This window comes from Dawidia cretensis, assembly GCF_018598175.1.
Taxonomy (GTDB): domain Bacteria; phylum Bacteroidota; class Bacteroidia; order Cytophagales; family Cyclobacteriaceae; genus Ohtaekwangia; species Ohtaekwangia cretensis.
In genome coordinates, this window is the sequence record NZ_JAHESE010000014.1 from 57672 (window position 1) to 115342 (window position 57671).

The 57671-nt window shown below is 53.2% G+C and carries 48 protein-coding genes (2 of these 48 cut by a window edge); 30 read left to right on the top strand and 18 right to left on the bottom strand.

Going from position 1 to position 57671, the window contains the following annotated elements; genetic code table 11:
* On the top strand, window positions 1–737 hold the 3' portion of the coding sequence (locus KK062_RS14995; RefSeq protein ID WP_254085129.1) for an SGBP N-terminal domain-containing protein. The gene continues 358 nt to the left of window position 1, outside the view; 737 of the gene's 1095 nt are visible here — the last part of the coding sequence; its start codon lies off the left edge, out of view; its stop codon occupies window positions 735–737.
* On the opposite strand, the gene KK062_RS15000 is transcribed toward KK062_RS14995, so the two are convergent.
* The 11 genes from KK062_RS15000 to menD form a co-directional block, all read right to left on the bottom strand.
* Entirely contained in the window at window positions 734–1873 is a 1140-nt protein-coding gene (locus tag KK062_RS15000; protein WP_254085130.1) for a glycosyltransferase family 4 protein, read from the bottom strand. The genes KK062_RS14995 and KK062_RS15000 overlap by 4 nt on opposite strands.
* Window positions 1855–2853 carry an NAD-dependent epimerase/dehydratase family protein gene (locus KK062_RS15005; protein WP_254085131.1) on the bottom strand — a complete coding sequence of 333 codons (999 nt, stop codon included), beginning with the start codon at window positions 2851–2853 and terminating at the stop codon, window positions 1855–1857. The genes KK062_RS15000 and KK062_RS15005 overlap by 19 nt, the downstream gene beginning before the upstream one ends.
* Window positions 2854–2891: 38 nt before the next feature.
* Window positions 2892–4784 carry an asparagine synthase (glutamine-hydrolyzing) gene (gene asnB, locus KK062_RS15010; protein WP_254085132.1) on the bottom strand — a complete coding sequence of 631 codons (1893 nt, stop codon included), beginning with the start codon at window positions 4782–4784 and terminating at the stop codon, window positions 2892–2894.
* 14 nt (window positions 4785–4798) lie between these two features.
* Entirely contained in the window at window positions 4799–5752 is a 954-nt protein-coding gene (locus KK062_RS15015; RefSeq protein WP_254085133.1) for a glycosyltransferase family 2 protein, read from the bottom strand.
* Between the two features lie 4 nt (window positions 5753–5756).
* Window positions 5757–6941 (bottom strand): glycosyltransferase family 2 protein, encoded by a 1185-nt coding sequence (locus KK062_RS15020; protein ID WP_254085134.1) that lies wholly within the window; start codon window positions 6939–6941, stop codon window positions 5757–5759.
* Window positions 6942–6963: 22 nt separating this feature from the next.
* Window positions 6964–8070, bottom strand: a complete 1107-nt coding sequence (locus KK062_RS15025; RefSeq protein ID WP_254085135.1) for a sugar transferase — start codon at window positions 8068–8070, stop codon at window positions 6964–6966.
* 6 nt (window positions 8071–8076) lie between these two features.
* Complete coding sequence (locus KK062_RS15030) at window positions 8077–8463, bottom strand: response regulator (RefSeq protein ID WP_254085136.1); 387 nt, start codon at window positions 8461–8463, stop codon at window positions 8077–8079.
* A 252-nt stretch (window positions 8464–8715) separates the two neighbouring features.
* On the bottom strand, window positions 8716–9870 hold the full coding sequence (locus tag KK062_RS15035; RefSeq protein ID WP_254085137.1) for an AMP-binding protein: 1155 nt from the start codon (window positions 9868–9870) through the stop codon (window positions 8716–8718).
* A complete protein-coding gene (locus tag KK062_RS15040) occupies window positions 9818–10192 on the bottom strand; it encodes a tellurite resistance TerB family protein (protein WP_254085138.1) in 375 nt (124 codons plus the stop codon). The genes KK062_RS15035 and KK062_RS15040 overlap by 53 nt, the downstream gene beginning before the upstream one ends.
* A gap of 46 nt (window positions 10193–10238) precedes the next feature.
* Window positions 10239–11063 (bottom strand): 1,4-dihydroxy-2-naphthoyl-CoA synthase, encoded by an 825-nt coding sequence (gene menB, locus KK062_RS15045; RefSeq protein ID WP_254085139.1) that lies wholly within the window; start codon window positions 11061–11063, stop codon window positions 10239–10241.
* Window positions 11053–12783, bottom strand: a complete 1731-nt coding sequence (gene menD / locus KK062_RS15050; RefSeq protein ID WP_254085140.1) for a 2-succinyl-5-enolpyruvyl-6-hydroxy-3-cyclohexene-1-carboxylic-acid synthase — start codon at window positions 12781–12783, stop codon at window positions 11053–11055. The genes menB and menD overlap by 11 nt, the downstream gene beginning before the upstream one ends.
* Window positions 12784–12900: 117 nt before the next feature.
* Here menD and KK062_RS15055 point away from each other — a divergent pair, with 117 nt between their 5' ends.
* Window positions 12901–15606, top strand: a complete 2706-nt coding sequence (locus KK062_RS15055) for a cation-translocating P-type ATPase (protein ID WP_254085141.1) — start codon at window positions 12901–12903, stop codon at window positions 15604–15606.
* Between the two features lies 1 nt (window position 15607).
* On the opposite strand, the gene KK062_RS15060 is transcribed toward KK062_RS15055, so the two are convergent.
* The 3 genes from KK062_RS15060 to KK062_RS15070 form a co-directional block, all read right to left on the bottom strand.
* Window positions 15608–18493, bottom strand: coding sequence for a CARDB domain-containing protein (locus tag KK062_RS15060; protein WP_254085142.1), 2886 nt, complete (start codon window positions 18491–18493; stop codon window positions 15608–15610).
* A gap of 149 nt (window positions 18494–18642) precedes the next feature.
* Window positions 18643–19857 (bottom strand): chorismate-binding protein, encoded by a 1215-nt coding sequence (locus tag KK062_RS15065; protein ID WP_254085143.1) that lies wholly within the window; start codon window positions 19855–19857, stop codon window positions 18643–18645.
* A 22-nt stretch (window positions 19858–19879) separates the two neighbouring features.
* Window positions 19880–20308 (bottom strand): hotdog fold thioesterase, encoded by a 429-nt coding sequence (locus KK062_RS15070; RefSeq protein ID WP_254085144.1) that lies wholly within the window; start codon window positions 20306–20308, stop codon window positions 19880–19882.
* A gap of 112 nt (window positions 20309–20420) precedes the next feature.
* Here KK062_RS15070 and KK062_RS15075 point away from each other — a divergent pair, with 112 nt between their 5' ends.
* Complete coding sequence (locus KK062_RS15075; protein WP_254085145.1) at window positions 20421–21044, top strand: histidine phosphatase family protein; 624 nt, start codon at window positions 20421–20423, stop codon at window positions 21042–21044.
* On the opposite strand, the gene KK062_RS15080 is transcribed toward KK062_RS15075, so the two are convergent.
* Genes KK062_RS15080 through KK062_RS15090 form a run of 3 tightly spaced genes read right to left on the bottom strand, consistent with a single transcriptional unit; the run spans window position 21023 to window position 24398 of the window.
* Entirely contained in the window at window positions 21023–22441 is a 1419-nt protein-coding gene (locus KK062_RS15080; RefSeq protein WP_254085146.1) for a tetratricopeptide repeat protein, read from the bottom strand. The two genes, KK062_RS15075 and KK062_RS15080, sit on opposite strands and share 22 nt — an antisense overlap.
* A gap of 52 nt (window positions 22442–22493) precedes the next feature.
* A complete protein-coding gene (locus KK062_RS15085) occupies window positions 22494–23297 on the bottom strand; it encodes a zinc ribbon domain-containing protein (protein WP_254085147.1) in 804 nt (267 codons plus the stop codon).
* Window positions 23298–24398, bottom strand: coding sequence for a Nif3-like dinuclear metal center hexameric protein (locus KK062_RS15090; protein WP_254085148.1), 1101 nt, complete (start codon window positions 24396–24398; stop codon window positions 23298–23300). It abuts the gene before it with no gap.
* Between the two features lie 26 nt (window positions 24399–24424).
* Between KK062_RS15090 and lpxK the strand changes: the two genes are divergently transcribed.
* The 3 genes from lpxK to KK062_RS15105 are packed head-to-tail and all read left to right on the top strand — an operon-like array spanning window position 24425 to window position 28059.
* The gene (lpxK, locus tag KK062_RS15095; protein WP_254085149.1) at window positions 24425–25462 is read left to right on the top strand and encodes a tetraacyldisaccharide 4'-kinase; all 1038 of its coding nucleotides are present in this window, start codon (window positions 24425–24427) and stop codon (window positions 25460–25462) included.
* 52 nt (window positions 25463–25514) lie between these two features.
* A complete protein-coding gene (locus tag KK062_RS15100) occupies window positions 25515–27434 on the top strand; it encodes a putative porin (protein ID WP_254085150.1) in 1920 nt (639 codons plus the stop codon).
* A 22-nt stretch (window positions 27435–27456) separates the two neighbouring features.
* Window positions 27457–28059 (top strand): MiaE family protein, encoded by a 603-nt coding sequence (locus KK062_RS15105; RefSeq protein WP_254085151.1) that lies wholly within the window; start codon window positions 27457–27459, stop codon window positions 28057–28059.
* Window positions 28060–28120: 61 nt separating this feature from the next.
* Here the strand turns inward: KK062_RS15105 and KK062_RS15110 are convergent, their stop codons facing one another.
* Complete coding sequence (locus tag KK062_RS15110) at window positions 28121–29383, bottom strand: asparagine synthetase B (protein ID WP_254085152.1); 1263 nt, start codon at window positions 29381–29383, stop codon at window positions 28121–28123.
* A gap of 170 nt (window positions 29384–29553) precedes the next feature.
* On the opposite strand from KK062_RS15110, the gene KK062_RS15115 reads away from it, so the two are divergent.
* The 24 genes from KK062_RS15115 to KK062_RS15230 form a co-directional block, all read left to right on the top strand.
* Window positions 29554–30798 carry an ABC transporter permease gene (locus KK062_RS15115; RefSeq protein ID WP_254085153.1) on the top strand — a complete coding sequence of 415 codons (1245 nt, stop codon included), beginning with the start codon at window positions 29554–29556 and terminating at the stop codon, window positions 30796–30798.
* A gap of 93 nt (window positions 30799–30891) precedes the next feature.
* Entirely contained in the window at window positions 30892–31698 is an 807-nt protein-coding gene (locus KK062_RS15120; protein WP_254085154.1) for a polysaccharide biosynthesis/export family protein, read from the top strand.
* A 3-nt stretch (window positions 31699–31701) separates the two neighbouring features.
* Entirely contained in the window at window positions 31702–34134 is a 2433-nt protein-coding gene (locus KK062_RS15125) for a polysaccharide biosynthesis tyrosine autokinase (protein WP_254085155.1), read from the top strand.
* Window positions 34135–34182: 48 nt separating this feature from the next.
* Window positions 34183–35604, top strand: coding sequence for an MBOAT family O-acyltransferase (locus KK062_RS15130; protein ID WP_254085156.1), 1422 nt, complete (start codon window positions 34183–34185; stop codon window positions 35602–35604).
* A complete protein-coding gene (locus KK062_RS15135; protein ID WP_254085157.1) occupies window positions 35604–36692 on the top strand; it encodes a hypothetical protein in 1089 nt (362 codons plus the stop codon). The genes KK062_RS15130 and KK062_RS15135 overlap by 1 nt, the downstream gene beginning before the upstream one ends.
* A gap of 1 nt (window position 36693) precedes the next feature.
* Complete coding sequence (locus KK062_RS15140) at window positions 36694–38493, top strand: ABC transporter ATP-binding protein (protein ID WP_254085158.1); 1800 nt, start codon at window positions 36694–36696, stop codon at window positions 38491–38493.
* Window positions 38494–38518: 25 nt separating this feature from the next.
* A complete protein-coding gene (gene neuB / locus KK062_RS15145; RefSeq protein WP_254085159.1) occupies window positions 38519–39559 on the top strand; it encodes an N-acetylneuraminate synthase in 1041 nt (346 codons plus the stop codon).
* Window positions 39560–39564: 5 nt separating this feature from the next.
* Window positions 39565–40695, top strand: coding sequence for a UDP-N-acetylglucosamine 2-epimerase (gene neuC / locus KK062_RS15150; RefSeq protein ID WP_254085160.1), 1131 nt, complete (start codon window positions 39565–39567; stop codon window positions 40693–40695).
* An 11-nt stretch (window positions 40696–40706) separates the two neighbouring features.
* Entirely contained in the window at window positions 40707–41399 is a 693-nt protein-coding gene (locus KK062_RS15155; RefSeq protein ID WP_254085161.1) for an acylneuraminate cytidylyltransferase family protein, read from the top strand.
* Window positions 41399–42526 carry a polysaccharide pyruvyl transferase family protein gene (locus KK062_RS15160; protein ID WP_254085162.1) on the top strand — a complete coding sequence of 376 codons (1128 nt, stop codon included), beginning with the start codon at window positions 41399–41401 and terminating at the stop codon, window positions 42524–42526. The genes KK062_RS15155 and KK062_RS15160 overlap by 1 nt, the downstream gene beginning before the upstream one ends.
* 15 nt (window positions 42527–42541) lie before the next feature.
* A complete protein-coding gene (locus KK062_RS15165) occupies window positions 42542–43924 on the top strand; it encodes a surface carbohydrate biosynthesis protein (protein WP_254085163.1) in 1383 nt (460 codons plus the stop codon).
* A 20-nt stretch (window positions 43925–43944) separates the two neighbouring features.
* On the top strand, window positions 43945–44883 hold the full coding sequence (locus tag KK062_RS15170; protein ID WP_254085164.1) for a glycosyltransferase family 2 protein: 939 nt from the start codon (window positions 43945–43947) through the stop codon (window positions 44881–44883).
* 25 nt (window positions 44884–44908) lie between these two features.
* Entirely contained in the window at window positions 44909–46375 is a 1467-nt protein-coding gene (locus tag KK062_RS15175) for a capsular polysaccharide export protein, LipB/KpsS family (RefSeq protein ID WP_254085165.1), read from the top strand.
* Between the two features lie 20 nt (window positions 46376–46395).
* Window positions 46396–47463: a glycosyltransferase gene (locus KK062_RS15180; protein WP_254085166.1), complete on the top strand. Its 1068-nt coding sequence runs from the start codon at window positions 46396–46398 to the stop codon at window positions 47461–47463.
* Window positions 47464–47475: 12 nt separating this feature from the next.
* The gene (locus KK062_RS15185) at window positions 47476–49020 is read left to right on the top strand and encodes an aldolase catalytic domain-containing protein (protein ID WP_254085167.1); all 1545 of its coding nucleotides are present in this window, start codon (window positions 47476–47478) and stop codon (window positions 49018–49020) included.
* A 6-nt stretch (window positions 49021–49026) separates the two neighbouring features.
* Window positions 49027–49737: an acylneuraminate cytidylyltransferase family protein gene (locus KK062_RS15190; RefSeq protein WP_254085168.1), complete on the top strand. Its 711-nt coding sequence runs from the start codon at window positions 49027–49029 to the stop codon at window positions 49735–49737.
* Window positions 49715–50347, top strand: a complete 633-nt coding sequence (locus tag KK062_RS15195; protein ID WP_254085169.1) for an HAD family hydrolase — start codon at window positions 49715–49717, stop codon at window positions 50345–50347. Before KK062_RS15190 ends, KK062_RS15195 begins: the two co-directional genes overlap by 23 nt.
* 15 nt (window positions 50348–50362) lie before the next feature.
* Window positions 50363–51784, top strand: a complete 1422-nt coding sequence (locus KK062_RS15200) for an MBOAT family O-acyltransferase (protein WP_254085170.1) — start codon at window positions 50363–50365, stop codon at window positions 51782–51784.
* Window positions 51785–51787: 3 nt separating this feature from the next.
* Window positions 51788–52639 carry an SGNH/GDSL hydrolase family protein gene (locus tag KK062_RS15205; protein WP_254085171.1) on the top strand — a complete coding sequence of 284 codons (852 nt, stop codon included), beginning with the start codon at window positions 51788–51790 and terminating at the stop codon, window positions 52637–52639.
* Between the two features lie 21 nt (window positions 52640–52660).
* Window positions 52661–53392 (top strand): glycosyltransferase family 29 protein, encoded by a 732-nt coding sequence (locus tag KK062_RS15210; RefSeq protein ID WP_254085172.1) that lies wholly within the window; start codon window positions 52661–52663, stop codon window positions 53390–53392.
* Window positions 53393–53398: 6 nt separating this feature from the next.
* A complete protein-coding gene (locus KK062_RS15215; protein WP_254085173.1) occupies window positions 53399–54508 on the top strand; it encodes a glycosyltransferase family 4 protein in 1110 nt (369 codons plus the stop codon).
* A complete protein-coding gene (locus KK062_RS15220; protein WP_254085174.1) occupies window positions 54505–55611 on the top strand; it encodes a glycosyltransferase family 4 protein in 1107 nt (368 codons plus the stop codon). Before KK062_RS15215 ends, KK062_RS15220 begins: the two co-directional genes overlap by 4 nt.
* 2 nt (window positions 55612–55613) lie before the next feature.
* Window positions 55614–56738, top strand: coding sequence for a glycosyltransferase (locus tag KK062_RS15225; RefSeq protein ID WP_254085175.1), 1125 nt, complete (start codon window positions 55614–55616; stop codon window positions 56736–56738).
* A 15-nt stretch (window positions 56739–56753) separates the two neighbouring features.
* Window positions 56754–57671: the 5' portion of a GNAT family N-acetyltransferase gene (locus KK062_RS15230; protein ID WP_254085176.1), read on the top strand. The gene runs 72 nt beyond the window's last position; only the first 918 of its 990 coding nucleotides appear in the window; it begins with the start codon at window positions 56754–56756; its stop codon lies off the right edge, out of view.

A 57671-nucleotide genomic window follows, 5' to 3' on the forward strand; every position in this document is an offset into this window, starting at 1 on the left:
GTACGCAGCAGTACGTCGTGACGGTGACCTCCGTATCGGTGGTGGAATGCCTGCCGTCAAAGTTGCCGGCATTCCTGGGGAGGATGAACGTGTATTATACCGATGATCCGTTAGGAATCGACTATACGGAGTTTTTCTCAGAATTCGATCCGAACGAAGATTATACCGCCTTTTACGGATATACCAGCGGCCAGCTGGTTTGGATTGAATTTTACAGGTACCTGGATGATATCGAGCGCAAGGTCCAACGAACTACGTTTACCTACCCGACAGCCGGCGTGATCGTCGAGTCGAGATATTCATATAATTATCAGTCGAGCGACAACCCGCCGGCAGTCCTGGTGGGCAAGAATAGATACTATAAGACCGGCGATCAGATCACCGAAATGGAGCTGATCAATACGTCCGATCAGGTCACAGGGACCCTTATTTATCACTATAATGCAGCCGGCAACATCACATATCAGGAATACAAAGCGCCGGGCGGATCTCCTGTCTTCTCGCAATCCTATGAATATGATACTGCGGTGAACGTGTACCGGTTAACCGGGTTGACGGGATCGTACTGGCAGTACTACATGCCCGAAAACAACATGAGCCGGAACAACGTGACGCTGATCAACATTCCCGATATTGGGGAGGAGACCTTCGAGTATACCTATGATGAAAACAAGCTGCCATTAACGCGTTCGAGGGAGGGGCTGCCGGAAGAGGAATATGAATATCCTTGCGACTAAGACTGTGTCACGGTGTCGCGGTACAGGTCTTCCACCCGACGAATCATTGTCGTGGCCGAGAACTCTTCACGCACCAGACGCTGTCCCTTCTCTGCTGCTTGCGCGCGTACGTCGGGATGCCGGCAGAGATATGCCAACGTGTTGGCCATTTGCTGCGGGTCTTCGGGGGGGATAAAATAACCGGTGGATTTGTCGGATACGATTTCTTTGTTGCCGTCTACGCTGCTGCAGACGACGCATTTGTTCATGGCCATGGCTTCCAGCAAGCCAATGGAAAATCCTTCCCACCACGATGGCAGGCAGAAGATGTCTAACGCTTTCAGGATTGCGGGTACGTCGCTGCGGAATTTGATGAATATGATCGTCTCCAGCAAGTTAAGTTCGGTGGCCAGTGCGAGCGCTTCGTCTTTCATGTCGCCGTCGCCCACCATCAGTACTTTACTATTCTGGATGTCTTTTTTGAGCAGCGCGATGGCACGAATGAAATTGAGCGGGTTCTTTTGGTAGGTCACCCGTGAGATATAGCCGATCAGAATCTCGTCGGGACGGATGCCATACTCCTGTCGAACATCAGAGTGTGTACGCGTGGGGTCGAATTTGTTGAGGTCGACGCCATTGTGAATCACCATTGATTTCTTCAGACCGAAGAGCTTCTTTCCATCCGCTTCGTTGCTGTTGGAAACGCAGATGTTGCGGGCTGCCTGCCGGGTGATAAACTTCTCGGTATAGAGACGGGTATAGTAGGTTGTTTTGGACTGCGTTTTATGAAACGACCAGCCGTGCACAGTATATAACAACGGGAGGTTTAGGGCACGGGTAGACCAGAACAGGTTGGACGCGGCACGGGTGCCGTGGGCATGGACAATGTCGGGCGCGGTGTCGCGCAGAAACTGTTTTACTTTACCCCACACACGCACGTCAAAGGGCGTGGTGGTGGGAATAACCTGTACGGGGGTATTCATGGCCTGAAGGCGGTCAATCATTTCGCCGTCGGTGAAGCTGAGTACAACGGGTTCGACCAGGGATTTGTCAAACCCTCTTACCAGCTCCAGTACGTGTGATTCACCGCCTCCGACCTGACCCTGCCGGATCGAAAGAAGCACCTTCAGCGGTCGCTTCAGGACTTTTTGGTCCATCCTTCCGGCAGGTTTTTATTGATCTCGATGTTGCCAAACTCCTGGCTTGCACGGCTGCCTACTTTCTTCGCCCAGGCGGCCATTTTGCCAATGCCTGCGTCGAGTGTTACAGGATCACCGGTCTTGAAGACGCGGTGGCTCTTCTCGTGGCTGGAGTATGCGTGCAATACTTCTTTGCGCGCCTGCAGGTGTTTTACATTCGGTTTTGCGTCGAGGTGTTTGCTCACTACGTCCACCAGCTCGTTGATGGTATAGGGCTTGTCTGCACCGATGTTAAATACTTCGTTGTAGGCTTCTTTTACGTCGACACATTTGGCGATCGGAATGGCCACGTCGTCGATGTAGCTGAAGGCGCGGGTTTGTGTACCATCACCGAATATGGTCATTGGCAGGTTCTGCATGATCTGGTTCATGAAGATACCGATCACGTTGCGGTATTTGTCGCCGATGTTTTGGTTCTCGCCGTATACGTTGTGCGGACGGAATACTACATAATTGAGACCGAACATTTCGTGGGCGGCCTTGAGGTCAAGCTCTACAGCGTATTTTGACACACCGTACGGATCTTCCGGGGTAGGCACCATGTCTTCGGTCATCGGCACCTGGCCGGGGCCGTATACCGCGATGGAAGAGGTAAAGACAAAGCATTTTACATCGTGTTTTACCGACTCGTTGATCAGGTTGACGCTGCCGATCAGGTTGTTGTTATAGTTGAAGCGACGGATGAAGTGCGACAGACCTTCGGCGGCATATGCTGCCAGGTGGTATACATAGTCAAATTTGTGCTCGGCAAACAGCTTCGAGATGAGTTGTTCGTCGGTAATAGAGCCCTTTATAAACGTGGCGCCAGCGGGAATATGGTCTTCAAAACCGCCGCTGAGGTCGTCGAGAACGATGACCTGGTGACCGGCAGCCAGGCAATGTCTGGCAACGTGTGAACCGATGAAGCCGGCTCCGCCGGTGATGAGTGATTTAGCCATAATAAGGAAATGGTAAGAGTTATATTAAAATACTGTTGTTATAGCCATTTGTCTTTCCACATCTGGAAGATCAGGATGTTCCAGAGCTTCTGGTGGTTTACCTGGGCGCCGCTCAAATAGCGATCGCGTAATGCGATGATCGGTGCCGGGTTAAAGAAGTCGCCCTTCTTTAAGTTTTCTTCGCTGAGGTAATGCAGGAAGTAATCTTTTAATTCCTGGCGGAACCATACGGTCAGCGGCGCGATGAAGGGCTTCTTCGGCCGGTCCATCAGTGCCTTGTCCACATGCCGGTGTACGATGTCACGCAAGATCACTTTCTTTTCCTTGCCATGTATTTTGTACGACGACGGGAGCCGCGATACAAACTCGATGAGGCGGTGGTCGAGGAAGGGCTCGCGTCCTTCCAGGCCTACGGACATCGTGGCGCGGTCTACTTTTACCAGGTTATTGTCAACCAGGAACGTGCGATAATCGATGGCCAGCATTTTGTTGAAGGCATCGTTGTTATCGAGCATGTCCTTTTCCAGGTCGAAGTCTGTCGGTGGCAGCAGGAAACTGTGCTTGAGGTAACGCTTCAGCTCGCTGCCGGTGATATAGTGACTGATCTGCTTCAGCGCCGTCAACGGATTGCCTGAGCGCCAGATCTCGGATACTTTCTCGTAGCGTGTCGAGAAGTTATATTGGTCTTTCAGGTACGGCAACTTCTCCGGATTTACCATGCTCATAACCCCGGCCAGGGTGCGCTGCACCGGCTTGGGTAACTGCGAGGTGAGCTCGACGGACTGGATGAATTTATAGTACCCGCCGAAGATCTCGTCGCCGGCATCGCCAGACAATGCTACTTTTACCGACTGGCGCGCCAGCTTGGATACCAGCACCGTGGGGACGGTAGAGTTATCGGCAAAGGGCTCGTCGTAGATGTCGGGCAGGGTGGGGATGATGGCGAATGCTTCCGCTGGTGTGCAATAGTGCTCGGTATGATCCGTACCCAGGAAGTTGGCAATTTTTCTGGCTTCCGGCGCTTCGTCAAATCCTTCGACGTCAAAGCCGATGGTAAAGGTCTTGATCTTTTCGGTGCGTCCTTTTTGCAGCAAAGCAGCAATGGCTGTACTGTCATAGCCACCGCTCAAAAATACACCCACCGGTACGTCGGATACCATGCGGTATTCGAATGCCGATTTGAGGAGGCGTTCGGTTTCTTCGATGGCTTCCTCTTTGGAGATTTTCAGCTTCTCCTGGTTGTAGTAGTCGAGCACATTCCAGTACTGGTGCGTTACAACGCTGCGCTTTTGCAGGTCGATCTCCAAGTAGTGCCCCGGGCTGAGCTTGGTGGTATTTTTGAAGATGGAATACGGTCCCGGTACATAGTTGTATTGTAAGTACAGCGCCAGGTGGTTGTAGTCTATTGTCTTTTCAAAGGCCGGGTGACGGTGAAAGCTTTTGAGCTCTGACGAAAACAAGAACAGGTTATTGTGCCAGTAGTAGAACAGCGGCTTCACGCCCGCCCGATCGCGGTAAACATATACTTTGTTGGTATGGGTGTCGTGCAGCACAAAGGCAAACATGCCGATGAAACGTTGCACACAGGCCGGTCCCCAGGTCTTGAAGGCTTTCAGGATAACCTCCGTATCACCACCGCTGATAAACGAATGGCCTTGTGCGATCAGCTCCTGACGGATTTCCTGGAAATTGTAGATCTCGCCGTTGAAAACAATGCCAAGGTTCTCAAAGAACATGGGTTGGTGGCCGAGTGGCGAAAGGTCCAGGATAGACAGGCGCCGTTGCCCGAGGCCGAGCGTATAGTTGTCGTGTTGTACGACGTGATAGCCGGAGTCATCAGGACCGCGGTGGGTAAGACAGTCGACCATGCCGACGAGTACGTCGCGGCCGCTCTTGCCCGTAAAGTCGATAAAGCCACTAATGCCACACATGTTGCCGAAGAGGGTTAGAGTACTTGTTTAGGAGGTTCTACCGTGGCCAGTGATTTATTCAATGGCTCGTGTTTGTAGAGGTTCATGTTCCTGACGTTCCAGAACACGCCGCGATAGAACGAACGCAGGTGCTCGAACTGCCCGGAGAACAGGAAGGATAACGTATTTTTGGGAATGGTAAACGTCACCAGGAATGCGAGGAAACACGACAGCTGGAAGCTGTTGGAGTTCCTGCGCATGAACAGAATACGGTTCTTATTGTTGTAGTAGGTCTTGATCGCGCTGGCTTTGCCCATGGTGATGGACTCTTTGTGATAGATAAAGACCTCTGATTGATAGAAGATCTTATAGCCATGCTTTACAGTCTGTGACGACCAGTCAAGCTCTTCGTAGTAAATAAAGAAGTGATCGGGGAATACGCCAACGCGGTCGGCTACCTCGCGTTTCACAAGCATGGCTGCACCGTTGGCGTAGTCTGTATAGCCGGACACGTTGTGTTGGCCTTTGTCCTCTTCTTTCTCGCCGACCTGGCGATTCTTACCCGTGAAGGGGTTGATCTTGGTATAGCCCGCGTATTGAATGATGTCGGGGTGGGAGAAGTAGCGAATTTTCGGGCTGACCATGCCAATAGAAGGGTCTTTCTCAAACGGCTCGATGAGCTTTTCCAACAGATTGGTACTGGCAATCTCGGTATCGTTGTTGAGAATGAAGAAGTAATCGCCTTTGGCAATCTTTAACCCAATGTTGTTACCCCCTGTGAAGCCGAGGTTGGCGTCGGTCACGATCATGCGTACGTGCGGGTATTTTTCTTTTACAATCTTCGAAGGGTTCTCTTTAGAAGCATTGTCTACGAGAATGACCTCGTAGTTGGTATACGTCAACCGTTTGAGCGACTCGAGACATTCTAGTGTAACGGGCAGCTGGTTGTAGTTGATCAGGATAATGGAGACAAGGGGTTGCTGTTTCATCGCTTTATTTTTTTGATTCTACCGTAGTAGTGGAATGCGGTGTGTGGATAAATTTCTTATTGGCATTCTTCAACCGGAACAGGTTGAAGAACATGAGTGCAAAGGCTTTGGGCAGACTGGCCACGGCAGTGAGGAGCTTTTTGTCAAAGTACTTCGTCGGAACGGCAATGACCAGGGCCGCCACATACAGGATGGCATATGCCCACGTCCAGGTATACCCGAGCACGAGGTAGTGACGCAGCAGGGTAAACACGATAACCAGGATCGGCAGGCAGCCCAGCGTCAGAATTCGCGGCAGCAACAGGTTGCTTAGTACCGATGCCTCGAAGAAGATAAAGTCACCTTTGAGGAGTGCACGTACACCTTTCGTGAAGTTGCGCTGCAGGTATACAAACTGGCTGGAGAGCCAACGGCGGCGTTGATTCGAAAAGGCTTCTGCCTGACGGGTCTTCTCGTCATATACTTCGGCGCTTTCCAGATAGTAGATCCGTTGTTTTTTTGTCAGCAGGCGGAGGTGCAGCTCGCGATCAAAGCCGCCTACGGAGTCCATGGCGTTGATGTGGTCGCGGAAGGGCTGGAAGGGGAATGCCATGGCCGAACCGATCAGCGACGACGAGAGGCCCACGGCGTTATACCCTTTGCGGAAGATCTGGTTGTTGATAGCCTCGCTGATGGAATCGAGATACGCCATCGGTGTGTCGCTGTTCTTAGCCACACGGCGACCTTGCAGGTTGAGAAACCCATTGTTGAAGGCTTGATTGATCTTCGCGAGAAAGCCTTCTTTCATCACGTTGTCGGCGTCGAGTATGACGGCGAGGTCATAGCCTTCTATTTTGGCGAGGGCAAATTGCAGGGCGCGTACTTTCGTACTTTTCTCGAACGATACTTCAAATACCGTAGCGCCGGTTTGCTGCAGGGCCTGCACGGTGGCGGGTTGCAGTGAGTCGGCAATGACGAAGACGGTGAAGGCTTCCGGCGGGTAGTTGTGCCGTACCGCCAGCTCAGCGGTGCTGACAATGACACCATCTTCTTTATAGGAGGGTATCAGTACAGCGATGCGGCTGTGTTTGTTTACCGTGCCTTTAAAGAAGCGATCTTCACGGTATATAAAACTAATGGCTGAGAAGAAAAAGTTGTGAAATACGACAAAGCCAAAGTAAACCAGTAGAATAATTTCCAGTACTAACATCTAGGTACAAAATTCTGCATCGCTATGCCTGCACTTTTTGGAGCAGGGCGGGGATGGTGCTGAAAAGAATTTTTAAGTCATACAGGAAAGAGTTCTTCATGGCATACTCCATGTCGAGCTGAATGCGTTCTTCTTCCGACATGTTGTCTTTGCCACGTTTGGTCACCTGCCAGAGACCGGTGATACCGGCGGGCGCCAGGAAGCGCCAGGCGATTTGATCTTTGGTCAGTTTTTCGGCCTCGTACAAGGGGAGAGGACGATTGCCGACCAGCGACATATCTCCTTTGAGTACATTGAAAAGCTGCGGCAGCTCATCCAGGCTGGTATCGCGCAGGAACTGGCCGAGGCGTGTTACACGCGGATCGTTCTTGATCTTATAGAATACACTTTGCTCGGCGCTCTCGGTATACTGGTTCAAGTGCGTCAGCCTTTGCAGCTCGGCATCAGCGCCCGTACGCATACTTCTGAATTTATAGAAGTCAAAGATTTTATAGCCTGAGCCAGCGCGCTTGGCGATGTAGAAAATCGGGCCTTTCGAATCCAGCTTGATCAGGATTGCCGTGATGATCATGATGGGCAACAACGCCACGATCATGCCGCCAGAGATAATGATATCGAACGTACGCTTGAGCGCCCACAGCTTGATCTTGGGCACGTCGGCCACCTGCGGCGCGGCATAGGGTTTGTTACCGCGTTTGTTTTTATACGTTTTGAGCTTGTATATAAAATCGAGGCGTTTTAACGACGCCGCGGTGATGTTGCCATAGAAGTAGTCGTCCATGCCACGCTTGAGGGCAATCTCTTTGCAGTCGGCATCGAACTTAGCCGAATACAGGACTACTGGCAGGGCGTATTCTTTGGCAAAGTCTTTTACCAACGCGATGTCCGTCTGGCCCTGGTCGGGGCTAATGAAGACGGCGTCGAACTTTTCGCCGGAAGCGAGGTGTTGTTGCACGGCTTTAGCAGTGCTGTTGGTAAATAGTATCTCGTCTTTACCGTACTCGTAGTCGGGAGTGACAGAGATAAAGCCTACCCGCAAAATGTGGCGGGTGAAAGCCTGCACTTTCATGGTAGTTGACACGGAAGGGTTCAGGGGTTCCTGAACGTTGAGTTGTAAAGCTACGTCCATACTTTTTTACGAAAACAGTTTCTCCTTACTTGCGGATAACGCACGTTTCACTTCAGTCACCAGGGACTGTGGCTCGAAGGGCTTCACCAAATATGTGAAAGCTCCCAGATCCAGGCATTGCTTGCGCTTGTTGGTATCTTCGTATCCTGACAGGATAATCACGGGAATGTTTTTGAATAACCCGCTAGTACTTAGATTTTCCAACAGCTCCAAGCCATCCAGAGAAGGCATTTTGAGATCGGAGATGATGAGATCGGGAATGTGCCCGTCGGTAAGCCATGACCAGGCCTCCATACCGTCGTTCATAATAACGACCTCATAATTGTTTTTCAGTATCCTCTCTAAAAGCCAGCATAGAGGCACGTCGTCCTCAATAACCAATACCTTCTTCATGGTATTAAATGTTTAAATACCTTAAGATGCTGCTTTAAAGATCGGGAGTAGATTAAAGAAGAGATCTTTAAAGCCAACTTACTAAATAGACAAACCAAAGCTAAATAAAAAAAATGACACGGATGTAACCTTTCATTTTAAAATTATTTAAAAGTTTAAACGCTTAGCCCGCTTTTTAGATGCACAAAGGGGAAAAACGCGGTTTTTTCAAAAGTGTTACCGTGGATACACCATGTCAGGTGTATGTAACCTTTAGTAAGGTTTTGTAACAATTTCAATCGTTTTTTGTCTGTGTATCTTACCGGTATCGGTATACCGGAAGGCTGGAACGGAGAGGTGGTCTTTGGGTACTTCATACGCCGGCAGCGCTTCCTGAAGTTTCGCCAGGATAACGTTCCACTGCTGGGGAGTAAATTCCATGCCATCAATAATAAGTGTCAATTTGTGCCCCAGCCTGGGGTCGGGTAATCCGCAGACGATAAACGAACGTGCAATATTCAACCCAAGCAGTACTGCACCGACGGCTTCCTCTACTTTCTCCGGTATAATTTTTACACCGCCGCTATTAATAATATTGTCCCAACGGCCCAGCCACTGGAAGGCGTCGGGTGCCATGATTTTTACCAGATCATTGGTGATAATCGATTGTGGCACATGGGGCGCATGAATAACCAGGCAGCCACGCTCGTCGAGGGTCAGAATAACGCCCGGCATTGCCCGGAATACGGATGACGCGTCGGGACCGTTGAGTTGTTGAAGCGCTATATGCGAGATGGTTTCGGTCATGCCATAGGTTGCGTAGAACCGGCCGGGGAGTGTTGCTAATGCCGGCAGCGCATGCAGGTCAAGGGCAGCACCCCCGATCAACGTATGGCGAATGGCCCCGAGCCGTGCTCTCTCGGGCGAGTCCAACATGGCGTATACCTGGTAGGGCACGAGGGCGGTAAAGTCTATTGTCCGGTTTGTGGGCACGGCAGCCAACGGATTGGCGGTGGGCGTGACGGCAACGATACGCATACCGGTCGTCAGGCAACGCACCAGCATCATTTTACCTGCTATATAGCGTGTGTCGAGACAGACCAACGCGGTATAGCCCGGCAGGAGTCCCAGGGCCTGGGCCGTGAGGGTAGCGCTGGTCAGCATTTGTTGCCGCGAAACGGTAATGGGCTTGGGCGTGCCGGTAGAGCCGCTGGTGTGCAAGGCAAATGTTGTGTCGCCGTGCAGCCAGGCACGGACAAAGTCCAGGGTACTTTCTTCAAACGGTGTAGTCGCCAACGAAGTGAGGTCGCCCGTCAGCACGTCGGCCAGAGCCACGTCACGGCCGTTTAACCACAGGGTGGGATAGGGGTATTCGTCAGCCTCCGTAGTTGATATCTTTTTTGAATCGTTCGATGATCTCGAGCTCATTTTCATGTATACCACTGCACGCTTCAGCCACCTGGGTCATGACGCGGATGGCTTTTTCTTTCAGCTCTTGCGAGAGCGCATGATCCTTATATTTCCGGAAGTCGTGGATGGCTTCGTTATAGGCCTTCTCTGCCGAGGGTTGAATGACCTCGTCCAGTAATTCGAACCGGCTTTGGGCGGCCCAGGAATCGTACTCCAGCTCGTTCTGGATGATCTTGTGGAAAGCGATGCGCTCTTCCGAGCTCAGGCCCTTGTCGGCTTTTGCGATGACATAGGCCAGTTCGGCAATACTTCGCAAAATCTCAAGCTTCTCAATTTTCATTGGGTAAGTTGTTCGTCCCTAAAGATGAACAACTTACCCAATACTATCAAGGGAATTGCGGGTACTTTGACCAATCTGGATCGCGTTTTTCGAGGAACGCATTTTTGCCTTCTTTCGCCTCTTCGCTGAGGTAATACAGCAAGGTGGCATTTCCAGCGAGCTCCTGGATGCCGGCCTGGCCGTCGAGCTCGGCATTGAACGAGCTTTTCAGCATGCGGATGGCCAGCGGGCTTTTGGCCATGACCTTGCGGGCCCAGGCTACGTAGGTCTCTTCCAGTATTTCCAGCGGAACGACTTTATTCACCAGGCCCATGTCGAGGGCTTCCTGGGCGTCGTACTGGTCGCAGAGGAACCAAATTTCACGGGCCTTTTTCTGTCCGACGATGCGCGCCAGGTAAGACGCGCCAAAGCCACCGTCAAAGCTTCCGACCTTCGGGCCGGTTTGACCGAACCGTGCATTTTCGGCCGCAATGGTCAGGTCGCACACGACGTGCAGTACGTGGCCGCCGCCGATCGCCCATCCCGCCACGGCGGCGATAACAGGCTTCGGGATGGAGCGGATCATCTTCTGCAGGTCGAGTACGTTTAGCCGGGGCGTTGCGTCGGGGCCTACATAACCACCATGGCCGCGCACGCTTTGGTCACCCCCGCTGCAGAAGGCTTTGCCACCTTCGCCGGTCAGGATCACCACACGCACGTCTGCGTCTTCGCGGCAGTGGTACATGGCGTCGATCATTTCCTGTACGGTCAGGGGGGTAAAGGCGTTGTGTACCTGCGGGCGGTTGATGCTGATGCGGGCAATGCCTTCGAACTTGTGGAAGAGAATATCTTTATACTCCTTGACGGGCTTCCAGTCGTATTTAAAGCTCATAGCTCTTTTTTAATTGATGTTTCAAATGTTCGTATAGATTCTTATTGACCGACGTGTCGGTTTCCAGCTCCAGGATCTTGGTCTGACCGTCGAATTCCAGGAAGTCTTTTAACAGGTTGCGCAGCTTGCGTTTGCTGTCGAGCGCCAGGTGGCTGATGCCGTGTTCCTCGCAGAGCTTACGGGCGTTGAGCTTCTGGCGGGTTACAAAGTATTCGGCGGTCTCGGGCAGGTCGCCGGGGCCATCGATCATTTTGAAGATAACACCGCCGTGGTTGTTGAGCAAAACCACGCGTAGATTCGGGAGCGGGTAATTATGCCAGAACGCATTGCGGTCGTAGAAGAACGCCATGTCGCCAGTGATCAACACGTTGGGACGGTCATTGGAAAGCGTGTGGCCTGCGGCGGTACTTGTGCAACCATCAATGCCGCTCGTGCCGCGGTTGGCAAATACCTGAATGCTTTTTTGTTTCGCGGTCAAGCCGATAAAGTTAGCATAGCGCACACTCATGCTGTTGGCCAGGTGCAGGTTGCTGCCTTCGGGTAATGCTTGCAGTACCTCGCGCACCAATTCCAGCTCGCCAAATTCAGGCTGCGGAAAGAAGTCTTCCAATGTGCGCAGGGCGCGACGCTCTTCCACTTCCCAGAACTTGTTGAAGTTGTTTTGTTTCTGCGTTTCGAAGGTAGCGCCCTGCGGCAGGGCGCTGAGGTATAAAAAGAAATCGACGGGGTTGGCATTAAACACCCGCGTGATGCTCTGAAAGGCATCGGCCGCCATGCCTGACGGCTGCAGGTGCCAGTGTGCCCCGGGGGCGTGCTTGCGCAAGTAGAGCTTGAGCTGTTTGGACAACACCGACTTGCCAAAGGTGATGAGCAGGTCGGGCTGCAACGTCTTCCGTACATCTTCAGTGGCGTGTCCCAGAAAGGTGTCGGCGTGACGCACCAGCTTTTCAACGCCGTGCAGGTTGGACGTGATATCGCCCACAATAGGTACGTTGTGTTGCTTAAAGAAGTTGCGCAGGGTGTCGGTCAGCAGACGGTCGTACTCCTGCTGGCCTGTCACGATGAGGATGTTATGATATTGACTCCACTCGGCGGCGATGACTTTTTTCTGCTCCTCGGTGAGCGTGAAGGTAGACGAGAATTCGTCCATCACGCGTACTTCGGCGCTGAACGCAATGGCTTCGCCGGCCGCGGGGTATAGCGGCTCGCGAAAGGGCGCGTTGATATGCACGGGGCCCTTGGGCTCCTGGAAGGAGAGGTTAATGGCCTCGTTGACGATGCGGTTGACGGCCCAGGCACTGTCGGGGTGCTGATAGTCAGCAGGCAGCTGGAATGATTGCTTGACATGGCGGCCAAAGATGCCGGGCTGGTGGATGGTCTGGCCGTCGTGCTGACCGACCCATTCGGCGGGCCGGTCGGCGGTAAACACTACCAGCGGCGTTTCGCTGAACCACGCTTCTGCCACGGCGGGGGCAAAGTTGTAAGCGGCTGACCCTGACGTACAAACAAGAATTGCCGGCGCCTTTTTCTGTTGGGCGATGCCCAGGGCGACAAACCCCGCGCTACGCTCGTCGCCAAAGGTGCGTGTGGCAATAGCGGGATGGCGGGCAAAGGCCAGCGTGAGGGGGGCGCAACGGGAGCCAGGGCAAAGCACAGCTTGGGTGACCCCTTTGCGTGCACACAGCTCGGCAATGTCGTAGATCGGTTGGAAGCGGGTCATGCGTAATTCGTGTGCGAATATGGGGAGGGGGCGGGGAATTTTCAAATGCCTGTTAAAACACTGTCGCTGTTTAATGACTGTATGTAAAAACATCGATTTTGAGGGGACTGCAACCGTATGCAGTTAAGCACGGGTGGTGGAGAGGAACAGTTATTTATTATATTTTGGGTAATGGAGATTCAGCGCGAGTATTTTGTACGATCTGCCGACGAGGTGCTACAGGCCTTGAAGACGGATGCATCGCAGGGGCTTTCTGCCGACGAGGTCCGTCGCCGGCAAGATCAATATGGAAAAAATACCCTGGAGGAGAAAAAGAAGGCGAGCGTGTGGAGGATGCTGGCAAGCCAGTTGGCCAACCCCATCGTGTGGATTCTAATCGCGGCGGCGGCCATAGCCTTTGCGTTTAACCACCTGCTGGAGGGCATTGCTGTTATGATCGTGGTGTTGATCAATACGCTCATCGGTTTTTTTATGGAACGACAGGCGGTGCGGTCGATGGAGAAGCTCAGCAGCATGGCTCGCACGAAGGCCCAAGTACAACGCCAGGGAAAAAAGACCGAGATCGATTCATCCGAGCTGGTGCCCGGTGATATTCTGTTTGTGGAGGCCGGTGATGTGGTGACTGCCGATGCGCGGATTATTTTCGAACATAGTCTGGCCGTGAAAGAGGCCGCGTTGACGGGCGAATCGCTGGATGTCGAAAAGAACACAGAGCCGCTCGGTGCCGATACGCGGACCGCGGACCGTGTAAATTCTATCTTCAAAGGCACGGTCGTAGGGCGTGGTAACGGGCAGGCTGTAGTCGTCGCTACGGGTGAGACTACCGAGTTGGGCAAGATTGCCCGCATGACCGAAGAGGCCGACAAAGAGGCAACACCCCTGAATAAAAAATTACACGCACTCAGTCAGCGCCTGATCTGGCTGACGCTGATCTTGTCCGTACTGATCTTTGGCGCCGGTGTACTGCGCGGTGAAAATTGGTTGTTTATGATCGAGACCGCCATTGCGCTGGCCATCGCGTCGATTCCGGAGGGGCTCCCCGTTATTTCGACCATGGCCCTGGCCCGCGGCATGCTGCGGCTGGCGGATAAACAAGTTGTCGTAAAGACGCTCGAGGCGGTTCAAACCTTAGGGGAAACCGAGGTAATTTTTACCGACAAGACCGGTACACTCACAGAAAACGAAATGCATGTGCAAGTCGTGGCATTGGGCAATCGTACCGAGACGGTGACGGGGGAGCAACACAATCGCGACGGATTGAAAGAGGAACCAGCCTATAAAATGTTTACATACGTGGCCGTGCTTTGTAACAACAGCGCACTGCCGGCGGAAGGAAAAGATGAGAAGGCTGTAGGCGACCCGGTGGAGGTCGCGCTGCTGCGTATGGCGGCCGAGCTCGGTGAAGACGTCGACAAGCTTCGTCAGGAGCAACCGCGCGTGGCGGAGCTACCCTTTGACGCCGATATCAAAATGATGGCATCCACCCACAAACTGGAGAATGAATATTATATCTATGTAAAGGGTGCGCCCGAGGCTGTGCTTGAAAAGTGTCATGCCGAGCTACGCGATGGAAATGAGGCGCCGTTGAACGACCCGGAGGGATGGAAAAAGAAAGCCGACAACCTGGCTGGCCAGGGCTTGCGTATGCTCGGATTCGCCTACCGCCGCACGGACCGGGTACCCGCAGATGACGAAGTGCCCGAAGGCCTGGTATTTCTCGGACTGGCGGGCTTTATCGATCCGCCCCGCGCCGACGTGAAAGACGCGCTGGCGGCCTGTCACGCCGCGGGCATCAAGGTGGCCATGGTGACGGGCGACCACCCGGGCACCGCCCATGCCATTGCCCGGCAAGTGGGCCTGGCCGAAGGTGACGATGTCGTGACGGTCGAGGGAAAAGATATACCGGAAGGCGACCTGCCCGCAGACCTGCAGCAGAAGATCGCGGATGCCGTGGTGTTCTCGCGCGTAGATCCTGCGCAAAAATTACGACTTGTAACATTATACCAGGATCGTCAGATGGTGGTCGGAATGACCGGCGACGGCGTGAACGATGCGCCTGCGCTGAAGAAAGCCGACATCGGCATTGCCATGGGCATACGCGGCACGGAAGCTGCCAAAGAAGCTGCCGACCTGATCTTACGCGACGATGCTTTCCCGTCGATCGTTACGGCCGTGCAGTATGGGCGGGTGATCTTTGAAAACATCCGCACATTCATCATCTACCTCTTGTCGTGTAACATGAGCGAGATCATGATCGTGGCGATCGCTTCTTTCGCCAACCTGCCCTTACCGTTGCTGCCATTGCAAATTCTTTTCCTTAACATGATCACCGACGTTTTCCCTGCGCTCGCCATTGGCATGAGCGAAGGCGAGGAGGGTGTTATGAAGCGGCGCCCGCGTAAATCGTCGGACCCGCTGGTATCGAAGTCTAATTGGGTTTCGGTGGTCACCTATGCGCTAAGCCTCACCGCGGGCGTGATCGGCGCGGAGCTATATGCCGTATTCTACATGGGGCATGAAGAAGGGGTGGTCAACAATATCACGTTTTACACCTTGATCCTGGCACAGCTGTGGAATGTATTTAATATGCCTACACGCGAGGTCTCGTTCTGGCAGAATCCTGTTACGCACAACCGGTATGTGTGGTATGCGCTTGTGTTCTGTGTTGCCGTTACCGTGGTGACCTACCTGGTGCCCCCGATGCGCTCGGTATTGGGATTGGTATCGATACACCCGCAAGGGCTAGTCGTGGTGGTGGTCGCCAGTCTTGTGCCGATTGTGATTGTGCAGCTGCTTAAACGCGTGCTGAAAGTCGTGGAGTAAACTATTTCTTGATCACCTTTACGATCTTCGTATGCTTCTTGTCCTGGAGCGTAACCAGGTATATCCCTGTAGGCAGATGCCGAATGTCCAGCACGTCGTCAGCCAGACCGAAGGACTGCACGCGGCCGGCCAGGTCGGTAATGCTCACCTGCTGCACGGGGACGGCGGTCTCCAGGGTCAGGATGCCGGACGTTGGGTTGGGGTAGAGCCTTACGCCTGCGAGCGGGTTGTTGTCGATACCCGTTACAACGCTGCTTACCCGTAGGGTGCGCGTAACCGGGGGGGCGGCCAGGAAATATTCATCGCCATCCTGGGAGGCAGTGATGTCGGTCTCTCCTTCGCCGTGCAGGCTCACCACGTTGTCTTCGACGGTAGCTACCGCAAGATTAGACGAGGTGAAGGTTACGGGTAATGATGAGCTTGCTGTTGCCGCGAGCGTGAAGTCGGCATCGTCTGGCTTCTTCGTTGCCAGGTTTCCAAAGGTGATGGTTTGGGGGGCTTTGTTTACGGTCAGCGATTGGCCCACGGGGGTAGCCGGGTCATAGGATCCGTTGCCTTCCTGATATGCTGTGATGGTAGTGGTACCGATGCCGCGGATCACGACGAGGTTGCCGGTGATCTCGGCTACGTCGGTGTTCGAGCTTTCATAGGTGATAGCCAATCCCGAGCTGGCGGTGGCTTGCGGATCGAACGGCGCATCGGTATAGACCTTGTCGCTAAGCGTATTGAACGTAATGGTCTGTGACAGTTTTATGAAAATGACCGTGACATCGATATAGTCTGTTTCGATCGCTATGTTCGCCTCGATATTCATGGCGCTCACGTCCATGCTATATGCCTGATCGATAATATAATTGTCCAGTGCGACGGCCGGCACCAGGGTATACGTCTTCGCGGCCAGGTTTGCAAAGCTATAATTGCCGGCAGCGTCGGTATACACGATCTGTACGAGCGTGGTGCCGTCATACAGCAACAGCGGGACGCCGGGGGCCGGTGTTTCGCCTGGTAGTTTTGCCACCCCGGAAATATTCCGGCTTCCTGCTGGAGCAGATGTTGCGCGGCCGGGCGTCAGGTTGGATACCGTGTTGAGGATCGGGGTGAAGAAGGCTTCGTCCCGCAGGTAGGTATAATTTCCCGACAGGGTAGGCGCGAAGGCTCCATAGGTGATAGTGTTCGGGAAGAAGTACAGGGCCCGTGGGTCGGTGTCTGTTACGGTCAGGCTAAACGTATTGCTGCTTGTAATGGGCACCGTTTGTTCACGCGTAATCGTTCCGTCTACAGCTTTGTGATACAGGTACAAGGTGCCGCTCGAGATGTTCGTGCCGTCGCTGCCGATGATTGTGCCGGTGATCACATAGGGCGCCTGCTCGATTTCAAGCGGTGTACTTTGTGTGTTGCTGTAGCAATCTTCGTCGGGGTCGCATCGCACCTCGAGGGAGTAGTCGCCGGCGGCGAGTGCGCCCGGCAGTGTTATGCTCCAATTTTTGGTGATGGTCGCGTTGGGTAATGCAAACGCGAATGGTTCGTTCGGACGAGAGCCTGTGTAGACGATGTTGTTATCGTCATCGCGGATCAGAATCTCGAACGACTGCGTAAACGAGTTGATCGGGCCGGTGTTCTGAATGCTCAACGAGAAGTCAAACGTGACATCGGTGTTGTCGTAGGGTGCCGACGTGAAGGTGATGCTGTTGATCTGGATGGCAGGCTGTACGGGTGTAACGGTAATGGTAGTAGCACTGACCAGGATGTTATTGGTATAGTCAGTTTCCGGGATGGCATTGGTCGCATTTATTTTCCAGATGATGTAGTGGGTGCCGATCAGTGTATTGATGTTTGGCACAGTTTGCGTCACATAGGCGACCTTCCAGGCGCCGGCGGCCAGATAGTCGGGGGCCACCAGATCGGGCTTCAGGTCGGCCGTCAGGTCGTAGTCTCCGGCGTCCAGCGTCTGATCTTCGGAAATATAGACATGCGCGTCATAACCGCCGACACCGGTCGAGCCGTTGTTGACCAGGTCGTATTCTAACTCGATCAGGCCCGTACCACCACTGCTCGTAAATCCCGGTGCAGGCGGTGCATTGTTGGTTACGTCGAGGTCAATGTTGCTGGCGCCGATCGTAAGGGCGGCGGCTATTGTGTTGTTGGTCTCGTCGAGCTCATCGACACTGCCCACGCCATGATCGTCGTCGGCCTTGGCGATCAGGAAGTAGTCGCCCAGGGGAACGGCGGGGATGTTGAGGGTGACCGTTTCATTAAAGACGTCCGGCCCCGCCAGCGGGATGTCGTGCGTGTAAACAAATCTGTCGCCGGCGTCAAGAATGTTATCCGTACTTAGATAAAAGGTACTACTGGTTGATTGGCCGAGGTCGGTCGTGCCGGTATTCTGCAGCGCGTAGTCCACCGTGAGCTGGTCGCCCGCCGGTATGGTGGTGACGGCCGGTGTGAGGCCGGTAAAGAGAAGATCCACATTCTGCATGTTCACGGTATAGCCGGGGAAGATCGCCACGTTATTGTTGTCGTCTGTTTCGGCAACCGTGTTATTCGGATCGATTTGTAGAATGAGATAATAGTTGCCGGCGGCGATATTACCCGTATAGCAGCTCACGGTAACGGCCCGCGTGCCGTTGGCGCCGATGGCGGCAATCGCGTTACTGTTGCCGATTTCCGGATCGTCGGGGCTCAGCACGGCATCGAATGATAACTTCACCTTCAACAAGGTAGATCCGCCGGTAGGTGTGGCGCTATTATTTTTTACCGTCGTGGAGACGTCAAACGTCTGGTACCGGTCTACCGACGTGGGCGCCGTGACGCCCTCAGTGATGAGGTCTTGTGCGTAGGTGGAAACCTGTAGCAACAGCAAAAAAATAACGCAGAGGGAGCGTTTCATAGGCATGTTTCAGTTGGTCCAATCAAAAATAGGCAAATCCCGCGTCCGGTAGCCTTTGGTGTATGAAAACAGCCTACAATGTAATAATTTGGAGTTGTAGATTAATCAATCGTGATCAAAATATTCAAGATCAATATATTATGAGATATTTAGACCGGCGGGTCAAACAACGGTTTGCGCAATGTTTGGAACTTGATCTCGGTCTCGGCCAGCTCGTTCTCGGGTGTAGAATCTACGGTAACACCCGCGCCGGCATACAGGGTAGCCTTGCCGTCGTGTAGTTTGAGACACCGCAGGTTGACGAAGATATGAATGTCGTTGCCGACGTTCACCGGCCCCAGAAAACCCGCATAAAATTCGCGGTCGTAGCCTTCATACTGTTGCAAAAAAGCCGATGCTGGCTCCAACGGCATGCCACAGACCGCCGACGTGGGGTGCAGCAGTTGCAGCATGACCGATCCCAACTGCGGAAAGTTGATCTCTTTCATGTTTACTGTAAAGTCCGATCGCAGGTGAAGCAGGTTGCCCGCGACAACGGTCTTGGGCCCGTATTCGTCGTATTCACGCACGCGAATCTTTTTAAAACAACTGATCACGTATCGCTCCACCAGCGCTTGCTCTTCAATTTCCTTTTGTGTCCACGCGACCGTCTTGAGGTCTGTGCCCGGCACAAACCGCTGTGTGCCCGCCAGGGCTACCGTTTTGAACAAGGTCTTGTCGTGTACATGCACCAACGTTTCGGGTGTGGCACCGAGCCAGCTGCCGGTTTCGGGTGTGCTGACGAACGACACCAGGGCATGGGGATACGCACCGGACAATGTATGAAACGCTTGTACCACGTCGAAGTCCTCCGGCAGATCCACAATCTTACGGCGCGACGGGACAACCTTTTCGAACGAGCTCTTCCCGATCTCCACGACAGCCTTTCGTACCAGCTCAGCATACGATGTTTCGGTTTCCTGACCCGTAGGCGGTACGGTGTAACAGGTGGGGGTATGCGGCGTATAGGGCGTATGCCTCAGTTGTTCTTGCAGCCAGGTATGCGACTGGGTCTCCGCCGGTGTAGTCGCGGGCTGAAGGCTGCCGCCGGCGAAGGTGAACTTGAAGTCGGCGGGCAGAAAAATGCGGTCGTTATTTTTCTGGAAGGGTGCAAATAGAAAACCCGTCGGCAGCTCTTCGAGGGCCGCATCCTGCGAAAGCCGTTGCAGCTTACGCGACAGGATGAGGTGGCAAATGGAGTCGTTGGGAAGGCGCCATACGGCCACGGCGTATTGATTTTCTACAGCATGTCGCAGCAGGTACGCGATGGATTCAATTCCGGTGAGTGAGGCGGTGTGCGGGGAGACGGAAGAAATCGTATTCATGCAGTCGTGCGTCGGCGCTAAATTAATCTTTTTTGTCCAAGACGGCCATGGTAATGCGGCTGATACACACCAGGTCGCCGGCTTCGTTGGTGATTCGGATTTCCCAGACGTGGGTTTTACCACCGATGTGTAGGGGGCGGGTTACACCCTTTACAAATCCCGAGCGTACACCGCGGATGTGGTTGGCATTGATGTCGAGCCCCACACAATACTGGCGGCTGACATCGATGCAGCTGATCGCGGCCACGCTACCCATTGTCTCGGCCAGGGCCACCGAAGCCCCGCCATGTAACAATCCCATGGGCTGATGGGTTCGTTTGTCCACCGGCATTGTTGCTTCCAGGTAGTCTTCGCCGATGGCGGTGAATTGGATGCCCAGCACTTCCGCCATCGTATTCGGTCCCCATTTATTGAGGGACTCGACGGTGATATCATTTCTGAAAATTCCCATAATGTCGGGCAATTTAATAATCGTTACCCAAAATCCACCGGCCCGAACTCCCTTTCGCATAACGCATAACTGCCTGCGATTAGCTATACTTGCGGCCGAAAACCCGAGAAGTTTGAGCACGAAGACCATTTACCTGATCCGCCACGGGCAGACCAACTATAATTTGCAGAACATTGTGCAGGGCAGCGGCGTGGATACGGACCTGAACGATCGAGGACGAGCCCAGGCGCAGGCTTTTTTCGGGGCTTATGGACATATTCCGTTTGACAAAGTGTATGTGTCGGGTTTGCGACGTACGCACCAGTCAGTACAGCCGTTTTTGGACAAGGGCCTTCCGTACGAAGCCTTGCCGGGACTAAACGAGATCAGTTGGGGCAATAAGGAGGGGCAGAAGGTTACGCCCGACGAAGACGAGTACTACCACTACATGCTCAAGCAATGGCAACTGGGGGATACGTCACTCAAAATTGAAGGCGGCGAGAGCCCCAACGATGTTGTGGCCCGCATGGCGCCCGCGATGGAGCACATCATGCGCCAGACGGACGAGAAGACAATCCTGATCTGTATGCACGGTCGCGCTATCCGTATCCTGATGTGTCACCTGCTGCGCTATCCGCTAAAAAGCATGGATATGTTCGAGCACGAAAATCTGTGCTTGTATCTGCTACACCACACGGGGTCGATGTTTACCGTGGAGCGGTATAACGACCGCGATCACTTGCGCGCGTTGAGCTGAGCCAACGCCGACCTAGCTTTACTATCGATGCTATTTTTATACTCGTGCCGCTTGTAAGTCAGGGCGCGTGTAAAGTGTTCTTTGGCTTTTTCCAAATCATTGGCGGCCCATTCAATATAGCCGAGCTGCAAGCTGGCGTTGGGTGCAAAGTACCAGGGCGCATCACCGGCCAGGTCGATGGTGTATTGATAAAATTCGCGGGCGGCAGCCAGGTTGTTGGTTTTGTGCGTGATGCGGGCCTGGCGGTACGCGTACTCGACCTGGTCGCGTTGGGTGACGAGCTCATCGGTGGAAATGGTGGCCAGTGCTTCTTGCGCACGGGGGTAATATCCGCCGTCGGTGAAATACCGCACACGCGTCAGCTTGATGTGCGGCAGCTCGGTTTCGGCCAGGCTGCGGGCGGCATAGCGGTCGGCTTCGGCTACTTCCTTGCCGGCCGAGCGCGCCAGGGTGAAGATAGCTTCGGCGTCGCTGGTGTTGCCGTTCAGCCAATAACACAAGCCGATTTTATACCAGGCGTCTTTGATATAATTCTGCCCTTTGTAGTTGTTGATAAACCACCGGTAGGCGGAAATGGCATGCAGGTATTCGGCCTTCTGCAAGTATACTTCACCTTTCATGTATTCGGCGTAGGAGAGGGGCAGGCCCAGCTTGGGCTCATTGATCTTCAGGAGCATGGCCAGCGCATCTTCGCTTTGTGCATTCTTCATCGCCAGCGAGGCGCTCAGGAAAAGCACCAGCCGGTTGCCAGGGTTCTTTTCCAGGAGGATCCGGGCCTCCTGCATCGCGGACCCAGTCTGTTGTAGAATAAAGCCCTGGGTCAATGCATAGAGCACGTCGGCTTCAAATGCCAGCACATGGTTGGAGTGGCGGAATGATTCGAGCGTGGCCATACCCTGGCCCACGGAGCCTTCCATGTTGAGCAGTCCCAACAACCAGTTATACTTTTCGGGCACCGAGCCAATGATAACATGGAGCAGGCCCTCGGTCTTCTGGATGGCAGTAAATTTTGGATAGCGCTTTTTGATCTCCTGGGTGGCCTGGTAGGCCTGGCGCAGGTTGAGGGCGCCGTCGAACTCGTGGCCGAACTTGAGGTGCACAAAGGCCCATTGCAGGCCGATCTCCGCCTGCAGGAACAACTCGTCTACCGACGAGACTTTTGTCTTGCGGGCCAGACGCTTCTCAAAGCGATCTTCATATTCGGCAAATTTCTCGGGGTCTTCCGTCACCAACAGCTCGAGGGCCTCGGCCAGGGCTATGACATAATGCTCGGAGACCGTCCTGGGGTTGGGAATGAGCGCATGGGCCTCGGCCGTCTGCAGGTTCAGGGCGAGCGCGTAGGCCCGGCGTTCGTGCTCCGACAATGTAAAATCCTGGGCTGTGCCCCAACCGGGCATAAAAAAAAGGCAAGCCAACAGGCCTGCCTTCCCAAAAATATTGTAAACCGGGTTATTCAACTTTCTTTCTACGGTTAGGTACGATAACCGGTGTTTTTGCGCTTTTAGGTTTATCTCCTTCATCGAGTGAGTCCATGTCGACATCTGCTAAGATACGACCCGAGTGCTCATCGATCACAATTTTCTTCTTCTCGCGAATTTCAGCAATCTTCTGAGGCGGGATGACAATGTTACATCCTTCTGCCGCACCGCGTACTACCCGTACCACAGCCAGGCCGTTTGTCAGGCTGGTGCGGAGACGCTCGTAGTATTTCAGCAGTTTATCTTCAATCTTTTTGGCCGCCTTTTCACGTTCCGCCATCAGGCGTTTCTCTTCTTCCTGGCTTTCGGCCAGAATATCGTTCAGCTCTTTTTTCTTGTTGTCCAGGTGCTCACCACGCTCGGCCACCAGGGTGTTGGTCTTTTCTACCTCGTCCTTCTTGTCGGTAACGCTCTCTTTTCCTTCTTTGATCTTTTTCTCGCAGATCTGAATTTCCAGTTCCTGAAGCTCAATTTCTTTGGTGATGGCGTCGAATTCGCGGTTGTTTCTAACGTTCTTCTGCTGTTCGGTGTATTTTTTGATGAGCTTTTCGGCTTCTTTAATGCCTTCTTTATGTTTTTTGTTGCCTTCTTCGATATCCTTCAGCTCAGTTTCGTAACGGGTCTGGCGGGTTTTGTAGCCTTCTATCTCATCCTCCAGGTCTTGAACTTCGTCGGGCAGGTCGCCGCGGAGTTTCTTAAGTTCATCTAATTTACTGTCAATGGATTGAAGTTTTACAAGCGCTTCCAGCTTTTGTGCTACTGATTGATTTTCCATTTATAGATAGCTTATGGGATTCGTGACAGTTTTTGAAAAAATGTTCGCAAAAGTATGAAATTTTTTCATTAAAACCTCTTGCAATAGTTCTTTGGTAAAGACTTCGCTTTCATAATGCCCGATGTCGGCGATAACAATGCGGCCGTCGGCATCGAAAAATTCATGGTATTTGAAGTCTGCGGTAACCAGAACGTCAGCCTCGGCCCGAATGGCATCCTGGAGTAGAAAGCTGCCCGCACCGCCGCAAATAGCGACTTTTTGAATGTTTTTGGGGAGGATTGCTGTATGCCGAAGCATTTTCAGGTTCATACTACTCTTTAAACCCTGTAGGAACGCCAATGGTTCAATAGGTGTTGCAAGCTGTCCAATCATACCCGCACCAACCTCCTGATTTTCATTGATTAAAGGCGTAATATAATACGCTACTTCTTCATATGGATGATTTTTTCGCAGCGCTGCCAGTAAATCGCTGCGCCGATGCGTTGGAAAGATTACTTCGGCGCGTATTTCGCGTACCTGTTCTTGCTGGTGCGCTTGGCTAATATGCGGATTGGCTGCTGCTGTAGGCAGAAAGGTGCCGGTGCCCTCTACCCGGAAGCTACAATTTTTATACTCACCGATCTGACCGGCCCCGGCTTCATGCAACGCGGCCAGCACCTTTTCAGTATCGGCCTCGGGAATAAACGTCACCAGCTTCTGCAAGGTGTCCGGGCGCGGGGCCAGGATGCGGAGGTTCGTCAAGCCGATCTTGTCGGCAATCATGCGGTTTACACCGGTGTGTACGTTGTCAAGGTTAGTGTGGATGGCGTACAAGGCGATGTCGTGACGGATCGCCAGCATGACCGTACGCTCGACGTAGCTGCTGCCGGTGAATTTCTTCAGGCCTTTGAAAACGATGGGGTGGTGTGCTACCACCAGGTTACAGCCGCTGTCAATCGCTTCCTGGACTACCGCCTCGGTGCAGTCAAGCGTAATGAGGATGCCCGTTACCCCGGCTTGCGCGTCCCCCACCAACAGGCCGCTGTTGTCATACGATTCCTGGTAGGCCCGGGGTGCAATGGATTCAAGGTAATTGGTAACATCTTTTATCTTTACGGCCATATACCTGCGAATATATACAAAAAGGCATGATCCTGCTCCGCATCTTATTATTCCCCTTTGCCCTCTTATACCGCGTCCTTACCGGCTTGCGGAATTATGCTTATGATCGGGGCCTGCGCCCCGTGGCCTCCTTTGACGTGCCGGTGATTACCGTCGGCAACCTCACGGTGGGCGGCACCGGCAAGACACCAATGATCGAGCACCTGATCCGGTTATTACAAGGCGACCACCGGGTGGCTACACTCAGCCGTGGCTATGGCCGGGAGACCAGGGGATTTCGCCTGGCCGGCCCCGGCGACACGGCCCGTACCCTGGGCGACGAGCCCGCGCAGTTCTATCGTAAGTTTGGTGCTTTGGCGACGGTCGCGGTAGGCGAAGACCGCGCATTTGCTATTCCCAATATTCTACAAGAACATGAAGACACCGCCGTTGTGCTGCTCGACGACGCCTATCAGCACCGGCGGGTGAAGCCTGCGTTTACCATTCTGTTGTCGGACTACAACCGTCCCTTTTACACCGACCTGTTATTGCCGGCGGGCCGGCTGCGCGAGTCGCGTGGGGGCGCCGCGCGGGCCGATGTGGTCGTGATTACGAAATGCCCGCCGGAGATTCAGGAGGAGGAGTGTATCGAGATTGAAAAACAGGTGCGCCGCTATACGCAGACGCCCATTTTTTTTACCACCGTGCGCTACGGTGCCCCCACGTCGTTTGGCGAGCACCGGCAGACGGTGCCGACGGCGGAGGTAATCCTGCTGACGGGCATTGCCCAGGCGGGGCCTTTAAAGAAATATGTGGCCTCGAACTATACGATAATGGCCCACCTGGCATTTGCCGATCACCATGCGTATACAACCACCGACCTGGACACGCTGCGCCGGCTTGCTCAGCAGCATCCGCATGCCAACATCCTGACGACGGAAAAAGACATGGTCAAGCTGGTAGACGTGCAATTGGCGGAGGCCCGCGCCGGGCTGCCGTTCTTTTTTTTGCCGATCGAAGTGGAGTTTGTCAAAAATGGTGAGGATTTTGATGCTATGATCCAAAATGTTATCGCTCGTGACTAGCAGAATTAATCGCATTAAACCTCACAAATCATTTAAAAACCTATTTTTGCGCGTGCAATTCTGGCGGTATACACTCTTTTTAGGTTTTCTTGTCCTCGCCCTGACGGCCGCAGGACAAGATGAGGACACAAGTCCCCGGCGCGGGTCGCGTATCATTGACGACACCACCCGGCAGGTGTACGGCCCGAAAAGCTCCCGCTATTACTATGAAGAGGACGTATTCCTCAACAAACAAACGTATCATTTGATCGATACGGCTATTCGCGGATTTTACCGCTACACCTATCTTCAGAAGAACGAGAATCTGTACCAGGACCTAGGCAATATCGGTACGGCCATGCACCCCATTTATTACCAGACGCCTGCCAGCATCGGCGTGAGCTCCGGCTTTACACAGTACGACCTTGTGTGGGACACCGAGAAGATCCGGTATTTTGATACCAAGTCGCCTTACTCCAACATGTGGGTGATGCTGGGTGGCGGCGGCCGGTCGCTCACAAAGGCCTCGTACAGCCGCAACATCAATCCGCGCTGGAACTTCGGCTTTGACTATCGCGGCCTGTTCATCGACAAACAAATTCAGAGGCAGGGCAAAGGCGACCGCCAGGTACGCGGCGTCTATTATGACTTGTATACTGCTTATCAGTCGAAAGACAGCACCTACCGGCTCTTTGCAAATTTCCAGCGCAACCGCCACCAGACAGACGAGAACGGTGGCATTGTGCACACGGACAACACCGACTATGAAGGCTACTTCCAAACCAACGTGCGAACGTACCTGACCGAAGCTGCCAGTACCGAAGTGCGCATAAACCTGCACCTGTTCCACGAGTATGAGATCGGCAAGGCATTACAGGTGTATCACGTCTTCGATCGTTTTCGCCAGGGAAATGTATTTACGGATTTGACCGACAACTTTACCCAGGATTATTATGATTACGTGACGATTGAGAATGACACGGTAGACGATCGCTCGAAGTTCAAGACAGTTCGAAATGAATTAGGTCTAAAGGGAAACCTGGCCAAGTTGTTTTACAACGGCTACTATGCCATTCGCAACTACTCGCAGACCTACAGCCTGGACACTGCCCATTGGCATCGGGGTACTGAACACTATCTTGGTGGGCGTATGGCGCTGCGGTTAGACTCGATCGGCGAACTGTCGGGCTGGGTGGAAGTATTGCAGACCGGCAACTATCGCGTCGAGGGACACCTCAAAAGCGAGTGGTTCGAAGCTTCGGTCAAACAAATGCAGTATGCGCCGTCGTTTATTCAGCAGGGCTATTTCGGCTCGCATGACGATTGGGACAACAATTCGTTTTCGAATGTAAACGTCACGGAATTTTCGGGATCCCTGCATTACAACAGCCGGGTGTTCTCTATTTCACCCGGGCTGACCTTTACGAGCCTGACTAACTACGTGTACTTTCGGAAGGATCCCAGCCTTACTGCTGTCGAGCAGCTCGTGACACCCCGTCAGAGTCAATCCGGGCAAACCTGGGTATCACCGGAGGTGCGGCTATCGCTCACGATGCTGCGGCACGTGTACCTGCGTGGACGCGCGATCTATACTACCATCCTGAAAGATGAAGACAAAGCAATCCGGGTACCCGAGCTTTTTGTAAATGGTGAACTGTCGTATGAGAACATCTTCTTCAATGGGAACCTCGATATGCAGGCCGGCGTGAATGTACACTGGAATTCTGCCTATCGGGCACTGGGGTATGATGTGCCGACGCAACAGTTTTATGTACAGAACTCGCTCAAGATCGGGAGCAACACGGACGGAATAGTTCCGTCGTTTCCCCTGGTGGAAGTTTTCTTTGCCACGCGCATCAAGCGAGGACGTATTTTCCTGAAGTACCACAATCTTGTACAGATGATTACCAAACAAGGGTATATGCCTACACCGTATTACCGCGGGCAGGGTAGTATTCTGGACTTCGGTTTTGACTGGTCTTTCTACGACTAATAGTCATTCAACGCGAGCACTCGTGGATGCAAGAGATAAATTTACCCTGGGCCTTGAGCTACCCACAGACCCCCGTTGGGTAAACATTGCCGAGAAGAACATCCGGGCCATTCTGGTCGATCATGCTTACTGCGAGCAGAAGGCGGCCTCGTCGTGTATATCGTTAATTGTGGCGTATCCCGAGAGAGATAGACTTGTCGAAGTACTAACGCCTGTAGTAGCCGAAGAGTGGAGCCACTTCGAACGCGTGATGCAGGAGCTTCGAAAGCGTGGCTATGGCCTTGACCGTCCGCGCAAAGACGTCTATGTGGAGAAGCTCTTCCAGGTGTCGCGTAAGGGTGGCAGCCGGATGGAACAGCTGTTGGAAAAGTTATTGATGAATGCCTTGATCGAAGCGCGGAGCTGCGAGCGATTCAAGTTGTTGTGGAAGCATATACCAGATCCCGCGCTGTCGGAGTTTTATTATGAGCTGATGGTTTCGGAAGCCGGGCACTATCGAAACTTCCTGCAGCTTGCGAAAGAATATATACCGGAGGACGAAGTGATGCAACGCTGGCGGGAGTTGTTACAGGAAGAAGCCCTGATCATGCAGCAACTGGATGTTCGCGACGACCGCATGCACTGAAATAGTGTGAATGTGAGCGCGGGAGCGAAGGGAAAAGGTCGATATTCCGCGTTCAGACTGCTTAAGTTTTTTGTTTTTTCTTTTTGGCTGCCGGAAACAGGATGTTATTCAGGATCAGCCGGTAGCCCGGTGAGTTGGGATGCTGGTTCAGGTCGGTCGGTTCTTCGCCCACCTGGTGCTGATAATCTTCGGGGTCGTGACCACCATAGAACGTCCAGAACCCTTTGCCCATGATACCGTGGATATACTTGGCCTCTTTAATCTCTTTGTTCTCGGCCATGACCACGACGTCGGGTTTGATCAAATCACGCTTAAAGCCCGTGGTCTGGCCAAAGAACCCCTGAATCACCTGCGTATGATTTTGTGTCAGCATGGTGGGGATAGGATCCCACTTGGCAGAGAATTCAAATAATGCGAAGTAATCATTGTCTTGCCGCAGTCCGCGCTCAGCCGGTTGGTTGTCAATGTCGGAGAACTCGTATTGATAGGGGTCGCGCACAAGCTTGAAGTCGGTAAAGGCCAGAGCGTTTTCATAGTTCAGTTTGCTTTGCGCTTGGGGGTCGGCCGGGTCGCCGTCGTACATGCGTTCACAGATGTCGACGCCGTCGGCGGCGAGGGCAATATCATACGTATCGGTGGCCGAGCACATGGCGAACAGAAAGCCGCCGCCGGTGATAAACTCTTTGATCTTTTTTACCACGGCAAGCTTGAGTTGCGATACTTTGTGAAAGCCATGTTTGCGGGCGAGGTCTTCAGCCTCTTTTTGTTGCTCGATATACCAGGGGTAGTTGTTGAACTGCGCATAGAACTTACCGTACTGGCCCGTAAAGTCTTCGTGGTGCAGGTGGATCCAATCATACTTCGGTAGTGCGCCGTTCATGACTTCATCGTCGAAGATAACATCGTAGGGGATTTCGGCATAGGTCAGCACGAGCGTAACGGCATCGTCCCACGGCTGTTTGGACTTCGGTGAATACACCGCAATGCGCGGGTATTTTTCCAACTTCATGATGTCATAGTTGAGCGCCGGGCTGGCGATCTCGGTAATAAGCTGGTTGGCCTGTGCATCGGAAATGATCTCAAACGAGACACCGCGCACCACCAATTCGTTCTGGATGGCGGGGTGATACTGGCACATAAAGCTTCCGCCGCGGTAGTTCAACAACCAGTCTACTTCCCGTTCGCTTTTCAGGATCCAATAGGCAATGCCATAAGCCTTTAGGTGGTTGGCCTGTTTCCCGTCCATGGGAATAAAGATCGAGTTCGCGGCTGCCAGGGAGATGGTCAGCACAAAGAGGGCCAGCAACGTCGCACATTTCTTCATACACGGAGCCATTATAGGGCTCTAAAGTTACCAATACCGGCAGACTTTCGCGCTACCTTTGGTAGCATTTTGGCACGGGGCAGGGGCGAGCGGATAAATTTTGTAGCGGACGGGTGTAACATTTTGGCCGCGGCGTCAACATATCATTATCAGCAAACGTTGAAACAGGCATGAATCTCCTTGAAAACATACGGGAAGGGTTACGGTCGGTACGGGCAAACCTTTTGCGTTCCATTATCACCGCCATGATCGTGATGCTTGGCATTACCGCCCTGGTAGGGGTACTGACGGCCGTGGACGGCATCGAGCAGTCCATTTTGCAGAGCCTGTCGTCGTTGGGTGCCAATACATTTGATATTTCTTCCAGGACAAACCGTGGCAACAGCGCCAACGGCCGGGCCGAAAAAGCCTATCCCGAAATACGTATGACGGAAGCGTTTGCGTTCATGGACGAATTCCGGGCATCGTCGGCTATCAGTTTGTCGGCCTGGGCAACGCGCATTGCCGAGGTAAAGCGCCTGTCGAAAAAGACCAATCCGAACGTGACCGTCATGGGCACGAACGAAGAGTATTACGCTGTCAAGAACCTGGAATTTGAGCAGGGGCGATCTCTCTCCTCCCTGGAAGTGCGCACGGGCGCCCCCGTCGCCATCGTGGGGCATAAGATCTATACAAGCCTATACGATGCTAACGCCAACGAACAAGTAACGGGCACGTACCTGACCTTTAAAGGCACGCAGTTTCGCGTGATTGGCGCGTTGAAAGAAAAAGGCGGCTTTAGCGATCCTTCTTCCAATGTTGATAACATGGTGTTTATTTCCATCGTCAAAGCCAACCAGTTGGCCGGCGACCGGGTCCTCGACTATAACCTGACCGTGTCGGTGCGCGACAAAAGCCAAATGGAATATGCCATGGGCGAGGCTACCGGCCTAATGCGTCAGATCCGCGGCGACAGGGTGGGACAGGAGGATTCATTCGAGCTGGAGCGCAGCGAAGCGCTGGATGAGCTCGGAGACCTAACGGCCATGGCCCAGGTGTTTGGGTTTATTGTCGGCACGGTAACGTTGCTGGGCGCCTCCATTGCCCTGATGAATATCATGCTGGTGTCAGTGACCGAACGCACACGCGAGATCGGGGTGCGGAAAGCGCTCGGCGCAACGCCGCTACGCATCAAGCAACAGTTTGTGATCGAAGCCATTGTTGTCTGTATGTTGGGTGGTATAGCCGGGGTGATTCTGGGGATCGTATTGGGAAATCTGGGTTCCAAGCTATTGGGGAATGATACATTCATCATTCCATGGCTTTGGATGATCGTGGGCTTTGTGGTCTGTGTGCTAGTAGGGTTGGTATCAGGTTACTACCCGGCCCGGAAAGCTTCGAGGCTGGATCCGATCGAGTCGCTGCGGTTTGAATAACGGCCGCTTTTCTGCGTCAGCGCTGGCAAAAGGGGAAAAAGTTATGCTTTTACCCTTATATTTACGGCCTTAAAAAAGCGACTAAATTTAAAGATGATGCGATTTTGGCCGTTGCTGGGTGTTTCCCTGTTGATTTTTGGCGCCTGTGTTCCAAATAAGAAACTTGTTTATCTGCAAAAGGATGATCTGAAGCGGCGAAAAGAGATCCCCAAAGACACCGTTCTACGCTCCCACACGCTCAATATTCGGGAGTACCGAATCCAACCACTTGACATTCTTAGCATTACCTTCGAGACGCTCTCTAAGGAAGGCGATGAGTCTGACTTTTTACAAAAACTTTCGACACGCACTAGTAGTGGCGGCTCGGGTGGCGGTGGCGGCTCGGGTGGAGCGACGAACGGTATCGTCGTCAATACGGAGGGCGAGATCGACTATGCCGTTTTAGGCAAGATCAAGGTATCGGGACTGACACTGTTTGAAGCAAAGGATTCGATCGAAAAAGTTGCTTCTCAATATGTGCCGGATGTCGTGGCGCGTGTGCGTATGATGAATTTCCGCTTTACGATATTGGGTGAAGTTAACGGCGAGAATACGGTTGTCTCGGGCAATACCCGGTTGACAATGATGGAGGCGATCGGCCTTTCCGGTGGCTTGTCAGAACTTGCGGACCGAAGCCACGTGAAAGTGTTGCGCCAGAAGGGAAGCGAGGTCGAAGTGTTTTATGTCGACCTCCTGAAGGAGGAATATGTTGAGTCGCCATACTATTACGTGCAGCAAAACGATGTTATCATCGTACCACCGCTGAAGCAGCGTCCATTCCGCAAATATTTTGTGGGCAACCTGGGCGTCATTACAACGGTCATATCCTTTGGTCTGTTTATCATAACTTTGTCCCGATAAGCTTTGAGCGCGTCTACAGCAATACCTGAATTTCCGGATGAACAGAAGAGTCGTAGCCAGGGCGGCGTACAGATAAATTTAAAGCGGGTGCTCGACCGGGCGCTACGTTTTTGGTATCTTATTGTCATCTCGCTGGCCATTGCTATTACGATTGCGCATCTCACGAACCGGTACAGCACCAGCATCTATCCCGTGAAGGCTTCGATCATCATTCGCGAAAGCGAAGAAAATGCCGGCGCCAAGTTTTTATACAACAATGAGCTGTTGTCGCCGTACCGGAATTTTTACAACGAAATCTATATTATGAAGTCGTACCCGCTGCTGCAGGAAGTGGTGGAGAGCCTGGGCTTCCATGTTTCGTTGTACCGTGAGGGTGACATCAAAACGACGGAATATTATAACCACGATTTTCCCGTGGAGTTCCGGGTGTTGCCTACGGGCAAAAGTGCCAACGGGCGGTCATTCTACTTCAAGGCAACGGGTGACAATACTTACAGCCTGGAGTATATGGCGTCGAATGACGATGACCGAAAACAACACCCTTCGTTGTCGTTTAACGACAGCGTGCAGGTAGAAGGCTTTCGCGTATTTGTGCGCAAGAAGGGGGACATTTCAGAGATCAGGAATCAGACGTTTGTGATACGATTCAACGATCCGCTGGTACTGGCCAAGTCGTATTCTTCGCGCTTGAAAATCAATTGGGCGATGCAGGGCGCCTCGGTAGTGGATCTGGAGGTAAACGGTCCCGTGCCACGAAAGGAGATCGACTTCCTGACACGCTTTATTGAGCGTTACCAAAATTACGATATCGAGAAAAAAAACAACATGGCGTCGCGCGCCATCAAGTTCCTGGATCATCAACTTGTTGTCATCGGCGACTCGCTGGATTATTTCGAAGATCAGGTAGAGGGTTTTAAGCGGCGTAATATCATTACAGAGCTACAGGGGGAGACCAATCGGCTTTACGAGAAGCTAACAGGTTTTGAGGATCAGAAATTCCAGTATCGTCTCATCGACAACTACTATAATTACATCACACGTCTTTTGCAATCGGATCAGTTCGACGGCATTTTCACCCCGGCTAGTGTTGGGATTACCGATCCGGTCATTTCTGGACTGGTTACACGCCTGATCGAGGCCCGTACGCAGTTGCACATGTCGCAGGGCTCCGAAAAGCGAGGTGCGCTGAAGTATCAGGAGGTACCGGGGTACCAGAGCATTGTGCGTGAAATCGCCCAGATCAAATCTAACATCATCGAGACGATCGAGAATAGCCGAAAGACACAAAAAATAAACGTAGCGTTTATAGACGATCAGATTGCCCTGGTGGAAAAGCAACTGTCTAAGTTGCCCAGCACGGAGCGCGAGCTGGTGCAGATCCAGCGTAATTACTCGCTGCGGGAAAATCTCTATGTGTACCTGCTGCAGAAACGTACCGAGGCAGGCCTGTCTATGGCCTCGACTACGTCTGACATTGTGGTGGTGAATCCTCCGATGGCGGGTGGCGCGATCTCGCCCAAGCCTTCGCAGAATTATACCTTTGGCCTGGCCGCAGGCTTGCTGCTGCCAATACTGATTTTTGTGTTGCTGGAGCTGCTCAACAACCGTATTCAATCGAAGGAGGACATCGAGAAGTCGACGGACGTGCCGGTCATTGGCGGAGTAGGACACAATCCGGCGGAAGACCGCCTGGTAGTGGCCAACAAGCCGCGCTCGGCGATGGCCGAATCGTTCCGGGCACTTCGATCGAACCTCAATTACTTCACGGGCAACAAAGAGCGACAGGTGTTCATGGTAACGTCTTCCATACCGGGGGAGGGTAAGTCGTTTACCGCGCTCAACCTGGCCTCGGTCTATGCCCTTGCCGGTAAGCGGACGGTATTAGTGGGTGCAGATTTGCGTAAACCGAAGTTGTTCGACGAGCTAGGCCTACTGAATACGGTAGGGCTAAGTCAATACCTGTCGGGCATGAGCTCGCTGGAAGACGTTACGCAGACCAGCAACATCGACAACCTCTATCTGATCGCGGGCGGCCCGATGCCGCCGAACCCGAGCGAATTGCTGTTGCGTACCGCGATGGAAGACCTGATCGGCAAACTGCGCCAGGAATACGACTTCATCATTCTCGACACGCCGCCGCTGAGCTATGTGACAGACGCCTTCGTGTTGTCCAAGTATGCCGACCACACCTTGTTTGTTGTACGCCAGAATTATACTCCGATGCAGGCCCTGTATGCCCTGAACGAGTATTACCTGACCGGCAAGCTGCTCAACATCAGCGTGCTCTTTAACGACCTGCGGAAAAGCGGTCTGGGTTACGGTTACGGCGGCGGCTATGGGTATGGCTACGGCTACGGTTACGGGTATGGCAGCTATGGGTATGGCTACGGCAACAAGAAGAAGAAGGGCAAGGATCACGGCTATTATCACGAATAGCGATAATCTTCGCTTTGCATAATCGAATAGTGTCACATTACTGAGCATATGCTGTTTAACTCACTCGAATTTGCTGTCTTTCTCTTAGTGGTGTACGCCCTGTATTGGGTGTTGCGCGAGCGGCGACTGCAAAATAATCTGCTTTGGATTGTCAGTTATGTTTTCTATGCATGGTGGGACTGGCGTTTTTTGTTCCTGCTGATGCTGTCTACGCTTATCGACTATAGCTTTGGCCTGTGGATCCATAACTCTCAGAACCGCAAGAAGCTGTTTCTGTGGCTCAGTATTTTTAACAACCTGGCCGTTCTGTTCTTCTTCAAGTACTTCAATTTCTTTTCCGATTCTGCGCGCATACTGCTGGACACCTTCGGCTTCCATATGAACCCCGTTTTACTGGAAGTCTTGTTGCCGGTAGGGATATCGTTCTACACATTCCACGGCATGTCGTATGTCATCGATATTTACCGGGGACAGGCTACGCCGATCAAGAGCTTTGTAGATTACTCCTTGTTCGTGAGTTTCTTTCCGTTGCTGGTGGCGGGGCCTATCGAGCGAGCCACGCATTTGCTGCCACAGATTACACGCGACCGGTCGTTTAATTATAACCAATCGGTCGACGGCCTGCGCCTGATTCTCTGGGGCCTTTTCAAGAAAGTGGTGATTGCAGACAACTGCGCGCTGGTGGTGAACGAGGTGTTTAATCACTACGGAACGGCCACGGGGTCGGAGCTCATTATCGGAACGGTCTTTTTCGCGTTCCAGATTTACGGTGACTTTTCGGGGTATTCGGATATCGCCATCGGCACGGCCAAGTTGTTTGGTATCGAGCTGCTGGTAAATTTCCGGACGCCCTACTTTGCGCGCGACATTGCCGAGTTCTGGCGTCGGTGGCACATTTCCCTCACCACATGGTTTCGCGACTACATTTATATTCCATTGGGTGGCAGTAAGGTTAGCCGTATGAAGGCCGTGCGAAACACCATGATCGTATTTTTGGTGAGCGGCTTCTGGCACGGGGCAAACTGGACGTTTATTGTGTGGGGAGCGCTGAACGGATTATATTTTCTACCCCTGCTATTGACCGGCAACAACCGCCGCAATACAGATACCATCGCTGCGGGACGACTGTTACCGTCGCCCCGTGAACTGTTCCAGGTGATGACGACATTCGCCCTGACATGTTTTGCGTGGATATTCTTCCGGTCCGCGGACATGACGCAGGCCGTGGGGTACATCCAGGGTATTTTCACGCATCCATTCTGGGGACTGCATGTCACCAGGATCGATACGCGACTGGTGGGCATTCTGGGACTTTTTGTGGTGCTGGAGTGGCTCTTCCGAAACGGCTTGCCGGAATTCCTGCAGCGGATGAACGCAGTGACGCGGTTTGCGTTGTACTATGGCCTGGTGCTGCTGGTTATTTTGTTCGGGGCGTTTGGTAGTGAGGAATTTATCTATTTCCAATTCTGATGAAATCGTTCATTTTCAAGACTTTGCTGTATGCACTGCCGATCGCGCTGTTTTTGCTGGTACCCTATGCCGTGCTGGAGATTTCGGGAGAGCTGGACGACTTTTCAAAAGAGAGTCTGGCACCCGGCGAAATTCTCGGCCTTGCCTACAGCGACCAGGCGCGCGATTACAAACTGCAGCAGATTCTGCACCGCAAGCCTGAAGTACTGGCGCTGGGTACATCGCGCATCATGCAGGTACGGGAGTTTTTCTTTCAGTCAAACGTACGGTTTTTCAATGGCGGAGGGGTAATTGCCAACATCGGCGACCTGGCGTGCCTGAGCGATGAATTCAAGCGGAACGACTACCACCCTGCGTTCATTTTGCTGTCGCTGGACCAGAACTTCTTCAATGCCAACTGGGACGACATGCGTCGGCCATGTCACTACAACCGCACCCGTCGTGCGACGGAGCTCTTCACCAGCTCGCTTAAGAAAGTTTATACTGACCTTTACGACCATAAAATCGACCTGGGTAAGGTGTTCCATACGCCCGGACATGTGGGGCTAAACGCTATCATGAACGGCAACGGCTTTCGCTACGACGGCAGCTACCGATATGGTAAAACCGTTGAAAAGGTATTTCGTGGCGATACTGTTTCGTTTGTCGATGTTGAAAAACGAATTAAACGGGGAATTAACAAATTTGAATGGTGTTACCAGGTGAACCCGGAAGCGATCAATGTATTGCTGCGATTCGTAACGTATTGTGAGCAGAACGATATTGGCCTGGTGATGTTTTTCCCGCCGTACCCGGACCAGGTATACCAACAGATGGTGACCTCCGGCAAGTACGATTACCTATCGAAGTTGGATTCTGCCATGGAGCACCATCATTTGCGGGTGCATAATTTTTCTTCGCTCAAGCGCCTTGACGCGACGGACCGCGAGGCGGTGGATGGTTTTCACGGGTCGGAGGTGGCTTACCTGCGACTGGTGCAGGCATTGTGTGCGCGTGGCGAACACACGCTGGAGAAATACATAGATAAAAGCCGGTTTGGGTTGCTGAATGCACCTGCCAGCCCGGTGGAACTAATAAGGAAGAAGTGACATGAAGCTAAAGTTTAATAATAATTTTTTAGGATACTTTTCTTTTTATTACAGCGTACTGGGTAATAGGCTGATCCTGAACCTGGTGCTAAGCGTTTTCATCAGTTTTCTGGACGGTATTGGCCTGGCGATGTTTATGCCGCTGCTACAAGCGGTAGGCGACGGCCAACGTATGAGCGCCTCGCAGGAAGAAACGATGGGCGGACTACATTACCTGACCGACGCTATCACCGGGCTGGGCTTCAACATCACTGTTGATACGGTGCTGGCCGTGCTGGTGATCGTGTTCGTGATCAAAGGTGGGTTGAAGTTCGTACAGCTCAAGTACCAGGTACATATCCGGCATACGTTTATGCGCACGGTGCGCTACCGCCTGGTGGACGATCTGCAGCATCTCAGTTATCGGGGCTTCCTGAGTCTCGATGCCGGCCGCGTACACAATACGCTTACCAGCGAGGTGCAGCGCCTGTACCAGGGGATGAATAACTATTTCAATGCGGCCCAGTCGGTCGTCATGCTCGGCACGTATGTGCTGCTGGCATTCATGGCCAACTATCAGTTCGCCTTCCTGGTGGCCATCGGCGCCGGCTTGTCGAACTTCCTGTATCGCAAGATCTACAACTCGACCAAGCGCATTTCGCTTGAAATATCCCGCAAAGGAAACAACTTCAACAGCTTCCTGGTGCAGGCGGTTTTTAACTTCAAGTACCTGAAATCGACTAACTACTTCGCAGTATTCGCGCAGAAGCTCAAAGACGTGATCCGCGAGTCGGAGTTACTGTCGCGAAAAACGGGTACTTACAGCTCGATCACCAACAGTATCAAGGAGCCGATCATCATTGTGATCGTCGTGCTCGTCATCCAGGCCCAGCTGAAGCTGATGGGGGCCAACCTGTCTACGATCCTGCTGAGCTTGTTGCTGTTCTACAGGTCGCTTACCTACCTGATGGTGATTCAGAATCACTGGCAGTACTTCATTCAGAATACCGGTTCGATGAATTCGGTGGCAACGCTGCTGACAGAAATGGAAAGCATGCAGGAGGTGCAAATGCCGACGGCCGCGCCGACGATCCAGCAAGGCATCTCCATTCGCGACGTGTCGTTCTCCTACGGCGCCAACGCCGTATTGCAGCATATCGATCTCCAGATTCCCAGAAACCATACCATCGCGCTGGTGGGCGAGAGCGGTTCGGGTAAAACTACACTGGCGAACATGATTGCCGGTTTGATCAAACCCGATACGGGCGAGATTCAACTGGACGGCACGTCGTTGCAGCAATACAACCTGGACAGCTTCCGCAGCAAGATCGGGTATATCTCGCAAGAGCCGGTGATCTTTAACGACAACATCTATAACAACGTCACGTTCTGGGCGGAGCCGACGGAGGCCAACGTTTCGCGCTTCTGGCAGATTATCGAGCTGGCTTCGCTGACGGCCTTCCTGACGAGCCTGCCCGAAAAGGAAAAGACCAACCTGGGCGACAACGGTATCCTGATATCCGGTGGCCAGAAACAGCGCATCTCCATTGCGCGCGAATTGTATAAGGCGGCCGAGGTGCTTCTTCTCGACGAGGCGACGTCGGCGCTGGACTCGGAAACCGAGAAGATTATCCAGAGCAACATCGAAATGCTCCACGGGCGGTATACCATCGTAATCATTGCGCACCGTCTGTCGACGATTAAGAATGCCGACGCAATCTACCTGCTGGAGAAAGGCAAGGTTGCCGCGTCGGGAAGCTTCTCGGAAATGCTGGAGCGGTCGGCGCGCTTTAAGCGCATGGTCGAATTACAAGAGTTTTAATTACGTAAAATATATAAATAACTATATGCATCCTTTCTTTGAAATCCAGGGCCGGAAAATCGGATATGACTATGATCCTGTGGTTATTGCAGAAATAGGTATCAACCACGAGGGGTCGCTGCAGACCGCATTCGAAATGGTCGATGCGGCCCACCGTGCGGGCGCGGAGATCATTAAACACCAGACTCACATCGTTGAAGACGAGATGTCGGGCGATGCAAAAAAAGTTATTCCCGGTAACGCGGATGTCTCTATTTATGAAATCATGAAGCGTTGTGCGCTGAATGAAGCAGACGAGCGCAAGCTGATGGAATACGTGCAGTCGAAGGGTATGATCTTTATCAGCACGCCTTTTTCACGTGCGGCGGCTGAACGCCTGCAGAAGTTCAATGTGCCCGCCTATAAAATCGGTTCGGGAGAATGTAACAACTATCCGCTGCTGGAGCATATCGCGCAGTTTGGAAAGCCCATCATCCTGAGCACCGGTATGAACGGTATTGACAGCATTCGCAAGGCAGTTGCGATTTTCCGCAAGCACAAGGTGCCCTTCGCGTTACTGCACTGCACCAACATTTATCCCACGCCGCCGCACCTGGTGCGTCTGGGCGCAATGGATCAACTGGCGAAAGAGTTTCCCGACGCGGTGGTAGGGCTTTCCGATCACACGATTAATAACCTCGCGTGTCTCGGGGCGGTAGCGCTGGGCGCTTCCGTGCTGGAGCGTCACTTTACTGACCGCATGGACCGGCCCGGCCCGGACATCGTTTGCTCGATGGACCCAAAGGCGATGTCTGAGCTTATCGAGGGTGCAAAGATGCTCAAGCAGGAGCGGGGCGGCGAGAAATCGTTTGTGAAGGAAGAGCAGCCTACCATCGACTTTGCATATGCTTCTGTCGTGTCGATCAGCGGAATCAAGAAAGGAGATGTTCTGACCAAAGATAACATTTGGGTGAAACGTCCCGGCACGGGCGAAATCCTGGCAGAGCACTATGAGAATTTGCTTGGTAAAACTGTCAAGAACGACGTCGCCAACGACGTACACCTGAAGTGGAGTGACCTGGATTAATTGTCATGACTAAAAAAAGAATCCTGTTTATTACGGGTACCCGTGCGGACTTCGGGAAGCTCAAGCCGTTGATCAAGGCCGTGCAAGATCACCGTGATTACGATTATATGATCTTCGGAACAGGCATGCACATGCTGTCGAAGTATGGTAATACCATTACCGAGATCAAGCGTGCAGGTTTTGATAACCTGTTCATGTACGTGAACCAGATGGAGGGCGAGTCGATGGAGATCGTGCTGGCCAACACCATTACGGGACTTACGCGGTTTCTGCAAGAGTATCGCATGGACCTGATCGTGATCCACGGCGACCGTATCGAAGCCCTGGCGGGCGCCATCGTCGGTGCCTTGCGTAATACGCTGGTGGCACACGTCGAAGGCGGCGAGGTTTCCGGCACGATCGATGATCTGCTTCGTCACGCCACCTCGAAACTGTCGCACATGCACTTTGTGGCCAGTACGTCTGCAGAGAAACGCCTGCAGCAGTTGGGCGAGAACGAAGGCAGCATATTCCGCATCGGTTCGCCCGACGTAGATATCATGCTGTCGGACACACTGCCGTCGCTGGCGGATGCTAAAAAACGGTACGATATCTCGTTCGACGACTACGCCATCGCGATGCTACACCCCGTCACAACGGAGGTTGACAAGCAGTTCGACAATGCAGTAGTCTTTGCCGATGCTCTGCTGGCAAGCGAACGGAACTATATCCTGATCTATCCCAACAATGACCTGGGGTCGACCGAAATTTTCCGCGCATACGAACGCCTCAAGAACCAGCCGCGCATTAAGATTTTCCCGTCACTGCGGTTCGAATATTTCCTGACGTTGCTGGGACACACCGACTTTATCATCGGTAACTCCAGCGCCGGCATTCACGAGGCGCCTGTATACGGTGTACCCACCGTCAACGTCGGCACGCGGCAGAACAACCGCCTGCAATATGAGTCTATCTTTAACGTGGTAGACTTCGACAAGGCCGCCATCCTGGAGACCATTGCCCGGGCATCGGCAAAGAGACGTTTCCCGCCGTGCGGCCACTACGGTGACGGTAACAGCGCCGAAAAATTCCGGAAAGTGATCGAGTCGGGCGAGTTTTGGCAGACGTCGAAGCAAAAGAAATTCCGCGACCTGTAACCCTAGCGTGCGTGTATAGAGATAAGAAATTTCTGGCGCTGATCACGGCGCGGGGAGGCTCGAAGGGAATCCCGGGAAAGAACATTGCCGATCTGGGTGGTAAGCCTCTGCTGGCGTGGACCATCGAAGCGGGACTTGGCAGCCGGTATATCGATCGGCTGATCTTGTCGAGCGACGACGAAGCCATCATGTCGGTAGCGCGTCAATACGGCTGTGACGTACCGTTTGTCCGGCCTGCTGCGCTGGCGCAAGACGGCAGCTCGAGCATGGATGTGATCATGCATGCCCTGGATCAACTCGAAGAGCGTTACGACTACCTGGTGTTGTTACAACCCACGTCGCCCTTCCGCCATGCGGCGCACATTGACCGCATGATCGAGTACACGCTGGACCAACAAGCTCGCATGGTGGTTTCGGTTTCGAAGACGCGCAAGAGCCCCACGTTATTGTTTTATAAAAACAACGACGATACCATGGTGCCGGTCGTGACAAGCGACAACAGCCACCGCCGGCAGGACGCCAAACCTGCTTACGAATACAATGGTGCGATCTATATCTCGACGGTGGACTATATCCGCGAGGTACGCTCGTATAAAACTCCCGAAGTGCTCGGGTTTGAACTGACCGGCTTCAACGATATCGACATCGACGAGCCGGGAGACTTGCTGTATGCCCGCTTCATTGCGGATAATAATTTGTACTGATGAAAATACTTCATTTAGCATCCCACTATGGCAACATCGGCGACAACGCCAGCCACATGGGATTCCGGAATATACTAACGGCTCTGGGAGCAGGTACCTGGCAGATCGACAAGCTCGAGATACGCCGGTTTTACAACAACTATTCCCTGCCCGATAAGTGTCGGTTTGATGCCGACTTCGCCGCCCACGTAAATACCTACGACGCGTTTGTTATTGGCGGCGGTGGCTTTTTGGATTTCTGGGTGGAAAACAGCATTACGGGCACTACCCTGAATATTTCGCCGGAGGTATTGGATTTGATCCGGGTGCCGCTCATCATCACCAGCGTGGGCTGTATGCCGCACAAAGTGGTGCCAGATGGCAACATCGAGAAATTCAGACGCTTCCTGGACCAGTTGCTGGCAAAGCCGAACGCCTATGTGGCTGTCCGGAACGATGGCTCGAAAGACACCTTGCGGGAGTTTATCGGTACACAGTATCACGACGCGATACCCGAGATATTGGACCACGGGTTCTTTTACGAAAACGACGGCAGTCTCTACCGCGCATCCGAAAGACCTTATATCCTGATCAACACGACCGCCGACCAGGTACACATGGAAAACCGAAATCTCGGTAAGATCGACGAAGGCGCCTACGTGCGGGAGATGGGTACGGCGGTGAATCGCCTGATTGCAGATACCGAGCTGGACATAGCCTTCGCCCCCCATATTTACAGCGACTACAAGGCGATCGATGCGATCCTGAAGCACGTAAACGACTTTCATATTCGCACACGGGTTGCCGTGGCGCCGTTCGCGCAGGGCGACTTCGGGTGTAACCAGATTTATGCCGCCTATAAAAACAGCGCGGTGGTGGCGGGCATGCGTTTCCATGCCAATGTGTGCAGCATCGCGCTGGGTGTGAAGAGCATCGGCCTGGCGGCATTAGACCGCGTACAGAACATGTACGACAGCCTGGGATACTACAAGGCGGTGGTTCGGGTCGATCAACCGTTTGCAGATGACCTGGTGACCACCGTGCAGCGAAAGTTGCAGGAACCGACGCCGGCAGGGCATGATGTTTTAGGACAACGGAAGCGTGAAACGCTCGCCTTCTATCAATCGATATTCTCTCAATTATTTTAACTACTTCATTCTCCGATGAATCTGCTATTTCCGGTAGAGACCCTGAACAGGGAAATTGATTTTCGCATTACGTTGGCTGCAAAGCTGGCAGAAAAGGACCGCTCTATCTTTGTGGGGCAGTACCAGTTCCTGCAGCGCCTCATTCCGCATTTCAAGAACGGCATTTACGCAGGAAAGAACATTTTTGCCAAGCGCTCGGATGTGGATTCCTATCAGGGTTATTACCGGTTGAAGAAAAAAGGTTTCGATATCGTATACCTGCACGAAGAAGGCGCCGTGTTCAGCGGCACGGAGAAAGACTGGCAGGACAAGTTGTCGTCGCAATACAACATCGACGTTTTCGATGAAAACGACCGGGTATGTGTCTGGGGCGATTTTCAGGGCGATTACGATCGAGGACGTATCAAGAATAAGAATGTACCAGTCGTTACGACAGGCCATCCGCGGTTTGAGCTTTACAAGAAATATAGATTTCTGTATGACGAAGACGTGCGCAAAATCAAGGAACGTTTCGGCGAGTACGTATTGATAAATGGTAACTACGGCCGTGCCAACCACGGCGGCGGACTTTCGTATTTCTTTTCCGACAAAGGAAACTACATTGTAAACGACCCCGTCAAGCGTTTACAAAAGATTGACTATTATGTGGGATCGGCTATTCAGCTTTCCAAAATGGTAGAACTGGTCCACCACATGGCGGTTCGCTACCCACACATAAATTTTGTGTACCGGCCGCACCCGGTCGAAAATCATAGCTACTACCACACGGTCTTTAAGGGCGTGCCCAATATCCATACCGTGTATGAAGGATCTGTCGGCCCCTGGATTCTCGGCTCGTCGGCCATTTTACACGATGGTTGTACGACTGCCATCGAGGCTCAGTTGTCGGGTATACCCGTGATCAACTACAAGCCTATCTATGCCGAGTCGAATAGCAACTACTTGCCCAACCAAATGGGACGGCGGGCGCAGACAATCGACGAAGTCGCGGCCCTGCTCGAAGAAGCTTTCCGCGATAAGGCGGCTTTCTCGGCGGGATTTGTACTACCCGAAAAGGCGGTGCGATTGATGGAGAACTTCCGGTCCGATGCATTTGACAGACTGACCGACGTTATCGAAGAACGTGTTGCGCATTCCACAAAGACTGATTTCAGTGTGCCGGGGAACAACGTCATCCGCAAGGCGTTTTTGCGACGCGAAGCCAAGCTGCAGGGCAGTAAGTTTTATAACAAGATGCTGGGCCGCAAGGAGGGGAGTTTCCGCCTGGCGGAGCAGAAGTTCCAGGGCTTCGATAAAGTATATATCCAGGATAAGATTGCCATGCTGGAGAAGGTTCTGCAGAAAAAGATCCATGTGCAGTTTTACAACAAATACTTGATTCGTATCGGTCTTAAATGATCGTTTCTGAAACTATAGACATGCAACCTTTTTTTTCAGTCGTCATACCGGTTTACAACAAGGCTGCGTACCTCCGTACCACAGTTGCGTCGGTGCTGGCCCAAACATTCCAGTCGTTTGAGTTATTGCTGGTTGTCGACAAATCAACCGACGACTCACAGGCAATAGCCATGGGCTTTACCGACCCGCGCATTACAGTGTACAACCGTGACACGCCGGGACCGGGTGGTTATGCTGCGCGTAATCTGGGGATTGAAAAGGCGAACACCGGGTGGGTAGCGTTTCTGGATGCCGACGACGTGTGGATGCCCCAGTTTCTGCAGCGGGTATATGATGCTATCGCAGCGCATGGGGATATCTCGTTGTTTTGTTCGGGTTTCCTGGTGGGCAGCGAGCAAAAAAGCCGTCCGCATATGTACTACCGAAAGTTTGAGACCGAGGGAAGTCACGTATTTGACTTGCAGCGGTTTCTGCTGCATAAGCCCATTCATACCTCCAGCGTCGTGATACGTCGTGACCTGTTGGTATCGTCGGGCGGATTTCCTGCCGGGCGTTTCAAGCGCGGTGGCGACAGCGAGACCTGGTTGCGTCTGATGTACACTTGCCAACGTGGCTTTTGGATTTGCTACCTGGGGGAGCGTTACGACAATCGGGTGGCCGACAGTGTGATAAACGCTAACAAACATTACTTGGAAGACCACCCTGTGCGCCAGTTGGTGCAACAGCTCTTGCCAACGGTACACGACAAAGGAATGCGGCGCGCATTAAAGCGCCATTCCAACTCTTTTATGTTTCCGAGCCTGCGCGCCCTGGGGCGCCAGCATACCCTTTCGCCCCGTCATTTCGGGGCGTTGTACTACGACCGCACACTGTGGCGGAGTAGTGTTGTGGGCATGTTCCTCTTGTCACTGGCGCCGGGCGCCGTGCAGCGGATATTTATAAATGCTTTAAAAAAATGACCTTATTCTGTGAATATCTATCCGCATGAGAACGCTTGTATTTTCGCCTTATTTATCGTCTTTATTTAATGCCGTGATGCTTGATCGGCTGCAGGAGGAAATTCATGCGGGAGCCGAGAAGCTTTATTTTCTGAGTTGTTTCCAGACATTCGACATCTGTGCGTTCAACAAAACGTCGGAGTCTTCGAATTGCTACTACTGCGAGGCTAACATTGTCAATTCGCTGAAGCTGGTGGAAGGCGACTACGAAGTGCTGCGCCTGGCGCAGCTGATAGCGCCTGAAGACCGCGTGATGGCAGACGACTTTTTCAGCAACGTTACCGACATCCGTCACGATCTTTATTTCGAGACGTTTGACGTGGGCGAAGCGGCGATATCGCCGTACATCACGCGTACGCGTGACAAAAACCTGGTGCGGGAAAATAAAGACGGTTTCTTGCGGCAGGTGTCGTACAACTCGCTGCTGGTATATCTGGGAGTGAAGCGCTTCCTGCAGGAGCATCAGATCGAGAAGGTTATATTCTTCAATGGGCGCCTCGACTATACACGTTCGGTTTTGCGTGCCTGCCAGGCGTTGTCGGTAGACTGTTACCTGTACGAGCGGGTGCGGCCAGGAGGTATCATCGAGTGTTTTCACAATGTATTGCCGCATACCATCGAGGCGCGGCAAGCGCTTATCGACGAGGCCTGGAACGATCCGGCGGTGCCACAGGAAGAGAAGATGCGCATAGGCTCGAATTACTATGAGCGCAAGCGTAAAGGCGAGGTGATCATTGCGCGCTCGTTTGTGGTGGCGCAGGAGAAAAACAGGTTGCCGGCAGGCATAGATTTCTCGCGCAAGAATGTCGTACTGTATAACAGTTCAGACGATGAGATTGCGGCTGTTGGCCCGATGTACAAGAATCCCTTCTTCGAAGGGCAGGAAGACGGCACGCAGTACGTGGTGGATTTTTACGGCAAGAATTTTCCGGAATACAATCTCATCATCCGCATGCACCCCAACCTGAAGGGACTCACGTATCACTATGTGGAGGTGATCCGGTCGTTGCACCAGAAGTATCCTAATGTTTATGTCATTGCACCCGAAAGTGAGGTAGATACGTATGCGTTGCTCGATACTGCCTGGAAGGTTATATCGTTCGGCACGTCGATGGGGCTGGAGGCGAGTTTCTGGGGTAAGCCGGTGGTACTGCTGGCGAAGGCCCGTTACTTCTACGCCGACGTGGCGTACGTGCCGGCAGATCGTGCCGGCGTCGATGCCTTGCTGACGGACGACCTGGCGCCGAAGGACAAGGCCAACCCGGTTAAGTTTGGTTATTATTACCTGAACGGGGGCACGAAGGCTCGTTATTTCTTTTCGAAAGGGTTGAACCAGAATTATTTCAAGGGGCAGCCCATGAAAAAATTTACGTTGAAACAGAAGTTGATTAACCGGGCCATTAAGGTATACACCCGGCTTACAAAGAAAAAGGTGGTGATCAGAACATTCTGACTAACAGGCGAACCAGGATTATGAAGAAACAACGCTTTGTATTTTTGATAGGATCGCTGAAGAAGGGCGGGGCTGAGCGCAACCTATCGCGGGTGGCTTCGGCACTTTCGGCCAGGGGGCATGCGGTGCACCTGATCCTGTTTGAGAAAAAGATAGAATATCCGCTCGATGCAGGGGTTCAGATTATCGACCTCGCCCTTTCGCAATACAAAAACAAGCTGGTAAAGCTGTTCATGATTTACTGGCGGGTAACGTCGACGGTATGGAGTATCCGACCACGGTATGCGTTGTCTTTTACACGTCTTGGTGGTCAGTTTCTGGCCAGCACACTGTACCCGCGGGTGATCACCCGCTATGACGCGTATCCGTTTTTCTTCAAGAAGCGGAAATGGATAACGTCCATGATTATGTTTAATTTACCGAATGTGCGCAAGGTGATCTGTCCTTCGTCAGAATTGCGGCGGCATGTGCGGAAGTACTATGTAAGGAAGTCAAAGCTGCACCTTCTCTATAACCCGGTGCCCGACGTCGCTAGTAGTACCTTGGATACGCCGGTGGCGACGTCACGGCCTTACTTTGTCGTGGTGGGCAGGCTTCATCCGCAGAAGCGGATCGAGGTGATTCTCGAGGCCTTCGCCGGCTCGGTTGCGCGTGCGTCGTACGACGTGATGATTCTGGGTGATGGGTATGACGAGGCACGTTTGCGCAAGCGCGCGGAAGAACTGGGGCTGCAGGACAGGGTGATTTTCAAGGGGTTCCTGGCCGATCCGTACCCGATGATGCGACACGCGCGGGCCTTGCTTTCAGCGTCCAGCAAAGAGGGTTTTCCGAATGTGCTGGTGGAGTCGTTGTTTCTGGAAGTGCCGGTGCTGGCGGCTGACTGCCTGACCGGTCCGAGCGAAATTATCGTGGACGGCGTGAACGGGTATCTTTTCCCCGTGGGCGACGCCGCCACGCTCAGAAAACAGATTGACTTGCTGGTGACGGATGAAGCACTGTACCAAACGCTGCGGCAACAAGCCAAGGGTTCGGTTGCGAAGTTTGACCAGGACCTGATTCTGAATCAATGGATGGAAGTTTTAGCGTAAATAAAAAAGATTATGAAGATACTGGATTGCACGCTTCGGGATGGTGGATATTATACCGAATGGGATTTCAGCAAGGAAGTTGTAGAGAAGTATTTCAAATCCTTTAATGATCTGCCGGTAGACTACCTGGAGATTGGTTACCGCAGCAACCCGATGAAGGAATATCTGGGTGAATATTTTTATTGTCCGCAATATGTGCTGGAGCAGGCTCACACCTTTTCGAACAAGAAGCTGGTGGTGATCCTGAATGAAAAGGACGTACGTGAAGAGCATGTACCGGCACTGCTGGCCCCATGCGTGGGCATAATCTCGATGGTGCGTATTGCGCTTGACCCCGAGCAGTTGTCACGCGCATTGGTGCTCGCCGAGGCCATTAAGAAAATGGGATTTGAAGTTGGCTTCAACGTGATGTATATGTCCAAGTGGAAGCAATACAAGGGTTTCCTGGACGAGCTGAAATATGTGGACGCGGTGGCGGACTATTTTTACATGGTCGATTCGTACGGTGGTGTGTATCCGAAAGACGTTATCGAGACGATGGATCTGGTGAAGCAACGTACGGCCTGCAAGATCGGTTTTCACGGGCACAACAACCTGGAGCTGGCGCTCATCAATTCACTGACGGCAGTAGAACACGGTGCGGCGATGATCGATGCCACCGTGACCGGAATGGGCCGTGGAGCAGGCAACCTGAAGACCGAGCTGTTGCTGACCGCGCTCAACGCACGCAAAGATGTGAAGGTAGACTTTAACGCGCTCAGCAACGTGGTCGACGCGTTCGAGAAGCTTCAAGAGCACTATAGCTGGGGTACGAACCTGCCATACATGGTATCGGGCGCTAACTCGCTGCCGCAGAAGGACGTGATGGAATGGGTGACAAAGCGGTTCTACTCGTTCAATAGCATTATCCGCGCACTGCACAACCAGAAAGAGAAGGTGGAAGACAACCAGAAGCTGCCGCTCTTCCAGCCGGCGAAGCGGTATGCCAAAGCCGTCATTATCGGGGGTGGTCCCAATGCACAACAGCACCAGGCTGCCGTGATGGAGTATATGCAGCGCAATAGCGACGAGATCTGCTTGATTCATGCCAGCTCTAAAAATGCGGGCAGCTATAAGGGCATCCGCGCAGATCAATATTTCTGTCTGGTGGGTAACGAAGGCCACCGCCTGGAGAATATCTTCCGGGGGGAATTGAGTCATTTCAATGGCCAGTGCGTGCTGCCGCCGTTTCCGCGTAAGATGGGTACTTATATACCGGAGGCCATCCAGGAAAAGAGCTTTGAGCTGGCCAGCGTAGACTTTACCGACAAGCTGCGCGACTCGCATACCGCGCTGGCGTTGCAAACCGCCTTGACACTGGGCGTTCAGGAAGTGTTGCTGGTGGGCTACGATGGCTACCAGGACAAGACCATTACTCAGTTGGAGAAAGGCCTCTCGGATGAAAACGAGTCGTTGTTTGATGCCTTTACGGCGTATGGCAAATGCCCGCTGCGCTCGCTGACGCCGACCAATTACAAAAACTTGCCGGTCGTATCAGTATATGCATATTTAGTCTAACGGCCCATGCCCGAAGCAATGAAGAAAGATATTTGTTTTTTCCTGCCCACGCGTAAAGGTAGTCAGCGCGTCAAATCCAAAAACACCCGGCCATTTGCCGGTGTAGAAGGTGGAATTCTGGCGGTAAAGCTCCGGCAGCTGATGCAGTGCCAAACGCTGCAGCGCATAGTCTTATCGACCAATGACGAGGAATCCATGGAAGTAGCCCGCCGGATGGACCCTTCTGGCGAAAGGGTACAGGTTATCGTCAGGCCCGATCACCTGTGTCTCGATACCACGGCACTGACCGATCTGATCGCCTACGTACCCGAGATCGTGACGGAGTCGCACATCATCTGGGGGCATACGACCACGCCCTTTATCGACGCTGCCGAGTACGACCGCGGCATTGCCTTGTACTATGAGAAACTGGCGGCAGGCTACGACTCGCTCATAAGCGTCATGCCGCTGCAAAACTTTCTGCTCGACGCCCAGGCCAATGTCTTCAATTATGATGCTGGCGCCAACCGCTGGCCCCGTACCCAGGACCTGCCGGTATTATACGAGGTGAACCATGCCATGTTTATCACCTCGCGGGAGATATACCGCAAGGATAGCAACCGGGTAGGAGTGAAACCATTTTTGTACGAGCAGGACAAGATCAAGTCTTTTGACATTGACTGGCAAGACGATTTTCTGATAGCCGAAGCGATCTATGATAAACTTTTCAAACTATAGCTGCCTGCTGTGGGATTTCGACGGCGTGCTGATGGACTCCATGCCCGTACGCGACGAAGGCTTCAAGCACGTGCTGGCGCCCTACCCGCAGGACCAGGTGGCGAAACTGCTGACATACCACCGCATCAACGGCGGCTTGTCGCGGTATGTCAAGTTCCGGTACTTCTTTGAAGAGATCCGGAAGGAGCCCGTGACAGAAGAGCAGGTACAGGCTATGGCGGCCGACTTCTCGACGGTCATGAAGCGCCTGCTACTCAACGAGCAACTGCTCATCAACGACTCGCTGGACTTTGTGCGCCGCCGGTATCGCGATATTCCCATGCACATCGTGTCGGGGTCCGACGGTGTGGAACTGAACATGATCTGCCGCAGCTTGAACCTCGCGCAATACTTTGTCTCCATCCACGGGTCGCCTACCCCCAAGACACAACTGGTAAAGGAAGTGCTGGTCGCGCATACGTATGATCCGGCGCGGACTGTGCTGATCGGCGATTCGATCAACGACTACCAGGCCGCCACGGCCAACGACATTGACTTCATCGGCTACAACAACGCCGAGTTTGATCATAATGGGTATAACTATATCCGGTCATTTTCAACGGTCTCTTAACCCACCTCCGTAACGATGCTTTTCAATTCCGTTATATTCCTGCTCTTCTTTGTCGTATTTTTCTTTTTGTATTGGTTCGTCGTGGGCCGCAGCATGCGCGCGCAGAACGTGCTGATCCTGCTGGCCAGCTACCTGTTCTACGGCTGGTGGGACTGGCGGTTTGTTTTCCTGCTCATGCTGTCGACCCTGATCGACTATTTCTTTGGCCTGATCATCCATCAATCGACAACGCAAGCACGCAAAAAGCTATACCTCTGGCTCAGCATTGTCAACAACCTGGGCATTCTGGCCTTTTTTAAATACTACAACTTCTTTGCCGGGTCCTTCCAGGAGTTCATGGCCGGCTTCGGACTGGAGACACATCCCTATGTGCTCAATATTTTACTACCGGTGGGCATCTCGTTCTATACCTTCCACGGCATGTCGTACGTACTGGATATTTACAATGGCAAGGTCACGCCGTTCCGCAACTTCATCGACTATGCCGTGTTCGTTTGCTTCTTTCCCCTGCTGGTGGCCGGGCCCATCGAGCGTGCCAACCACCTTTTACCGCAGGTAGCCAAGCCTCGCGTATTTCGGTACGAGCAAGGCATGGAGGGCCTGCGCCTGATCGTGTGGGGTCTCTTTAAAAAGGTGGTGATCGCCGATAACCTGGCCGTGGTGGTGAACAACATCTTCAGCGACTATTCCCACGAATCAGGCTCGACGCTTGTGCTGGGAGCGATATACTTTGCCTTCCAGATCTACGGCGACTTCAGCGGCTATACCGACATCGCCCTGGGCACTGCCAAGCTGCTGGGCTTCGAGCTGCTCACGAACTTTAAATTTCCGTACTTCTCACGCGATATTGCCGAGTTCTGGCGCCGCTGGCACATCTCCTTGTCGTCGTGGTTTCGGGACTATGTATACATACCGCTCGGAGGCTCTGCCGGCGGCCGCGGCCAGGCGCTGCGCAACATCTTTGTGATCTTCCTGCTGAGTGGCTTCTGGCATGGTGCCAAGTGGACCTATATACTGTGGGGCGCCTACCATGCGCTGCTATATGTGCCGCTGTTTATGATCAATACCAATCGCAAGCACACGGGCGAGATCGTGGCGGCGGACCGCTGGCTGCCGTCGGGGCGGGAGGCGTGGCAGATCCTGGTAACATTTGTGCTGGTCACGATCGGCTGGGTCTTTTTCCGGGCCGACACCGTACACGATGCCTTTTACTACCTGCAGGGCATGGGCCACAACCTGCTGTCGATGCCGGCATATGCCGACTCGTTGCTGCTGGTCGTGCTGTTTGTATGCCTTGACTGGCTGTCGCGGCGTGACGAGCGAAAGCCGCATGCGTTCATACCGGCCGTACCGTATGTGCTGGTGCTGACGATCGTGCTGCTGCTCTTTGGTAAAGGCAGCGAAAACAATATCGAATTCATCTATTTCCAGTTTTAGGACATGAACAAATTCCTGCGTCACCTCTTGCTTTGCCTGGGCATCCTGCTACTGGTCAACCTGGTATATGTTTTTGTGATCGGCGGCAACTTGCGGTCGTATGAAGAAAAATACCTCGACTGTCCCGAAGAGTTCCGGCTCCTGATCTTAGGCGATTCCCACTCCAACCGGTCGTGGGCCGCCAACACAGAACCTATGCGGTATAATTTTGCCACGGGTTCGGATAATGTGCGCGACATGCGCATGAAGTTCGAATACGCCGCCGCCCGTAATCAGTGGAAGGGTGAAAAGGCCGTGGTGCTTCCCTTTGAACCACACCTGCTGTCGGTATATCGCGAGACGAAGCAGAATAATGCCGCCAACCGCGTCATCAATAGTCCGTACCTGAACAAACATCTGGTATACTGGATGCCGTTGTTCTTCGATCCGAACACAGGCTTCGACACCAAGCGGTTCTTCCTGCAGTTCGGCAAGAAGCCGGGCGACCCCGACAGTGATAAGTTTACCCGGGCCCATGCCCGCTCGCGCGCCGCTGCGCAGTTTCCGGCCAGCACCGTCAGCCACACCCTGCTGCGCGAATACCAGGAGTTGATCGACCTGGCGCGAAACAAAGGATATAAGGTTATACCGGTGCGCTACCCGGTACATCCGTACTACGACTCACTCATACGACTGCGTCCGGCCAGCATATACCTGACCAACGTGGTGGACTCGCTGGCCAAAGCAAACAACCTGCAGGTGCAGGACTTCATGGCGCCGCTGGCCAATGCCGACTGGTATGTAGACCAGGACCACCTGAACAAAAAAGGTTCTGCCATTTTTATGGATTACTTTGCGAAACAATACGCGTATTAACCTGCGAGCGAACCTATCACTATGAAAAAAGTAATTCATGCGTTCCGGGGCCTCGTACTGGCGGTTACAAATATCCGTGTATTCCCGCTGCATCGGTTTCGCGGAAAGCGCATCGCCGTGGTAGGGCCTGCCAGCTCGGCGTTTAATACCGGCAAGGGTGCCTACATCGACGGGTTCGACATCGTGGTACGGGTGAACAAATCGGCGCTGACCGTAGATACCGGCAAACATGCCGTCGACATCGGCGCCCGCACCGACGTGCTTTTTCACTGCTTTCTGGAGAACATGCACAGCGGCGGTGGCAAGCTGGATTTTGAGATGTACAAACGCCAGGGCATTCAGGACGTGATCAACCCGCGCTATGAATGGACAGGGCTGCGCAATAGCTTTAACTTCTATAAAAAATACCTGGCGCCACAGCGCACCTATGTGCTGTCGCACAAGCTCTATGCGGACATCGACCGCTCCCTCGGGCAGTACCGGCCGACTACAGGCTACTCGGCCCTCTGCGCGCTGTTGGAGTCGGACTTTTCGGAGCTGTACATCACCGGCTTTACCTTCTTTAAGACCGCCTATGGCGACGGCTACCGCGACGACATGCAGCAGGCGCAACAGGCGCGTGACTTTATGATCAGCGTGGGCCTGCACAACCCCGATAAGGAGTACGAGGAATTTAAGAAGCGCCTGGCGCGGCACCCCGGTAAAAATGTGCAGCTGGATGCCGGACTGCGTGCGATACTGTCTACCCAATAAGCCGTTATGAAGATCATTTATATATCCGACTCCGCCATACCGTCGTCCAGCCCCAACAGCGTGCACGTCATGAAGATGTGCCAGGCGTTTGCCCGCCAGGGGCACCAGGTTACACTGCTGGCGAAGAATACGACGGCGTGCCGCCGTGACGTGCGTGACGCACACGCCTTTTACGCGGTGGAAAATATATTTGATATCAAGATCTATCCCCGCAAGGCTTTTCGCGGATCGGGTATGTTTTACAACATATTGCTGGCATTCAAAACGTTGACGATGTCGGCCGATCTGTTGTACACCCGCTCGATCACCGCGGCGTTTCTGTTGTTGCTGTATAACAAGCGTGTGGTGTTCGAAGTGCACGAGCCGTTTGAAGGAAAGGGGGTGCGATTGAGACGCATGTTCCGGTATATTCTCTATCATCGCAAACTTCAGAAGTTGGTCGTGATCTCGGACGCCCTGCGGCAGTATTACAAAAAGGAATTCGGACGTAAAGAGGAGGATATCGTCGTGGCGCACGATGGGGCAGACCTGTTTCCTATGACGGTTACACCAGCGCTCAGCGACCGTGGGCTGAAGGTTGGTTACGTAGGAAGCCTGTATCCGGGGAAAGGCATGGAAACACTCGTGCCGTTGGCCAAAATCTGTCGGGATGTGCAATTTCACGTGGTGGGCGGCAGTACAACGCAGATCAACGAAATCAAGGCAACAGCTTCTTCAAACATGATCTTTCATGGATTTAAATCGCAGCAGGAGCTCCCGGCCTATATTACATCTTTTGATATACTGATCGCGCCATATACCCGTACCGTGATTGTAAGTGAGAAGCAGGGCGCCAACAACCTGGCGCTGTGGATGTCGCCACTGAAGATATTTGAGTATATGTCGTCGGCCAGACCCATCATTACGTCGGACCTGCCCGTTATTCGGGAGATCTTGCAAGATGGTGTCAACGCACGGATGTGTCGGCCAGAGGTATTGGAAGACTGGGTACAAGCTGTGCGCGAGCTTCGTGACAACGACGCGTTGCGGCGGACGCTGGCCATACGGGCATTGGGCGATTTTGAAGACTATTACACCTGGGATAAACGCGTGGAGGAAATCCTGAAAGCGATATGAGGATTTTGTTATTGATACAAAAGGCGCAGCTGCGGGGGGCGGAGATGTTTGCCAGCCAATTGGGAAACCATTTGCAGCAGGCGGGACACACCGTATGGGTCGTAAGCCTTGTACCGGGCACCGCGACGCTGCCGTTTGAAGGCGAGATATATTGCCTGAACAGAACGCTCAAGAAACGGTTTGCCGACGTAGCGGGTTGGCGCAAGCTCGCCGCCTATATTGAAGAGATACGTCCCGACGTGGTTCAGGCAAATGCTTCGGACACGCTTAAGTTCGCCGTTTTCAGCAAACTGCTAACAGGATGGAAGGCGCCCTTGGTCTATCGCAACGCTAATAAAGCGAGCGACTTTATCAATAGCTATCCCAAGCTTGTCTTTAACCGGTTCCTGGCGCGTCGTGCGACGCATGTTATTTCTGTCAGTGAGATCTGCCGTCAGGATTTTATAAAGCTCTACGGCATTCCCGAGCGGAAGACAACCATGATTCCGATCGGTATTGAACGTGTGGCCATTCCGTCGGCACCACCGGCCGATTTGGCACACGTGTTCAACGGCGAGGCGCGTGTGTTGGTGAATATCGCCAGCCTGGTGCCGGAGAAAAATCACGAGGGTTTACTGCGCATCGCCCGGGAGTTGCTGAAGCAAGGCGAGAAAGTACGGGTGGTCGTGCTCGGCGATGGTAAGCTACGGCCCGTGTTGGAGGAGAGTATCCGCCAGATGGGCCTGGAGGGACAGGTACAACTGCTGGGGTACCGGCGCGACGTGCCGGCCATTCTGGCCCATGCAGATGCGTATGTGCTGCCCAGTCTCATCGAAGGACTGCCGGGTACCATCCTGGAAGCATTCTATAGTCGCGTCCCGGTTATCGCCTATAATGTCGGGGGAATCGGCGAAGTTGTGCAGACCGATCATACCGGCTGGCTCGTGGAGAAAAGCAACGAGGCCGGTTTTATCGTCGCGGTACGCCAGGCGCTGCACGATGCCACGCATACCGCTGCCATCCGGGAGGAAGCCTATCAACGCGTGATACGTGATTTTATGAACGAACACATTGCCGAGCGGTTCGCCCGGGTATATACGGCGGTGTGTAAACGAATATCCTGAATATGAAAAAGGAAAAGATACGGGTTCTGCATGTGATCAAATCGCTGGGCAGGGGGGGAGCTGAGATGCTGCTGCCGGAGACGTTGCGCCTGCACGACCGGGAGACATTCGATTTTCACTATATCTTCTTTCTTCCGTGGAAGACGGCCATGGTCAGCACCATCGAAGACAACGGCGGCAAGGTGACGTGCCTGCCTGCCGGGAACAATATACAACTCGTGCTTAAAGCCCGGGCACTGGCCCGCTATATACGGCAACATAAGATTGAGCTGGTGCACGCGCACCTGCCGTGGGCGGGTATCGTGGCACGGCTGGCGGGCAAAATGACCAGCGTGCCGGTGATCTATACCGAACATAACAAGCAGGAACGGTACCATGTCGCCACGCGGCTCATGAACCTGTCCACGATGAATTTGCAGGGACGGATCATTGCCGTTTCGCAGGATGTGGAAGAGTCCATTCGCAAGCATAAGCGGCACCTGAAGACGCCGCTTATGACCATTCTGAACGGCGTCAATACCGAGCGCTTTGTCCCGCATGCCACCGGCGGTGCGGAAGTGCGTGCGCAGCTAGGGATACCGGCCGATTCTCCGGTCATTGGTACGATTGCGGTGTTCCGGTTTCAGAAGCGCCTGGACGTATGGCTCGAGGTGGCCGCCAAAATCCTGAAGGATGCGCCACAGACGCACTTTGTGCTGGTGGGCGACGGACCGCTACGGCCGCAGCTGGAAGAAAAACGGTTGCAATTGGGCTTGGAGAAGAACGTACACTTTGCCGGCGTGCAAACGGAGGTTCGCCCGTACCTGGCGGCGTTCGACCTTTATATGATGAGCTCGATTTTTGAAGGCTTGCCGATTGCATTGTTAGAGGCGATGGCGTCGGGATGTGCCATTGTATCAACCGATGCCGGCGGTATCAAGGAAGTTATCCGCCAGGAAGAGGATGGACTGCTGTGTAGTGTAGACGAACCTATGAAATTGGTTAGTTTTGCACAGATTCTTTTGCGCGATGTGCCGCGGCGGCAGCGATTGGCGGCGCAGGGGCGGAAACGCATAGAAGAGTCGTTCAGCATGGAGACGATGGTGGCTGCGCTGGAGGAGGTTTATCACGATTTTGTGAAGCGATAAAGAGGTATTTAATCTATGATTATCCGGGAGGCTACGGAGGGTGATATTCCCTCGATTGTGGCGTTATTAAAGATAAGCCTGGGCGAAAGCCTGATGCCGAAGTCGGAGGCCTATTGGCGTTGGAAGCACCAGGATAATCCCTTTGGAGCATCGTTGGTGATGCTGAGCTGCGAAGGCGACACGCTGGTTGGTCTGCGTGCTTTTATGCGCTGGCAGTGGAAGGCCGACGGACAGTTGCTCGACGCTGTCCGCCCTGTCGATACAGCCACACATCCCCAGTACCAGCGGCGGGGTATCTTCAGCAAGCTCACCCAGGCTGCGCTCGAGCAAAGCCGGCAGCGGGGCTATCATTTTGTCTATAACACGCCGAATAAAAGCAGCAAGCCGGGGTATCTGAAAATGGGATGGAGCGAGGCGGGCAAGTTGCCCATCGATCTCCGTGCAGTGCGGCCCGTTTCGATGGCCTGCAACGTGCTGAGCCTTCGTCGGACTACACCCGTCGCAGGAAATGACCACTCCCTGGCCGGATACCTGGAGCATCCAGGGCTGGAAGCCCTGCTGAAGCAGCAGGACAGGTTCCACCCCGCGCAGATCGTTACCGCGCATACGCCGCGGTCGCTGGCATGGCGTTACCGCGATGTGCCGGTGGCGCGTTATTTCGCCTGTGGCGTGACACGGGGCAATACCCTGGACGCACTGGTATTTTATCGTATAAAGCCGTCGAAGGCAGGCAATGAATTTCGTATCACCGACGTATTTCTGAGCGACCAGGCAGACACGAAGCAGGTGCGCCGGGCGATTGCTGAAAAAGTAGCCCTGCACCGTGCAGATTATGTAACGATCTCGGGCGTTCATGCCCGGGGTATGGTGCAAGGATTGTTGACGGGGCGTGGAATGAAGATCGGGCCCACAGTAGTGGTGCGCGACCTGGGT

Excerpts from the sequence above, each read along its gene's own strand:
- KK062_RS15080 (WP_254085146.1), bottom strand. The coding sequence starts at position 22,441 with ATGCCCGGTTGGGGCACAGCCCAGGATTTTACATTGTCGGAGCACGAA.
- KK062_RS15120 (WP_254085154.1), top strand. The coding sequence starts at position 30,892 with ATGATGCGATTTTGGCCGTTGCTGGGTGTTTCCCTGTTGATTTTTGGC.
- KK062_RS15070 (WP_254085144.1), bottom strand. The coding sequence starts at position 20,308 with ATGGGAATTTTCAGAAATGATATCACCGTCGAGTCCCTCAATAAATGG.
- KK062_RS15180 (WP_254085166.1), top strand. The coding sequence starts at position 46,396 with ATGAAGAAACAACGCTTTGTATTTTTGATAGGATCGCTGAAGAAGGGC.
- KK062_RS15115 (WP_254085153.1), top strand. The coding sequence starts at position 29,554 with ATGAATCTCCTTGAAAACATACGGGAAGGGTTACGGTCGGTACGGGCA.
- KK062_RS15035 (WP_254085137.1), bottom strand. The coding sequence starts at position 9,870 with ATGAGCTCGAGATCATCGAACGATTCAAAAAAGATATCAACTACGGAG.
- KK062_RS15090 (WP_254085148.1), bottom strand. The coding sequence starts at position 24,398 with ATGGCCGTAAAGATAAAAGATGTTACCAATTACCTTGAATCCATTGCA.
- KK062_RS15175 (WP_254085165.1), top strand. The coding sequence starts at position 44,909 with ATGAGAACGCTTGTATTTTCGCCTTATTTATCGTCTTTATTTAATGCC.
- KK062_RS15055 (WP_254085141.1), top strand. The coding sequence starts at position 12,901 with ATGCAGTTAAGCACGGGTGGTGGAGAGGAACAGTTATTTATTATATTT.
- KK062_RS15060 (WP_254085142.1), bottom strand. The coding sequence starts at position 18,493 with ATGAAACGCTCCCTCTGCGTTATTTTTTTGCTGTTGCTACAGGTTTCC.
- KK062_RS15220 (WP_254085174.1), top strand. The coding sequence starts at position 54,505 with ATGAGGATTTTGTTATTGATACAAAAGGCGCAGCTGCGGGGGGCGGAG.
- KK062_RS15025 (WP_254085135.1), bottom strand. The coding sequence starts at position 8,070 with ATGGACGTAGCTTTACAACTCAACGTTCAGGAACCCCTGAACCCTTCC.
- KK062_RS15195 (WP_254085169.1), top strand. The coding sequence starts at position 49,715 with ATGATAAACTTTTCAAACTATAGCTGCCTGCTGTGGGATTTCGACGGC.
- KK062_RS15215 (WP_254085173.1), top strand. The coding sequence starts at position 53,399 with ATGAAGATCATTTATATATCCGACTCCGCCATACCGTCGTCCAGCCCC.
- neuC (WP_254085160.1), top strand. The coding sequence starts at position 39,565 with ATGACTAAAAAAAGAATCCTGTTTATTACGGGTACCCGTGCGGACTTC.
- KK062_RS15160 (WP_254085162.1), top strand. The coding sequence starts at position 41,399 with ATGAAAATACTTCATTTAGCATCCCACTATGGCAACATCGGCGACAAC.
- KK062_RS15030 (WP_254085136.1), bottom strand. The coding sequence starts at position 8,463 with ATGAAGAAGGTATTGGTTATTGAGGACGACGTGCCTCTATGCTGGCTT.
- KK062_RS15130 (WP_254085156.1), top strand. The coding sequence starts at position 34,183 with ATGCTGTTTAACTCACTCGAATTTGCTGTCTTTCTCTTAGTGGTGTAC.
- KK062_RS15020 (WP_254085134.1), bottom strand. The coding sequence starts at position 6,941 with ATGTTAGTACTGGAAATTATTCTACTGGTTTACTTTGGCTTTGTCGTA.
- KK062_RS15140 (WP_254085158.1), top strand. The coding sequence starts at position 36,694 with ATGAAGCTAAAGTTTAATAATAATTTTTTAGGATACTTTTCTTTTTAT.
- KK062_RS15135 (WP_254085157.1), top strand. The coding sequence starts at position 35,604 with ATGAAATCGTTCATTTTCAAGACTTTGCTGTATGCACTGCCGATCGCG.
- KK062_RS15170 (WP_254085164.1), top strand. The coding sequence starts at position 43,945 with ATGCAACCTTTTTTTTCAGTCGTCATACCGGTTTACAACAAGGCTGCG.
- KK062_RS15185 (WP_254085167.1), top strand. The coding sequence starts at position 47,476 with ATGAAGATACTGGATTGCACGCTTCGGGATGGTGGATATTATACCGAA.
- lpxK (WP_254085149.1), top strand. The coding sequence starts at position 24,425 with ATGATCCTGCTCCGCATCTTATTATTCCCCTTTGCCCTCTTATACCGC.
- KK062_RS15015 (WP_254085133.1), bottom strand. The coding sequence starts at position 5,752 with ATGAAACAGCAACCCCTTGTCTCCATTATCCTGATCAACTACAACCAG.
- KK062_RS15210 (WP_254085172.1), top strand. The coding sequence starts at position 52,661 with ATGAAAAAAGTAATTCATGCGTTCCGGGGCCTCGTACTGGCGGTTACA.
- KK062_RS15190 (WP_254085168.1), top strand. The coding sequence starts at position 49,027 with ATGCCCGAAGCAATGAAGAAAGATATTTGTTTTTTCCTGCCCACGCGT.
- KK062_RS15205 (WP_254085171.1), top strand. The coding sequence starts at position 51,788 with ATGAACAAATTCCTGCGTCACCTCTTGCTTTGCCTGGGCATCCTGCTA.
- KK062_RS15065 (WP_254085143.1), bottom strand. The coding sequence starts at position 19,857 with ATGAATACGATTTCTTCCGTCTCCCCGCACACCGCCTCACTCACCGGA.
- KK062_RS15000 (WP_254085130.1), bottom strand. The coding sequence starts at position 1,873 with ATGGACCAAAAAGTCCTGAAGCGACCGCTGAAGGTGCTTCTTTCGATC.
- KK062_RS15040 (WP_254085138.1), bottom strand. The coding sequence starts at position 10,192 with ATGAAAATTGAGAAGCTTGAGATTTTGCGAAGTATTGCCGAACTGGCC.
- KK062_RS15200 (WP_254085170.1), top strand. The coding sequence starts at position 50,363 with ATGCTTTTCAATTCCGTTATATTCCTGCTCTTCTTTGTCGTATTTTTC.
- KK062_RS15005 (WP_254085131.1), bottom strand. The coding sequence starts at position 2,853 with ATGGCTAAATCACTCATCACCGGCGGAGCCGGCTTCATCGGTTCACAC.
- KK062_RS15085 (WP_254085147.1), bottom strand. The coding sequence starts at position 23,297 with ATGGAAAATCAATCAGTAGCACAAAAGCTGGAAGCGCTTGTAAAACTT.
- KK062_RS15110 (WP_254085152.1), bottom strand. The coding sequence starts at position 29,383 with ATGAAGAAATGTGCGACGTTGCTGGCCCTCTTTGTGCTGACCATCTCC.
- KK062_RS15165 (WP_254085163.1), top strand. The coding sequence starts at position 42,542 with ATGAATCTGCTATTTCCGGTAGAGACCCTGAACAGGGAAATTGATTTT.
- menD (WP_254085140.1), bottom strand. The coding sequence starts at position 12,783 with ATGACCCGCTTCCAACCGATCTACGACATTGCCGAGCTGTGTGCACGC.
- menB (WP_254085139.1), bottom strand. The coding sequence starts at position 11,063 with ATGAGCTTTAAATACGACTGGAAGCCCGTCAAGGAGTATAAAGATATT.
- neuB (WP_254085159.1), top strand. The coding sequence starts at position 38,519 with ATGCATCCTTTCTTTGAAATCCAGGGCCGGAAAATCGGATATGACTAT.
- asnB (WP_254085132.1), bottom strand. The coding sequence starts at position 4,784 with ATGTGTGGCATTAGTGGCTTTATCGACTTTACGGGCAAGAGCGGCCGC.
- KK062_RS15225 (WP_254085175.1), top strand. The coding sequence starts at position 55,614 with ATGAAAAAGGAAAAGATACGGGTTCTGCATGTGATCAAATCGCTGGGC.